The 42105-nt window shown below is 47.2% G+C and carries 40 protein-coding genes and 2 tRNA genes; 8 read left to right on the top strand and 34 right to left on the bottom strand.

All coding sequences use genetic code 11. The features are described 5' to 3' along the window. On the bottom strand, positions 1-3836 hold a 3836-nt coding region (locus AOB49_RS11575), incomplete at its 3' end, for a beta strand repeat-containing protein (protein WP_062311239.1). 2 nt (positions 3837-3838) lie between these two features. Further along, entirely contained in the window at positions 3839-5491 is a 1653-nt protein-coding gene (locus AOB49_RS11570; protein WP_172793434.1) for a ShlB/FhaC/HecB family hemolysin secretion/activation protein, read from the bottom strand. A 257-nt stretch (positions 5492-5748) separates the two neighbouring features. Between AOB49_RS11570 and AOB49_RS11565 the strand changes: the two genes are divergently transcribed. Together AOB49_RS11565 and AOB49_RS11560 are read left to right on the top strand one after the other, a co-directional pair. Next, positions 5749-6570, top strand: a complete 822-nt coding sequence (locus AOB49_RS11565; RefSeq protein WP_062311235.1) for a mechanosensitive ion channel family protein — start codon at positions 5749-5751, stop codon at positions 6568-6570. 30 nt (positions 6571-6600) lie between these two features. After that, entirely contained in the window at positions 6601-6873 is a 273-nt protein-coding gene (locus AOB49_RS11560; protein WP_062311233.1) for a hypothetical protein, read from the top strand. An 80-nt stretch (positions 6874-6953) separates the two neighbouring features. Here the strand turns inward: AOB49_RS11560 and dnaB are convergent, their stop codons facing one another. The 6 genes from dnaB to AOB49_RS11530 all read right to left on the bottom strand — a co-directional run bounded on the left by dnaB (position 6954) and on the right by AOB49_RS11530 (position 12177). After that, positions 6954-9404, bottom strand: coding sequence for a replicative DNA helicase (gene dnaB / locus AOB49_RS11555; RefSeq protein ID WP_407070238.1), 2451 nt, complete (start codon positions 9402-9404; stop codon positions 6954-6956). Positions 9405-9483: 79 nt separating this feature from the next. Beyond that, positions 9484-9936, bottom strand: coding sequence for a 50S ribosomal protein L9 (rplI, locus tag AOB49_RS11550; RefSeq protein ID WP_062311230.1), 453 nt, complete (start codon positions 9934-9936; stop codon positions 9484-9486). A gap of 13 nt (positions 9937-9949) precedes the next feature. Next, on the bottom strand, positions 9950-10222 hold the full coding sequence (rpsR, locus tag AOB49_RS11545; RefSeq protein ID WP_011902267.1) for a 30S ribosomal protein S18: 273 nt from the start codon (positions 10220-10222) through the stop codon (positions 9950-9952). 14 nt (positions 10223-10236) lie between these two features. Continuing rightward, the gene (priB, locus tag AOB49_RS11540) at positions 10237-10530 is read right to left on the bottom strand and encodes a primosomal replication protein N (RefSeq protein WP_062311228.1); all 294 of its coding nucleotides are present in this window, start codon (positions 10528-10530) and stop codon (positions 10237-10239) included. Positions 10531-10589: 59 nt separating this feature from the next. Next, complete coding sequence (gene rpsF, locus AOB49_RS11535) at positions 10590-10964, bottom strand: 30S ribosomal protein S6 (protein WP_062311227.1); 375 nt, start codon at positions 10962-10964, stop codon at positions 10590-10592. A gap of 136 nt (positions 10965-11100) precedes the next feature. Further along, on the bottom strand, positions 11101-12177 hold the full coding sequence (locus AOB49_RS11530) for an asparaginase (protein WP_062311225.1): 1077 nt from the start codon (positions 12175-12177) through the stop codon (positions 11101-11103). Between the two features lie 60 nt (positions 12178-12237). On the opposite strand from AOB49_RS11530, the gene lexA reads away from it, so the two are divergent. Continuing rightward, positions 12238-12957 (top strand): transcriptional repressor LexA, encoded by a 720-nt coding sequence (gene lexA, locus AOB49_RS11525; RefSeq protein WP_062311223.1) that lies wholly within the window; start codon positions 12238-12240, stop codon positions 12955-12957. A gap of 66 nt (positions 12958-13023) precedes the next feature. Here the strand turns inward: lexA and AOB49_RS11520 are convergent, their stop codons facing one another. The 6 genes from AOB49_RS11520 to uvrC all read right to left on the bottom strand — a co-directional run bounded on the left by AOB49_RS11520 (position 13024) and on the right by uvrC (position 17640). Then, positions 13024-13482: a hypothetical protein gene (locus AOB49_RS11520; RefSeq protein ID WP_062311221.1), complete on the bottom strand. Its 459-nt coding sequence runs from the start codon at positions 13480-13482 to the stop codon at positions 13024-13026. 208 nt (positions 13483-13690) lie between these two features. After that, positions 13691-14713, bottom strand: coding sequence for a UDP-glucose 4-epimerase GalE (gene galE, locus AOB49_RS11515; protein ID WP_216634741.1), 1023 nt, complete (start codon positions 14711-14713; stop codon positions 13691-13693). A gap of 77 nt (positions 14714-14790) precedes the next feature. After that, a tRNA-Cys gene (locus AOB49_RS11510) sits at positions 14791-14864 on the bottom strand. A gap of 49 nt (positions 14865-14913) precedes the next feature. Continuing rightward, positions 14914-14989, bottom strand: a tRNA-Gly gene (locus AOB49_RS11505). A 116-nt stretch (positions 14990-15105) separates the two neighbouring features. Then, positions 15106-15681 carry a CDP-diacylglycerol--glycerol-3-phosphate 3-phosphatidyltransferase gene (pgsA, locus tag AOB49_RS11500; protein ID WP_062311217.1) on the bottom strand — a complete coding sequence of 192 codons (576 nt, stop codon included), beginning with the start codon at positions 15679-15681 and terminating at the stop codon, positions 15106-15108. A 36-nt stretch (positions 15682-15717) separates the two neighbouring features. Continuing rightward, positions 15718-17640: an excinuclease ABC subunit UvrC gene (uvrC, locus tag AOB49_RS11495; protein WP_062311215.1), complete on the bottom strand. Its 1923-nt coding sequence runs from the start codon at positions 17638-17640 to the stop codon at positions 15718-15720. On the opposite strand from uvrC, the gene earP reads away from it, so the two are divergent. Continuing rightward, positions 17639-18709, top strand: a complete 1071-nt coding sequence (earP, locus tag AOB49_RS11490) for an elongation factor P maturation arginine rhamnosyltransferase EarP (RefSeq protein ID WP_062311213.1) — start codon at positions 17639-17641, stop codon at positions 18707-18709. The two genes, uvrC and earP, sit on opposite strands and share 2 nt — an antisense overlap. Before the next feature lie 87 nt (positions 18710-18796). After that, a complete protein-coding gene (efp, locus tag AOB49_RS11485; RefSeq protein ID WP_062311211.1) occupies positions 18797-19357 on the top strand; it encodes an elongation factor P in 561 nt (186 codons plus the stop codon). Between the two features lie 104 nt (positions 19358-19461). Here the strand turns inward: efp and nagZ are convergent, their stop codons facing one another. The 17 genes from nagZ to AOB49_RS11400 form a co-directional block, all read right to left on the bottom strand. Next, positions 19462-20538: a beta-N-acetylhexosaminidase gene (nagZ, locus tag AOB49_RS11480; RefSeq protein ID WP_062311209.1), complete on the bottom strand. Its 1077-nt coding sequence runs from the start codon at positions 20536-20538 to the stop codon at positions 19462-19464. 22 nt (positions 20539-20560) lie between these two features. Beyond that, positions 20561-20953: a holo-ACP synthase gene (gene acpS, locus AOB49_RS11475; RefSeq protein ID WP_062311207.1), complete on the bottom strand. Its 393-nt coding sequence runs from the start codon at positions 20951-20953 to the stop codon at positions 20561-20563. Next, a complete protein-coding gene (pdxJ, locus tag AOB49_RS11470; RefSeq protein ID WP_062311205.1) occupies positions 20950-21711 on the bottom strand; it encodes a pyridoxine 5'-phosphate synthase in 762 nt (253 codons plus the stop codon). The genes acpS and pdxJ overlap by 4 nt, the downstream gene beginning before the upstream one ends. A gap of 12 nt (positions 21712-21723) precedes the next feature. Beyond that, a complete protein-coding gene (gene recO, locus AOB49_RS11465; protein ID WP_062311203.1) occupies positions 21724-22458 on the bottom strand; it encodes a DNA repair protein RecO in 735 nt (244 codons plus the stop codon). 6 nt (positions 22459-22464) lie between these two features. Continuing rightward, positions 22465-23361, bottom strand: coding sequence for a GTPase Era (gene era, locus AOB49_RS11460; protein ID WP_245640686.1), 897 nt, complete (start codon positions 23359-23361; stop codon positions 22465-22467). Between the two features lie 44 nt (positions 23362-23405). Then, on the bottom strand, positions 23406-24179 hold the full coding sequence (gene rnc / locus AOB49_RS11455) for a ribonuclease III (protein ID WP_407070237.1): 774 nt from the start codon (positions 24177-24179) through the stop codon (positions 23406-23408). 22 nt (positions 24180-24201) lie between these two features. Further along, positions 24202-25008: a signal peptidase I gene (lepB, locus tag AOB49_RS11450; RefSeq protein ID WP_062311198.1), complete on the bottom strand. Its 807-nt coding sequence runs from the start codon at positions 25006-25008 to the stop codon at positions 24202-24204. Beyond that, complete coding sequence (lepA, locus tag AOB49_RS11445; protein WP_062311196.1) at positions 25008-26813, bottom strand: translation elongation factor 4; 1806 nt, start codon at positions 26811-26813, stop codon at positions 25008-25010. The genes lepB and lepA overlap by 1 nt, the downstream gene beginning before the upstream one ends. Before the next feature lie 144 nt (positions 26814-26957). Beyond that, positions 26958-28406, bottom strand: a complete 1449-nt coding sequence (locus AOB49_RS11440; protein WP_062311194.1) for a DegQ family serine endoprotease — start codon at positions 28404-28406, stop codon at positions 26958-26960. 62 nt (positions 28407-28468) lie between these two features. Then, positions 28469-29716, bottom strand: coding sequence for a beta-ketoacyl-ACP synthase II (gene fabF / locus AOB49_RS11435; protein WP_062311192.1), 1248 nt, complete (start codon positions 29714-29716; stop codon positions 28469-28471). A gap of 28 nt (positions 29717-29744) precedes the next feature. After that, positions 29745-29984 (bottom strand): acyl carrier protein, encoded by a 240-nt coding sequence (gene acpP / locus AOB49_RS11430; protein ID WP_062311190.1) that lies wholly within the window; start codon positions 29982-29984, stop codon positions 29745-29747. Between the two features lie 102 nt (positions 29985-30086). After that, positions 30087-30830, bottom strand: coding sequence for a 3-oxoacyl-ACP reductase FabG (fabG, locus tag AOB49_RS11425; RefSeq protein WP_062311188.1), 744 nt, complete (start codon positions 30828-30830; stop codon positions 30087-30089). A 54-nt stretch (positions 30831-30884) separates the two neighbouring features. Beyond that, positions 30885-31820 (bottom strand): ACP S-malonyltransferase, encoded by a 936-nt coding sequence (gene fabD, locus AOB49_RS11420; protein ID WP_062311186.1) that lies wholly within the window; start codon positions 31818-31820, stop codon positions 30885-30887. 55 nt (positions 31821-31875) lie between these two features. Further along, positions 31876-32862, bottom strand: coding sequence for a beta-ketoacyl-ACP synthase III (locus AOB49_RS11415; protein WP_062311184.1), 987 nt, complete (start codon positions 32860-32862; stop codon positions 31876-31878). Positions 32863-32864: 2 nt separating this feature from the next. Beyond that, the gene (gene plsX / locus AOB49_RS11410; protein ID WP_062311182.1) at positions 32865-33875 is read right to left on the bottom strand and encodes a phosphate acyltransferase PlsX; all 1011 of its coding nucleotides are present in this window, start codon (positions 33873-33875) and stop codon (positions 32865-32867) included. Positions 33876-33959: 84 nt separating this feature from the next. Then, entirely contained in the window at positions 33960-34139 is a 180-nt protein-coding gene (gene rpmF / locus AOB49_RS11405; protein ID WP_011902241.1) for a 50S ribosomal protein L32, read from the bottom strand. A 102-nt stretch (positions 34140-34241) separates the two neighbouring features. Continuing rightward, positions 34242-34823 (bottom strand): YceD family protein, encoded by a 582-nt coding sequence (locus tag AOB49_RS11400; protein WP_062311180.1) that lies wholly within the window; start codon positions 34821-34823, stop codon positions 34242-34244. Positions 34824-34854: 31 nt separating this feature from the next. On the opposite strand from AOB49_RS11400, the gene AOB49_RS11395 reads away from it, so the two are divergent. Beyond that, positions 34855-35448: a Maf family nucleotide pyrophosphatase gene (locus AOB49_RS11395; protein WP_062311345.1), complete on the top strand. Its 594-nt coding sequence runs from the start codon at positions 34855-34857 to the stop codon at positions 35446-35448. A gap of 11 nt (positions 35449-35459) precedes the next feature. Next, positions 35460-36233: an SAM-dependent methyltransferase gene (locus tag AOB49_RS11390; RefSeq protein ID WP_062311178.1), complete on the top strand. Its 774-nt coding sequence runs from the start codon at positions 35460-35462 to the stop codon at positions 36231-36233. Positions 36234-36268: 35 nt separating this feature from the next. On the opposite strand, the gene AOB49_RS11385 is transcribed toward AOB49_RS11390, so the two are convergent. The 3 genes from AOB49_RS11385 to AOB49_RS11375 are packed head-to-tail and all read right to left on the bottom strand — an operon-like array spanning position 36269 to position 38933. Next, a complete protein-coding gene (locus tag AOB49_RS11385; protein ID WP_062311176.1) occupies positions 36269-37228 on the bottom strand; it encodes a S49 family peptidase in 960 nt (319 codons plus the stop codon). A gap of 6 nt (positions 37229-37234) precedes the next feature. Further along, positions 37235-37924, bottom strand: a complete 690-nt coding sequence (locus AOB49_RS11380) for an HAD-IIIA family hydrolase (RefSeq protein WP_062311174.1) — start codon at positions 37922-37924, stop codon at positions 37235-37237. Continuing rightward, entirely contained in the window at positions 37917-38933 is a 1017-nt protein-coding gene (locus tag AOB49_RS11375) for an RluA family pseudouridine synthase (RefSeq protein ID WP_062311172.1), read from the bottom strand. Before AOB49_RS11375 ends, AOB49_RS11380 begins: the two co-directional genes overlap by 8 nt. Positions 38934-39395: 462 nt before the next feature. Here AOB49_RS11375 and AOB49_RS11370 point away from each other — a divergent pair, with 462 nt between their 5' ends. Then, positions 39396-42056, top strand: a complete 2661-nt coding sequence (locus AOB49_RS11370; protein ID WP_062311170.1) for an Rne/Rng family ribonuclease — start codon at positions 39396-39398, stop codon at positions 42054-42056. The last annotated feature ends 49 nt before the right edge of the window (positions 42057-42105 follow it).

Raw genomic sequence — 42105 nt, 5'->3', positions numbered from 1 at the left:
GGAGCATTTGGAGTACTTGGAGCATCCGTTGTACCTGGAGCGGTGTTTGGCACATTCGGAGTAGTTGGCGCATCTGGATTCGCTGGCGCTACTGGAGTACTTGGAGCATTTGGAGTGCTTGGAATATCCGATGTTCCAGGCGTAGATGATGGGTTGGATCCTGACCCACTTCCATTAGATTGATTTCCGTTATTCCCAGGAGTATTGTCGCTACCCTTACCCTGACCCTGACCAGCACCATTACCTGGACCTGATCCATCACCAGGACCTCCAGCGCCTTGGCCAACATCTTCTACGGTATTAATATTGGCGCTAGATGTTTGAGCTGTTGGATCAGTTACTGGGGTCTCCATTGGGGAAGCGCTTGGTGCGCTCTTACCTTGACCGGCGCCATTGCCCGGACCTGATCCATCACCAGGACCTCCAGCGCCTTGGCCAACACCCTCTACGGTATTAATGTTGGCGTTAGATGTTTGAGCTGTTGGATCAGTTACTGGAATCTCCATTAGGGAGGTGCTTGGTGCACCCTTACCTTGACCAGCGCCATTACCCGGACCTGATCCATCGCCAGGACCTCCAGCGCCTTGGCCAACACCCTCTATGGTGTTGATGTTGGCGTTACTATCCTTAACAATATATTCATATCCAAGCTCAGGCATGATGGGTACTACTGGCGGCGTAGTAGATAAGATTTCTGCACCCTCTGATGGCGCTTGAGTTGGTGCAAATGGATCCCTATAAATCACATTGATCCCAACCCCCAATGGAGTTGTGAAGTTAGAAGTATTAGGGTCGCTATTAAAGCGGTATGAACCCCCACTACTACTGACCAATTGCGCCACACCTGTACTATCAACGTAACTACCGGTATAAAGCATCGCAGCCCCACCGGAGCCAACATTAATTTGAGCTCCGGAGTTGATGGCAATATTGCCGCCAGCAATATTACCCGCGGTGAAATCTCTTCCTGCAATCAGATTCACTGCATTTAGAGAGGTAGAGCCTGTAGAAATATTGTTTGCAACCGTTAAATTTCCGTTAGCGGTTGCAATGCTGATAGGGCCGGATGCAGTGACACCTGAAGTGAAATCAATCCCCCCTACTGTCAATGCGCCGCTATTTACATAAGCTAGTGAACCAGTATTTGCGGCTAAAACATTCACAGAGTTACTAGCAGATTGCAAAGTGCTAGCGCCGGATGTGCCCAGCACCAATAATTTATCTGCTGTAATAGAGCCAGCACCAGACTCAGTGATCGAAGTGCTTGAATTTAACGTAAGGGTATTGCTACCAGCATTTATTACATTAGAGATTTGGATGGGTCCAGAGCCGCCAATAATTGCGAGATTATCTCTAGCCGTCAAATCAGCCGTTGTAGAAATTGCACCACTTCCACTAGTAGAGCCGATATTGATTTGAGAAAACCCATCTGCAATTTGTGAACCAAATGCAGCACTGGGAACTACTAATTTTGTGAGGGGGCCGCTTGCACCAAATTCAATCGGAGTTGAATTTGTTAACGGATTAAATGTTAAATTACCGGCACCTTGAATAGTTGCATTTGTAGTTGCAACAAACAACATACTATCGGCTGTGATATCAATATTTCCTGTTTGAGTTGCTGAGCCAATGGTCGTATTGTTAGTGCTAGCAGCATGCTGAAAGGCAATGCCATATCCATTTGTACCACTACCTTTACCGGTGATGGATAACGCACCATTTTGAGTGCTAATTGCTTGGGTGCCTTCCTCAAAAAACACACCATGATTTTCTAAAGTACTAGGGTTACTTGTAAATCCAGTCAGCGATACACTACCAGCACCACTAGCAGAAATAGTGACAGGATGAGCTAGAGAACTCTGAAAATAAACTCCATTGGAGTAGTTGCCGCCACCCAATGTATTGCCGGAGATAACAATATTTCCGGATCCAGAGAGAATACTTGCACCTCCAGAAATAGAACCTTGATCGCCAAAAAGAATGGCGTGACTAAAGGCATTTGGATTCCCAGATGCAGTAAGTCCAGCGATAGTGATATTTCCACCGCCAGAATTAATTACGGCATTTTGACCAATGCGAACTCCAAAAGTAGAGTTCCAGGCCGTTTCTGCTCCCCCTAGCGATCCCGAAAAACCCTCTCCACGAATACTGACATTACCTCCAGCAGTAGTAATTTCTCCACCATCAATTGAGGCGCCAGTAATCTTGCTGGCAATTCCAACTGCAGAACCTGTCAATGGATTAGAAGTTCCGCCCAAAGTAAACGTGCCGCCATTTGTCTTAATAGTGGCACCCGTCATTGATACAGCACCGCCACCACCATTGCTATTACTATTGAGCACAACATCCAACTTGCCAGAAGTGGATTCAATCTTCGTTCCAGAAGCAATAGCAATGTTGCCCGTAGCTTGAAGTGTGAAAGCCGCATCTCCCCCAGCGGTTTTTGAAATATTCACACCAGTAACGGTATCAATATTGCCATTGACGCTATTCAGAACACTGGTGCCAGTATTTAGCGTATTTGCGTAGCCATCGGCAATGGTTTGATTGATGGTTGCATCGCTAGGATCTATCAACCAAAGGCCACCACGACCTTTTGGGGAAGATGCATCCACGAAAGCATTTTCACTATTGACGCGAAATCCTGAGGTCTCAATGCGACCGCCATTACCGCCGTTGATGCCACCCTTAGCCTGTAAATTACCAGCAACTGTTGTCTGTGAATTTTGATTCACCACATCCGACCACGCAACGACCGTTCCACCATCACCATAATCAGTCGCGTTGGCGCGTAAACTAGCGCCAGCCTCAATGGTGGTTGTAATCGCTTGAGAGACTCTCAAATCGGAGTTCTGCCAACTTCCACCGACTAGTACTTCACCACCACCAGTAGAGCCTGAAGCATCGAGTACACCGGTACTTTTTACTTGAACATTTTGCCCCAATACCTCAATGCGTCCGCCTTTGGAGGTATCTGAAGTGACATCCAATAATCCTGAAATCTGCGTCGATCCATTGATACCAGAATCTAAAATAATTCTTCCGCCTTGACTAGAGATTCCTTTAGCTTCAATAGTGCCGTTTTGAATCACTTGGCTAGCCAACTGATTCATTGCTCGAGCCGATAGAATCACCATGCCATCAGCTGCGAGCACCGCATGATTATTGACAACTAGAGCATTAAAGTCGCCAGGGGTAACGGCAATACTCTCTAACTTACTTATTGGGCCAAAATTGAGAGTAATAAGCTCACCACTTGCCATCGCAATGGTGCCTTGCTTCGCAATCACGACACCATTATTTCTGACCTCGGGCGCAAGTAATGCAATGTAGCCGCCAATACTTGCACTAATCTGGGCTTCATTCACTACTGATGCTGTAGAGCCTTTTCTTGAAAAGCTCGATTTTCCCGCCATGAAATCAGCATCACTTAAGTCATGCGTAGTTGCAACAATGCTATTGACATCGACCATTGCACCGGGAGCGAAATAGATTCCCGATGGGTTTAATAAATACACCTGCCCGTTTGCGTGAATTTGACCAAAAATTTGGCTAGGGCTATTGCCGGTGACCCGGTTAAGAGTTGCTGACTGAGTATTTGGTTGTATAAAATTTACGGTAGAACTTTTTCCAACATTAAAAGTATCCCAATTAATTGCGGCACGATTTGTACTTTGATTGACAGTCATCGTATTGCCTGCAGTGGCAATACTAGCGCTTCCACTAGAAACCACTCCACCCGTTGGCAATGCTCCCGGCAAAGGGGGTGCCGCCTGAACCAACCCAGCCAATACCAGGCATGAGAATAGAATTTGCTGTGAAAAGAGTGGCTTCATGACTAGAAAGAAATTGTTGCGTTCAACCAAAAACGGTTTTGATTCATGCCGCCATTGGTACTCATGTATTGAGCGACTGAGTAAGGAAGGCTGCCAGTGCGGTGAGCCCAAGCGGCTCTCAAGATAACCCCTTTAGCCCCGCTCCAGATTGCACCTAGCCCCAATCCTTGCATTAAATATTGATTCGTTAGTGAGTTACCCGTGAAATTAGCATTGGCCCAAGTCTGCGCGCTCGCGATATCGTAGAAGGCTGTCAGTTGAGTCTGTCTGGGTAATTGCCACCTTAGCTCTGCAGTTGCTAAATTTGCATTGGTGGATGCGCCCTGCCCAACTGCATAAGCCCTAACAGCAAATGGCCCGCCCAAATACATTTGCTCAGATGAGTCTAGATTTTTCTGAGCATATTGACCTGATACAGAAAGATATGCAGATAAGCTATTGGTGAGTGTTTGCAAGCGATTTAATGTATAGCGCAACTTTGAGAAAGTGCCGCCAGTATTAATAGTGGCCTGATTTAATGACTGCAATGGAGATCCATCGAGCAAAATATCCCCGTAAGAAACTGCCAATGATCCGGCAATAGAACCGCCACCAGCAAATCTATCAATCCTATTTCCTGAAATTCCAAATACTCCTACGGCGCTTGAGTATTGGCTGGTAGTCTGACTATTACTTTTGTTATCAAATGTATTAAACCCATAACTTCCGAATGCATACAAATTTGCTAACCTGCTTCGTATGATTGGGTAATTAGCCTCAGCACCACCAGAGGCAGCATTACCTGTAAGTCCCAAGCTATTAAAGGCTGAATCAACGTTGCGATAATTTAAATAGCTTCCGTAGACTCCAGCCCTCAAGCCATCCTTGCCGATTGGAGCGTTATAGGTCAGACGTCCAAATTGTGAGCCCTCTGAAAACATGGCATAAGCTATTGCCTGATCTCCAAACCCTGATGGGCTGTTGAGATAGGCGCTGGCAATACCGCGAATACCCCCAGTAGAACTAACGCCATAGTTATCAACATCGAAATAGCCATCGACTTTTGGTTTATCAACTACTGTAACCAATACATCTGTTTCGTTAGGCTTAGCTCCAGGCTTTAGCACTCCTTCTGCACTCACGTCAGGTAGATCATTTAATAATAAAATTCCTCGATCAAGATCTGTCAGCGAAAATTTTGATTGAGGACTAACTTGATTGCTTAACCAGGACTCAACACGCTCATTAGATACGCGTGTAGATTCATTATTAATAATGAATCCCCCAAAAATTGCCTCTACAATCTGAAATGTTAAAACACCATCAGTAATGTCTTGCTTAGGTATCAGGGTCCTAACAAGCCAACCCTTCTCACGGTAGTAATTAGTAATTTGATCGGCAATTGCCTTCAATTGATTAAAGGTAAGTTCACGATTTACGTAGGGGGCAACTAATCTTTGTAAATCTTTCTCTGAAACATTGGTGTTGCCTGAAAACCTAAACTCTTTAATGAGTACCTTCTTCTCTGCGGGAGTCGCCGCTGGAAGTCTGCCCCTCCCATCTTGGCCATCAAGCTCAGGAACAGAGACTACTGGATTTTCAGTTTGGATTTGCTGCAGTAACTGACCCGCGCTAGGCTGAGCATTTGCTAAATCACTTAAAGCCCATTGCGTCATTAATAGCACCCAAGATAGCGCAAGTAATTTGCATAATTTTTTAGAGCAGGTGCATAAATAATGATTCATAGAATCTTGGCCAATGTTGAGCATCTACCACATGGAGTTGCGGTGCTTACTTATAGAGTTAATAATGATAATTAGCCTCTCAGTTAATATCTATTAACCCTATAGCTAATATCCACGCAGATAGTTATTAGAAATAATCTGAAACATCAACTTAAAAGCTCGCATTGATTAAACATAGGAATGAAGTAATGAAAGATATTGATTTTGAACACGTTCAGCAGTTGCTAGTAACCGCCGCTACCGATATTGGCCTGAAAATCCTAGCTGCTATAGCCTTTTGGGTGGTTGGGCGCTGGCTTATTGGAATTGCACTAAACGTCATTCGTAGAACGCTCGAGGCCCAAAAACTCGATCCAACAATTCTGCGTTATGTAGGCTCAGTTGTTTCTGTAACTTTGAATATTCTTTTGGTTGTTGGAATCTTAGGATATTTTGGCATTCAGACCACTAGTTTTGCCGCCTTAATTGCCACCGCAGGCGTAGCAATCGGCGCCGCATGGGCGGGACTCCTCTCCAATTTTGCTGCAGGTGTATTTGTGATCGTGTTGCGCCCATTTAAGGTGGGGGATTTCATTACTGCTGCTGGCGTTACGGGCACAGTAAAGGAGATTGGCTTATTTTCATCAACGATCAACACTCCCGACAATATTGCAACCATGATTGGTAATACTAAGATTCTGGGCGATACCATCCAGAACTTTACCCATACCCCATACCGTCGCGTTGATTTGAAATGCCAACTATCAGGCGCCGCAGACCAAGCGGCCGCCATGAAGCTGCTGCGTGAAAAGATTGCGGATATCCCCAACGTTCTGCAGGACCCAGCAGTTGAAGTGAATATTTTGGAATTCAATTTAGTTGGCCCAGTATTGGCGGTGCGACCATATTGCAATAATGATCACTACTGGCAAGTGTATTTTGATACCAATCGTGTCATGAGTGAATCTCTCGCAGCCGCTGGATTCCCAGCGCCAGTTGCAACACAAAATATGGTAATGAAGCAAAGTTAATTTTGTTGTAAACAACCAGGAGAAGTGAATATGAAGAAAATCATCATCGCCCTAAGTATTGCATTTAGTTTTGCTATTCCTACTTATGCTTTCGCTGATCAAGCTGCTTGTGAAGCTAAGGCAGTAAGCAAGGATGGTAAGCCCTTATATGGCGCAGCCAAAGATGCCTCCATCAAGAAATGTATGGGTGGTGCAAAAGCCGATGCGGGCTGTGAGGCTCGCGCATTGAGTAAAGATGGCAAGCCGTTACACGGCGCAGCCAAAGATGCCTTTGTGAAAAAGTGTGAGCGTGACGCTAAGTAATTAGAGAATCCCTTACGAATAAAGCCTCGCATTGCGAGGCTTTATTTTTTTATCAACAAGCTGCCCTTCAGGCCGAAAGATTAAAACGGCTCGTATCCGCCAGAAGAGTAGCCAACTGAACCCATCGCTAAGTTATCGAACTTGGTATATGGACCCTGCCAGCTCAATCGAACAGTTCCAATTGGACCGTTACGCTGCTTACCAATAATAATTTCTGCCACACCTTTATCTGTTGTGGTATCGGGGTGATAAACCTCATCACGATAAATAAACATAATTAAGTCGGCATCCTGCTCGATCGCTCCAGACTCTCGCAAATCAGACATGATTGGACGCTTGTTGGGGCGCTGTTCAAGACCACGATTTAGCTGTGATAAAGCAACTACGGGGCACTGCAATTCTTTTGCGAGTGATTTAAGTGAGCGCGAAATCTCTGAAATCTCAGTGGCACGGTTCTCAGATCCTGATCCACTCATGAGCTGCAAATAGTCAATCACCACTAAACCAAGGGTGCCGCCAAAATTACGGGCAATACGTCTCGCACGTGCACGTAACTCTAAACTCGATAGAGAACCAGTCTCATCAATCAAAATTTGAGTATTACTTAAACGAGCAATAGCATCGGTAACGCGTGGCCACTCATCATCTTGCAATTTACCGGTACGCATACGACCTTGATCAACGCGCCCAACTGAACCCAATAAACGGGCCGCCAATTGTTCGCCAGACATCTCCATCGAGAAGACAACGACGGGCAATCCTTCGGCCAGAGCTACGTTTTCGGCAATATTTAATGCGAATGCAGTGTTATGAGTCACAACGTACTCATTAGTAACGTACGTTCTATCCGGGTGACTTACTGAAATACACTGAGCTTCCGCAAATCTAGCTGGCTCGATACTTCTAAAGGAAAGTCTGCGCTGGCGAGTCCAGCTTGCCTTGAGCCTTTCCCTCTTTTCTGGCAAAGTAAAAGCCTCAAAATCAGGGCCAAAACTCATGTTAAGAATATAGGCTAAGCGCCCGCTCTTCTTCTCACCTTTGTATGTATAGCTAGATTGTTTTTGTGCGACCGAGCAAAAGCCACCCAATGATCTAGCTAAGGATGCAACATCTTCCGACAATTGCTTACTAGCAGTACAAAAACGGATAGAGCCCCACTTCTCAATCCAGCCGTCGGTATCCATAAGACCCTGGAATAGCGCTAGACGGGAAGCCTTGTTCGCCTCAAGATAGGTTGCGGGAATATGTTTATCAAAACTCCTGCAACCCAGCACACCTAAATCTCGCAAGGCCGAGCGGAAATGATTTGTCGGCACAGACCGACGTTGGCCATTAGCAGCGATTCTAGCTTTGGAGACCAATCTCCAGTCGTATGCATTCGCATGAACTAATTCCATCTCATAGCCAGCCAGCTCATTCATGCGTTCCACAAGCTCAGGTGACTTTGTCGAGAACATCACACTGCTGTGAGATAAAGCCAAAGTGCCATCGCCAAGCAACGCGCCTAAAACCCAAGGATTCACGGGCAGTTCATTCGAATGACCGAAATCACCGGAGACAGGATCGATCCACAATCTGTTTTTATATCGAACACACTGCAACATCTCCATTAAGCGAGCAGTGTTGATTACGCGAGGTTCCGACCAATCGCGATACATCACGCGCCATAGATGCTCATCGCAGCACTCAGCTTCGCGACCATCAGAAAAGGTGACTTTATATATTTGCTTAGTGCCTTGCGGGTAGATTCCAGTAACCATGGAATGCTGGCCATCCACAGAAGCTAGGCGATCGCCAAAACGCAAGTCGCCCATCAATTTCCAGCCATCAACCGTCTTGACTTTAGCGTCTAGCGGTTGCGCCTTACCCATCGATGGTCTTCCCGCGACAATCACCAAGTCACCCTTTTGCAAGCCACTGGTTTGTTTGTCTAAATCGATAAAGCCTGTGGCAATACCAGTGATGTCGCTACCACCTTGGCGGTTATAGAGCTCATCAATACGAGCAACAACTGTTCTCAGTAATGGCTCAATCTCGAGATAGTCGGCTTTACGACTACCCTCTTCGCCAATCTGCAAAATGCGGGATTCAGCCTCATCCAACAGAGTTCTTACCGAACGGCCTTCAGGAACAAATGCAGAATTGACAATATTGTCAGATACCTCGATGAGGCGACGCAAAATACTGCGATCACGAACAATATCGGCATAACCTTTAATGTTTGCCGCGCTTGGAGTACTTTGCGCTAAAGAGTTGAGGTAATCGATACCAACTAAATCGCCACCCTGCTCAGACTTCACGGCCTCATGCACGGTAATGACATCGGCGGGATGGTTGTCGCCAACTAAACGCTGAATGACCTTATAGATCAGAGCATGTTCAGGACGATAGAAATCTTTATCCGTTAATACGCCACCCAGACGATCCCAGGCTGCGTTATCTATCAGCAGACCGCCGAGCAAAGATTGCTCGGCCTCTACAGAATGCGGTGGTACTTTTAAAGCCTGCAAGGCTGTATCCCCAGAACCCATCATGCCTGGATTTGGCGTAAAGGTACGTGAACGGGATTCAGCCATGAGGCTAGTATTTGCTTAAACCTAAGATCTAAACTTACGCCTGCTCGCCAACTACACGGATAGTGATGTCAGCCACTACATCGGTATGAACAGCTACCGCTACAGGGTGGTCACCAACCATCTTCAACGGGCCAGTAGGCATACGTACAGAAGCCTTTTCAATTGTGAAGCCCTTAGCTTTCAATGCATCAGCGATGTCATGGTTAGTTACTGAACCAAACAAACGACCGTCAACGCCAGCTTTTTGACCGATTTCAAGAACCAAGTCTTTGAGCTTTGCGCCAACCGCTTCTGCAGCAGCCAATTTCTCAGCAGCCAATTTTTCCAACTCAGCACGACGCACTGCAAAGTCAGCGATTGCTGTTTCAGTTGCACGACGAGCTTTACGTTGTGGGATTAGGAAATTACGAGCGTAACCGTCTTTCACGCGCACGATGTCGCCAAGGTTGCCCAGGTTAATTACTTTTTCTAAAAGAATGATTTGCATTGAGGGCTCCCAATTATTTCTTGTGTTGATCAGAGAATGGCAATAAAGCCAAGTAACGAGCACGCTTAATAGCAGTGTCTAGTTGACGCTGATATTTTGCTTTTGTGCCTGTCAAACGTGCAGGAGTAATTTTGGCGTTTTCGCCAATAAAGTCCTTCAATGTATCTACATCTTTGTAGTCAATCTGTTCTACGCCAGCAACAGTGAAACGGCAATAACGCTTACGCTTGAACAATGGGTTCTGAGCTGGTTTCTTTTTGAAATCGGGTTTCTTTCCAAACGCCATGATGATTTCCTCTTTTAATTTTTCAATTGAATATGGGTAATGTGGAAAACAAGTCTTTGATTACGTAGAGTCTTGGGTGCTAAGAATCCCTCAAACACTGCCTCGGCTCCTAAGTCCATTTGCTCTAGGCCCTTTTGTATTGGGCCGATTGCTATGGCTTCAACGCTCATCTGAATTTTCCTCGCGACTCCTACCTCGTTTACTTGACCGCTATGTTCTAGCTGACAATGCATCACCGGTATTCCTGCTGGTGTAAATCGAATTGCGTCTTTAGATACCAAGAATGCAGTTAGGGTGAAATGATTCAACGCCGCTCCGTCACTCTGATACGTTTTCTAGTCTGTGTATTCCTCTTCAAATTTCTAACTTAAGCCGCTGCTACAGGAGCGTCGGTTTGAGCTGATTTGCGCGCTTCTTCGCGTTGCACTTCTTTCATCATGATGGAAGGCTCTGTTTCAGCTTTCTTAGTCTTGATGATGAGGTGACGCAAAACAGCATCGTTAAATTTGAACGCATGCTCGAGCTCTTCCAGAGTCTTCTGGTCGCACTCAATATTCATGCAAACGTAGTGGGCTTTAGCAAGCTTGTCGATCATGTAAGCCATCTGACGACGACCCCAGTCTTCAATACGGTGAACTTTGCCGCCAGCAGCTGCTAATGTCGCTTTATAGCGATCAATCATTGCAGGCACTTGCTCGCTTTGGTCCGGATGGACGATAAAGACGATTTCATAATGACGCATCTAACACTCCTTAAGGATATAGTCACCTGGGCGTCTTGCTAACCTCCGATGGTTGTTGAAGTTAGCGCCAGTGTGACAAGGTAGTAACAAATTGTACGTACTGCTTACAACACACATTTACTGCTTATTAAGACCCTTACCTAATTTCAGGTAAGTCCGCTATTCTAGCAAAAAAATCCTGCCAAGTCAGGGGTTTACCGGTTAAATTTGCCTGTTTTGCCGCATAAATCGCCAATTGCAATGCGATTCTTGCCTTCGGCGCAGCTAGACTACCAGCAGCAAGGCAACCCACCCCATCCTTCTCTGGAATATCTTGGTAGGTCAAACCGCTACCAGTTCTACTAGATCTGACTAAAGCAATTCCCTTGGAGGAGGCCTCATCCAGGGGTGTCCGCCAAACATCATGAAATCCACCGATACCGGACCCAGCCAACACTAGACCATCTACATTGGCTTTAATCCAATGGGTAATGGTTTGGGCTCGCGCGCCCGCATGGCTTGTCAAAATCTCAACCCAAGGCCAGGTATCTGCCTGGGGAATTGGCAAATCTTCAGTCCAAGCAGCCTGAATAGCCTTGACCCCAGATAACCACGAAGGGTTAATCAAACCGACAGAACTGCTGGGGGAATCTTTAATGGGGGCGTTGAGTGCCGATGTATGGCGCTTAGCCAAATCCATAGCTAAGCAGCCTCGACCAGCCATCACCCCGTAAATGCCCCCAGGGCAATTATCTATTGGGGTTGAGACCCAACGAATCGCATCCAAGAGGTTCGATGGGCCGTCGGCCCGTGGCGCATTACTAGGCAACATCGCACCTGTCAAAATCACCCGTTTACCCAAATCAAGAGCATGCGTTCCGCAAGTCAATTGAAGGAAAATGCCAGTTTCCTCAAGGGTATCTGTACCATGAGTAATCACAATCCCCATCACCAGAGGGCTAGCTAGAGCACTCCTCACAACGTTTCCAAGCTCCGTCAGTAACTCTTCAGAAAGATTACGGCTATTGATATTAGCCACCTGCTTTGACACCAAGGTCAAGCCACTGGGAAGTGCTGACTCAATGTGAGTTAACAGTGAATCCACTCCGACTTGGCCAGCCCGATAATCCAACGGATTATCTTCTGGCTTGGATGCAAGACCGGCAATAGTGCCGCCCATTCCCAAAACAAGGATATGGGGCGTGTTTTCCAGGCTGTTTGAATTTGTACTCATGCCCCATTATCCATCGCCAAACTACTTGAATTATCAAATAGTGCTGTATACAATCCCAGTATGGACATAAATACAGTCGATTTCCCCGAGGAGCTAGCTGCTCTACCCAAACTCACCCCGCGCCAAAGTGAGATCCTCGATCTCATTACGAATGCGATTGAAGATAGCGGTCTACCACCGACACGAGCAGAGATTGCCACTCGACTTGGCTTTGCCTCGGCTAATGCAGCTGAAGAGCATCTGCGCGCATTAGCAAAAAAAGGTTACATCGAACTTACTCCGGGTACTTCGCGCGGTATCCGAATTCCGCAACGCTTTAACCAATCCCACCACTCAAATAAATATCGTCAGCTGTCCTTGCCTTCTGGCGCACTTCAGCAACTCACCCTCCCTCTCATTGGTCGCGTTGCTGCGGGATCGCCGATCATGGCAGTGGAGCATATTGAAAAACAAGTGCCGATTGATCCGAGTTTATTTAGCAAAGGCGCTGATTACCTTTTGAAAGTACAAGGGATGAGCATGCGCGATGCCGGTATTTTGGATGGCGATTATTTGGCTGTTAGAAAAACATCTGAAGTGCGCAATGGAGATATTGTGGTGGCACGTTTAGATGATGAAGTCACTGTCAAGCGTTGGAATCAAAAGAAAACTGCAGAGGGCATGGTGATTGAATTACAAGCTGAGAACCCAGACTTTAAAAATATTCTGGTCGATAGCCGTCAACCTAACTTTGCTATTGAGGGTCAAGCTGTAGGCCTCATCAGAGCTGGAGGCTTATAAGCTCAAGGCCTAAAGCAAAAGGCCTCAGTTCAGGCCTTTTTTATTGCTACGCCGCTCAATTTGATGCTATTTCTTGCTAGGCGCAATAACATTTGCATTCTTGGGTGACGCGGTGATTGTGATGATTGTTTTTGGACCCGTAAAAGAACCTTCGCCCACCTCAACAGTAGAGGTACGGTCCCCTTTAGTGAAAACCAAAATACTGGTTTTAGATTTCACTGCACTCACGGTTGTCCACCCTGCTTTTGGATACTCGGCCTGGAAGAATGCGTAAATATCAGTAGGGGTTTGCACGCCAGATAAAACAACGCGACCCACCCAGTTGTCACCACGGCCAATAATGAGTGAATCAGAACCAATCATTTTAGAGGCAGCGGGCAACGGCATGTCCCCCAAGAGTTGTGACTGGATTTCCTGAACTTCGCTTGGGGTGCCAGTTGGAGAGTCACCTGAAGATGCGCAAGCACCCAATAAAAATACTAAAGAAAGTGTGATGCAAAGCCTTAAGAAAGGAGCTTGGGTCATGATGGGATCACCTGAGTACTAAATAGAATCATTTTATGGGAGAAGCGCAATACGTCAAGAATGGATTTTGAGATCTGCAGAACGGGGGTCACGACTAGATTATTTAAAGGTCTCTTAGCAGTCCCAATGAACGGTTACAACTTAAAGTTCTCACCCTAACCCAGCGTGGTTTGAAAAATTCTTGCAAAGGCGATGCGCCATATCACCTTTACTGATGCGCCGCATTGGCGCTTTGTTGCTGCCAGCGCCAAGCATCCTCACACATGCGATCAATGTCTAGCTTTGCCTCCCAAGCAAACAGCTTTTTTGCTAATGCAGGATCGGCATAGCAAACTGCTATATCGCCAGGGCGACGAGCCACCACTTTAAAGGATACCTTTTTACCGGATACCTTTTCAAATGCTTCAATCATTTCGAAAACGCTATATCCCCTTCCTGTTCCCAAATTCACTGCAACTAAGCCAGGCTCTCGCTCGATGTATTGGAGGGCTGCCAAATGGCCTTCTGCTAAATCTTGAACATGGATATAGTCCCGAACGCCGGTACCATCTTTGGTTTCATAGTCATCTCCAAAAACCAATAACTCTTTTTGCTGGCCGGAAACTACTTGCGCCACAAAGGGCATTAAATTATTGGGCGCTCCAGAAGGATCTTCTCCAATTAATCCAGACTCATGCGCCCCAACTGGATTGAAGTAGCGCAAAAGAGAGATGCGCCAAGCTGGATCGGAATGAAATAGGTCACGCAGAATATTCTCAACCATTAACTTACTACGACCGTATGGATTTAAAGTTTGGAGCGGAAAATCTTCAGAGATAGGCATGGTTTTGGCATCACCATATACCGTAGCTGATGAAGAAAAGACCAATTTTTTTACATTGGCCTGAGCCATCTCTTCAAACAGAACTAGACTACCACCCACATTGTTATCAAAGTAACTCAGGGGATTTGCAACGGACTCACCTACCGCCTTTAGTCCAGCAAAATGGATGACGGCGTCAATTGGGTAATCTTTAAAGATTGCTTTTAATACTTTGCGATCGCGTATATCGCCCTCAATAAATGCGATCGTTTTTTGGGTGATGTACTGAACTCTGTCAATAACCTCTTTTTTACTATTACACAAATTATCGAGAACAACGACAGACATACCAGCTTGCAATAAGCTAATTAAGGTGTGGGAGCCAATGTAACCCGACCCGCCTGTAACTAATACTGTTTTCATGGACATGGGAGTGGCCTTAATCAAGAATGCAGCTCATAGAAAATAAAGGTGTCCGCACAATCAATTAGCCCCCATAAGATTTATGGAGGCGCGTGAGGGAATCGAACCCCCGTACGAAGCTTTGCAGGCTCCTGCCTAACCACTCGGCCAACGCGCCATATGCCTGAATCAAAAATGGGAAGCTTTTTAGGGCTTCCCATCGAACTTGGAGCGGGAAAGGAGGTTCGAACTCCCGACCTATACCTTGGCAAGGTATCGCTCTACCAGCTGAGCTATTCCCGCATAACAGGGCAGTAGTTTAACAAACTATTTTAGGAAGCGCATTATTTCTAGAGAAGATTAAAAAATCAGGGGCTGATGTTGACGTCAAACCCTTGTCAGCTATGGGTTAATGAGCTTTATTCAGCATTATGAACGAGCTGAGGCAAGGCCTTTTTCATGTAATAGAACATTGACCACAGCGTCAAAAAGGATGCAACCCAGATTAACCACGTACCTACTTGAGCGCAATTTAACCAGCCAAACAGAGTGTCATTCAGCAATAAAAAAGGAATTGCTACAAGCTGCGCCGTGGTTTTGAGCTTACCAACCATATGAACAGCAACACTTTTACCTGCCCCCAAAAGTGCCATCCACTCTCTTAAGGCTGATATGGTAATTTCACGACCAATAATGATTAAAGCTACCCAAACTTGAACGCGATCCATGTTCAGCAAAACCAGTAAGGATGCAGCTACGATTAACTTGTCAGCCACTGGATCTAAAAATTGACCAAATGCCGATTCTTGCTTCATTTTGCGAGCCAAGAATCCATCTAACCAGTCGGTCACCGCTGCAAAAACAAAAATCACCGTAGCTGCGAGATTCTTGTCGAAAGGAGCTAGCCAGCTATTGGGCAAATAAAACACCGCGACAACGAGAGGAATTGCAGCGACACGCAACCAAGTTAAGGCGATGGGTAGATTAAAGGGCATGGCTTAAGGATAAACCAAACTAGTGAGAGTCGGAAATCAATGTAGCTGCCGATAAATTTGCTCGGCCAGGGCAGTTGAAATCCCCTCTACGCTCGCAATTTCTTCAATAGTGGCATTCGCGACTCCACGCAAACCACCAAAGCGGGCGAGTAATTTTTGCCTGCGCTTTGCTCCAATACCCTCTATTTCCTCCAATTGAGAAACCGTTCTCGCTTTTGCGCGCTTGGCACGCATCCCAGTGATGGCAAACCGATGGGCCTCATCACGAATCTGGGCAACAAGGAGCAATGCTGCACTATCAATACCCAGCTCAAGTGGTTTACGGTCATCCGCAAAGATAAGCGTCTCCAGCCCCACCTTGCGCCCCTCCCCTTTTGCGACCCCGACAATCAAGCCGGTATCCATCCCAAACTCGGAAAGAACTTGTCTCGCCATCTCCACCTGCCCTTTACCACCGTCAATTAAGATAACTTGCGGAATCTTTTCAACAGGTAACTCCTGAAAGTTAGCATAGCGCCTTTGTAAAACTTGACGCATCGCTGCATAATCATCTCCAGGGGTAATGTCGTTGATATTAAAGCGACGATATTCACTGGGCTGCATTGCATTCTTGGCATAAACCACACAAGACGCTTGGGTTGCCTCACCTGATGTGTGGCTAATATCAAAACACTCAATCCGAAGCTGCTCAAGACTCTCCAACTCCAAACCTAAAATGTCTGCAAGCGAACGTGCTCTAGCCAACTGACCACCAGTTTCAACTAATCGCTTGGCAATCGCGATCTTTGCATTGCCTTCTGCCATTGCCAACCAGTGTCGCCTCTGCCCTTGCGGTTGATGAAGAAAGGTAATGCGCTTACCGGCCTGTGCATTGAGCAAATCATGCAAACTCTCAGGAGCAGACTCCTCTTCAGGTGCAGCAGTAACATCATCACCCAGTTTTCGCAATGAATGATTCAAGATGAGAACTGGTGGAATGAGATTCGTTGTTACCTCTCCGCCATCCATTCTCTCCTCCAAGTAATGCTGAGCAATAAATGCCTCAAGAATTTCTGCAGGCGGAGGAAGCTCACCAGAGGTAGAACGCAAGCCTTTTGGGAAATAAGCCCTATCACCCAAGTGACGACCACCACGGATCATGGCTAAGTTCACGCATACCACACCCTCCGATTGCGCAACCGCAATCACATCGACATCACCCTCGCCGTCCGCCACTGTATCCATCGATTGCTGTTGCAAAACACTAGAGAGATCTGCAATTCGATCCCTCAACACAGCAGCCATCTCAAACTCCATTGCATCGCTATAGGCATGCATCTTTTTTTCCAATTCCGATAGCACGCGACTATGGTCGCCCTCTAGGAATCGTGTTGCTTGCGCTACATCTTGGCCATACTGCTCGACACTTAAGCGGCCCACGCAAGGTGCACTACAGCGATGAATTTGATGAAGCAGACAAGGTCTACTGCGATTTTTAAATACGGAATCCTCACAAGTTCTCAGACGAAAGACTTTTTGCAAAATCTGTACGCTGTTGCGCACCGCCCAAGAGTTGGGAAATGGTCCAAAATAATGATTACGTTTATCCACCTTGCCACGGTACGATGCAAGCCTAGGAAATTGATGTCCAGTCAACATCACATATGGATAAGACTTATCATCCCTAAATAGGATATTGAATGGCGGGGCCAACTCCTTAATCAGGTTATTCTCTAAAATTAAAGCTTCTGTTTCAGAGCGTGTTACTGTAGTTTCATAGCGGGCAATTTTTCCAACCATGAGCTCTATACGTGGCGACAGTTGTTTACGCTGAAAGTAGCTTGAAACGCGTTTTTTTAGGTTGCGCGCCTTGCCGACATACAAAATGTGTCCAGCTTCATCAAAGAAGCGATATACCCCCGGCAATCCGGGTAGCCGTTTAACATCCTGCTGAAGGGTTTCAAAAAGCGAATTAGTCATGCGTTGGGATATTTTCTGTCAAATCGTAGACAACTATGGTGATGCTGGTGTTTGCTGGCGTCTAGCGAGAAGCTTAACAAGTCTTCATGGCCAAGAGGTGCGCATTTTCTGCGACGATCTGCCAACCCTTAATTTACTCGCTTCTGGCGTAGATCAATCGATTAAACAAAAAATTGATATCCAGCCATGGGAGGCTAGCCATGTCAATGCTCGACACCCAGTTCAAACGCCCGATGTCGTGATTGAGGCTTTTGGCTGCGAGTTGCCAGCGCGGTATATGGCAGGTCTCTTTATCGCACCCGTAAAGCCCATCATTCTTAACCTGGAATATTTAAGCGCGGAACCTTGGATAGCGGAGTTTCATGGAAAACCTTCACCCCAATCGCACGGCATCCCAAAGTATTTTTTCTTTCCGGGCTTTCAGGATGAGGTTGGCGGACTATTGCTAGACCCTATTCCATCAGAAGTCCATGAATCCGAAAAACTCACTCCAGAAGATCTCCAATCTTGCTGGGCTCAATTAAGACCTCATGCGAAACGTATCAGCGTCTTTTGCTATCCAGATGCACCACTCTTAAGATGGCTTGAGGATTTAGCTAACTCAGGCGAGAATTTTGACATTCTATTGACTCATGGCCAGCTTGAGCAGTTGAAATTAAGCACGAGCAAACCTATCATCCTGCCAAAATCGATTCAGTTGATCTCCATTCCATTCGTTTCTCAGGATGAATATGACTGGGTGCTAACCCAGTGCGACTTCAATATTGTGCGTGGCGAGGATTCATTTGTTAGAGCGCAACTCGCCGGCAAACCGTTTATTTGGCATATCTATCAACAAAAAGATCGTGCTCACGAAGTCAAATTAGCAGCCTTCTTAGACCTTTATCTCGATAACACCCCACAAGCACTCAGACTTGCCGTAATTAACGCCATGACCTGGGGGATGCCCAGCCAATGGCTTGAGTCTTTAGATGCCTGGAATGCACATGCCAAGCTCTGGCGCGCCCATTTACTCAAAAAGCATGGGGATGGCGGCTTGCCAGCGCGTCTAATTCGCTTTATCGCCTAAACCCAAGCAATAAAGGCATACAGGCGGTTACAATCTTGTTTTTGATAAAAACCGCAGAAAATAAGCTCTGCCCCCAGGAATAGCAAGATGAAAACAGCACAAGAACTCCGCGTTGGTAACGTAGTGATGATCGGCACTGATGCCATGGTCGTTTTAAAAGCCGAATATAGCCGCTCAGGCCGCAACTCTTCCGTTGTGAAAATGAAATTTAAGAACTTGTTAACTGGCGCGCCAAACGAAGGCGTATTTAAAGCTGATGACAAGTTTGATGTAGTGATTCTCGACAAGAAAGAGTGCACCTACTCTTATTTTGCAGACCCAATGTATGTATTCATGGATTCTGATTACAACCAATACGAAGTTGAGGCTGAGTTCATGGGTGATGCACTGAACTATCTCGAAGAGAGCATGCCATGCGAAGTTGTTTTCTACGAAGGGAAAGCACTTTCAGTAGCAATGCCTAACTCTTTGGTTCGTGAAATCATTTACACAGAGCCAGCAGTGAAGGGTGACACCAGCTCCGGCAAAGTATTGAAGACCGCAAAGCTTGCAACTGGCTATGAATTACAAGTGCCTTTGTTCTGCAATACAGGTGACAAGATTGAAATCGATACTCGCACTGGTGAATATCGTAGCCGCGCTAACTAATTAGCTCGCAAGTACTACAAAAGCCCAGCTTGCTGGGCTTTTTTAATGGGCGCTGAGATTGATGCTAATTAAATACTGATTTGATACCGTCTTGGTACATGTCTCTAAGCAATGAGATTTAATTGCTTTAATAAGCCCTTAGCATGTTGATACTCGGCCTCTTTTTGCAACTCATCCCATGAGAGAGCAGTTGACTTGGGCATCAATCGATTTAAGCGCTTAGCAGATTCCAATTGCTTTGCCTTTGTCACCTTCAGCTCAGAGAGCAATTGATCTGCCAAATCTGGACGATTGCAAATTAGTACCGCATCACAGCCAGCATTAAGCGCGAGCTCTGCGCCCTTAACGACGGAACCAGCAACGCTAGCACCTTCCATGGAGAGATCATCACTGAAAATAACCCCCTCAAACCCTAACTCTTGGCGCAAGATAGAGTGCAGCCAGATATTGGAAAATCCTGCGGGATTTTTATCTACCTTGGGATAAATCACATGAGCAGGCATAACTGAAGCCAAGCTGAGATCTAGCCACTCATAAGGCTTCGCATCGTCACCAAGAATCTCACTCAAAGAGCGCTCATCAACTGGAATGGCAACATGGGAATCCGCCTCAGCCCAGCCATGACCCGGAAAGTGCTTACCGCAGTTGGCCATATCAGCTAGACGCAAGCCCTCATTCAAACTCTTGGCGAGTGCAAATGTAATTTGAGGATCGCGACTAAATGAGCGATCGCCAATGACGCCACTACGTCCAAAATCCAAATCCAGAACTGGAGTAAAGCTAAAGTCGACTCCGCAAGCCCGTAACTCAGTAGCCAAGACATAGCCACAGGCAGTAGCTGCGGCCATTGCTTGCGCAGCTGAAGCCGCAGAATGAGAGTCATCACTCTTTGCAGACCAGAGCTCGCCCAATTTGCGCATTGCTGGGAGATGAGTAAAACCATCTGTCTTACAGCGCTGCACCCGACCACCCTCATGATCAATAGAAATTAATACGTCTGGGCGCAATTTTTTAATTTGGGCTGACAGCTTAGTTAGTTGTTTGCGATTAGAAAAGTTTCTACCAAAAAGAATGACACCACCAGTCAATGGATGCAAGATACGACGGCGATCTTCGGCGTTTAACTCTAGACCAACAACATCCAAGGTAATTGGGCCTGGATTCATAGTCGTCTTACTCATGCATTCCTCTTAATATCGGTGGTTATTTTTGAACTACGATGACATGGGCAATCGCCATGTCTTGCTCGTCACTCACAGTGACCTGAGCCTCCCAGTTTCGCTCCTGCATAAACTGTGAGAGCGCACCCAAATAGGATGTCACTGGCTTACCACTAGGTTCATTGAGCGTCTGCAAAGAACGCCAAGTCATCGGCATTCTCATCCCGAGACCAATTGCCTTAGAGAAGGCTTCTTTTGCTGCAAAACGGGTTGCCAGAAAAGCGATTCCCCGCTTGTGATTTCTTGCGAGGCGCTGCTTAAAGATAATGAATTCGTCGGGGCCAAGGACCTTTTCAGCCAGGCGGCCATGAGTACGATCATAGGCAGCCTGAAGGCGCTCTATTTGCAAAATGTCTGTACCGATACCGATGATCATTTAGAGCTCTTTTGTGCGGCATTCGCTCTACCCTGAGCCATCAGAGTCTTCATATCGGCGATTGCTTTTTGCCATCCCTTGAATAAGGCCTCAGCAACAATGGCATGACCAATATTGAGCTCAGAAAGTTCTGTAATTGCGGCTACCGGCATTACATTGCCCTCATGCAGGCCATGGCCCGCATTCACGCGCAAACCAAGCCCTTTGCCAAACTGAGCCGCCCGACGAATACGCTCGAGTTCTTTGGCTTGTTGATCACCCGACAAATCTGCGTAACGTCCAGTATGCAATTCCACAACAGTAGCACCAACATCTTTAGCAGCCTGAATTTGCTTCTCTTCTGGATCAATAAATAGCGATACCCGAATTCCAGCGCTCTGCAGCAAAGAGGTAGCCTCTTTCACAGCCTGAAAATGACCAACCACATCGAGCCCACCCTCAGTCGTGACTTCTTCGCGCTTTTCTGGCACAAGACAGACATCATGGGGCTTTACCTGGCAGGCGATATTAATCATTTCGGGAGTCACGGCGCACTCTAAATTCATACGCGTTTTGATCAATGGGCGTAGGGCCAATAAATCCGCATCCTTTATATGGCGCCGGTCTTCACGCAAATGCAGGGTGATTAAATCTGCGCCCGCCTCCTCAGCCAAGCGCGCAGCCCTCAATGGATCTGGATAAGCCGTGCCCCTCGCATTACGCAAGGTAGCGACATGATCAATATTGATACCCAGTTCAAGAGTTTGGGAGCTATTCATCTGCGTAGATTACTAGATTTTCTTCAAATCAATCAAAATTTGGCGCGTAGTCAAGACTTGGTCCTGAAGATGTAATCCCAGCAAGAAACGCATCAATTGTTTACTCTCAGAAAGCGTCTCTGGATGAGAAAAGTCTCCCGCCGCAATCGCCAACAATGATCGGCCGCTTAATACTGGCCAGTGCCCAGGGTCATCACCTTGAGCAGGCCTTACACCACGCTCTGGCTGATACACATATTGCTCTTCCGATATCGGAGCACTATTGGTTTCAACACAGCGATCAAGAGCAGCTGCATAGCCCGTTTCTTGAAGTAGCGTTAACTCAAAGGGGCGCAGAATCTCTTCTAAACCCTTAGACTCGAATTCCAGGTTTGACAACGCAGAAATAGTATCGGTGTAGTGATCATAGAGTTTTTCATATTCATCTTCCCGAGCCAAAAATTTAACTAAAAGCTCATTGAGATAAAAACCACAAAGGAGCGCATCACCAACTAAGGATGGTGTGCCACCCACCCATTCAGACTTCGTGAGAGTGCGCAATTCTGATTTACCACTCCAAGACACTAGCAGCGGTTGGAAACGTTGCAATACTGGGCGCAAAGTTGAGTGCGGTCGTTTAGCACCCTTGGCGATCAAAGCCATGCGCCCATATTGCCGCGTAAAGACATCAAGAATTAAGCTAGTTTCCTTGTAAGGAATGCTATGCAATACAAAAGCAGGTTCGTCAGAAACACGAATCGACGCCATGAAAAATTACTCTAGTCCTTGCGCCCGTAACTCAGCGCGATCATCAGCCCACCCACGCTTGACCTTAACCCAGGTCTCTAAAAATACTTTGCCGTCAAAAAGCTTTTCCATATCAATGCGGGCATCAGTCGAAATCTTTTTCAGACGCTCACCCTTTTGACCAATAATCATTGCCTTGTGGCTATCGCGATCAACCAAAATCGTAGCCGCGATTCGACGCATCTTGCCATCCATCTTGAACTGATCAATTACGACTGTGCTGGTATAGGGCAATTCTTCACCCGTGAAACGAAAAACCTTTTCACGCAAAATCTCTGCGGCCAGGAAACGCTCGCTACGATCCGTTAATGTATCGCCATCATAGACTGGTGGCGCCTCAGGCAAATACCCTTCCAGCACATCCAATAGCCTTTGAATATCTGCAGGACTTTTAGCACTCATCGGCACAATCTCAGCAAATTCACATTTGCTTTGGTCTTCATGGCCACCAAGCTCACTCCATGGCTGGCTCATTTCCTTCATGAAATTGAGTAAAGCCTGATCACGCTCAGAAGGAGTCTGAAAACGGCTATTGAATAAGTCTAATTTGTTCAAGACCAGTACCACTGGCAAATCATTCGGAAGCAAACGCAGTACTTTTTTATCATCCTCACCAAAATATCCCGCCTCAACGACAAAGCATGCGACGTTGACGTCCTGTAGTGCAGTAGTCACGGTGCGGTTCAGGGCCTTGTTGAGAGTGTTCATTAAACGCGTTTGAAAGCCCGGCGTATCAATGAAGATAAACTGCGCTTCCTCACGATTCTGAATTCCCAAAATACGATGCCGCGTGGTTTGCGCCTTACGGGAAGTAATGCTGATCTTCTGACCAACCAAAGCATTCAATAGAGTCGATTTGCCCATATTGGGACGCCCGACAATGGCGATAGTGCCGCATCTAAACACGATTAGCCCTTCAGCTTAAGATTTAATTGCTCTTCAGTTGCCACTTTTTTTGCAGCTTTCTTTTTGGCAGACCGGGTTTTTTTAGGCTTACCCAATGCTTGTGGCAACACCTTCTGAGCAGCGATCAGGGCCAACTTAGCAGCAGCCTGTTCAGCAGCCCGCCGAGATGCACCCTCACCCTTTACTGACACCTTGAGATTGGGAATCAAACATTCAACCTCAAACTGCTGATTGTGCGCAGCACCACTAGTTCCCACAACATTGTAGGTTGGCAAAGGGAATTGATAGCTCTGTAAGCACTCTTGAAGCAGCGTTTTGTCATCCTTACCAAGTGTTTTTGGATCAACATTAGCCAAAATAATGGAATAGAGTTTGCGCAAACAGGTTTTAGCAGCATCAAATCCACCGTCCAAAAAGATCGCTCCTGTTACAGCCTCCAGGGTATCAGCCAATATAGATGGTCGACGAAATCCACCACTCTTGAGCTCGCCTTCACCTAGTCGTAAGTAATCAGATAAAGATAGAGTTTGTGCGATCTCATATAAGGCTTGTTGCTTGACCAGATTTGCGCGGACTCGAGAGAGATCACCCTCGTCCAAATCTGAATAACGTTCGTAAAGCATTTCTGCAACCACGCAGTTCAAAATGGAATCGCCCAAGAACTCTAGGCGCTCGTTATTCTTTTTACTATGGCTACGATGAGTCAGCGCCTGATTGAGCAGCTCGACTTTTTTAAAGGTGTAGCCAAGTTGCGCTTGAAGCGGTGCGGTCTCGATTACGGCGCGGGCATTCATGGCTTTATTCGAAGCCGCCAATACGGCCAAGATTTCCCAGGTTCAGCCAAACAAAGAAGGCTTTACCAACAATATTTTTATCCGGAACAAACCCCCAATAACGAGAGTCGGCGCTATTGTCACGGTTATCACCCATAGCAAAGTAATGACCTACCGGTACAGTGCAATTAATTCCCGCATCGATGTATTGGCAATTTTCAAATCCTGGGAAGCGCTCAGCAGGAAAATTTCCCGCCGGACGATCAGGATCATTCAAAATCTCATGCCGATTCCCACCAAGATCGATAGGAAATGACTCAGTAAAACGCTTGGCGTAACGCATACTCTCTGGATCGAGGTAAGATTCACCGCCACTGTACTGAAGCGGCTGTCCGTTGACTGTTAAACGTTTATCTTGATACTGAATCGTATCTCCTGGCAATGCCACAATCCGCTTAATGTAATCCACCGACTCATCACGTGGGTAACGAAACACCACAACATCACCACGTTTTGGTGAACCCAGCTCTACAACCTTCTTATTAATAACTGGCAAACGAATACCATAGGTGAATTTATTCACCAGGATAAAGTCCCCAATCTGCAAGGTCGGAATCATCGAACCTGAAGGAATTTTAAATGGCTCAGCAATAAATGAGCGCAATATAAATACCGCACAAATTACTGGAAAGAAGCCTGCGGTATATTCCAGCCATAAAGGCATGCGATCAATGCCGGCTGCTCGTCTTTGTGGCGCAAAGTAGATTCGATCAGCAACCCAGGCAACTCCAGATACAAGCACCAAGATAAAAAGGATTAGCGCAAAGTTCATTAGTCATCCACCTGCAAAATTGCCAAGAAGGCCTCTTGTGGAATCTCCACGTTACCCACTTGCTTCATTCGTTTCTTACCTTCTTTTTGTTTCTCCAGCAACTTACGCTTACGAGAAATATCTCCACCATAACATTTGGCCAAAACGTTCTTACGCAACGCTTTGACATTCTCACGAGCCACAATGTTGCTACCAATGGCCGCCTGAATCGCCACATCAAACATTTGACGCGGAATAATGCCGCGCATCTTGGCGACCACTTCGCGTCCACGATGCTGACTATTACTTCTATGCACAATCACGGACAGCGCATCGACTCGCTCACCGTTAATCAGGATATCCACCTTCACAACATCGGCCGGGCGATATTCTTTGAACTCATAATCCATGGATGCATAGCCACGTGAGATCGATTTCATTTTGTCAAAGAAATCCAACACAATCTCGGCCATTGGTAATTCATAAGTCAATTTGACTTGGCGCCCCAGATAGTTCATATCCATCTGAATACCGCGCTTACCAACGCACAAAGTAATGATTGAGCCAACATACTCTTGCGGCATGTACAAATTGACCGTAACAATAGGCTCCAGAATTGTATTAATCTTGCTAGCTTCTGGCATCTTCGATGGGTTATCCACTAGGATGACTGAACCATCAGACTGCTCAACCTGATATACCACTGTTGGAGCGGTAGTGATGAGATTCATGCCGTACTGGCGCTCTAAACGCTCTTGCACGATTTCCATGTGCAACAAACCTAAGAAGCCGCAGCGGAAGCCAAAGCCAAGAGCCTGTGAAACCTCTGGCTCATACAAGAGCGAGGCATCATTTAATTGCAGCTTCTCTAAAGATTCCCGTAATTGGTCGTACTCGCTTGACTCAACCGGATACAAACCAGCAAAAACTTGTGGCTTCACCTCTTTAAAGCCTGGGAGAGGCACTGTAGCCGGAACTCGGCCTTGCTGCCCAGGAGAATGCGTCACCGTATCGCCTACCTTAGCAGCTTTTAACTCTTTAATACCAGCAATCACATAACCCACTTGACCGGCGGATAACTCTGGGCGGTCAACAGACTTGGGACTAAACACACCCACATGCTCAACCAAATGACTTGAGCCATTGGCCATTAAGGTAATTTTTTCTTTTGGTTTTAAGGTGCCATTGACAACGCGTACCAACATCACAACGCCAACATAGTTGTCAAACCATGAATCAATAATTAAAGCCTGCAACGGATCGACAGCGCTTCCCTTTGGCGGAGGGACGCGAGCAATCATTTCTTCAATCACATCCTGAACGCCCAAACCTGTTTTAGCCGAGCATGTCACCGCATCAGATGCATCAATCCCAATGACATCTTCAATTTCTTTTTTGGCGCGCTCAGGATCAGCCTGAGGTAAATCAATCTTATTCAGAACTGGCACCACCTCAACACCCAACTCCAGAGCCATATAGCAATTGGCAACCGTTTGCGCCTCCACACCCTGACTCGCATCGACTACGAGCAATGCGCCTTCGCACGCTGATAAAGAGCGACTTACCTCATAAGAGAAGTCAACGTGTCCTGGCGTATCAATTAAGTTAATGTTGTAAGTCTTACCATCCTTTGACTTGTAGGTCAGAGCCGCAGTTTGGGCTTTAATGGTGATGCCACGTTCACGCTCGATATCCATCGAGTCCAAAACCTGGGCTTCCATTTCACGATCGGAGAGACCGCCACATAATTGAATGATGCGATCAGCAAGTGTTGATTTACCGTGATCGATATGAGCGATGATAGAAAAATTGCGGATTAAATCCATAGCGTCTTAAGTGGTCTTCAAAAAACGCCTTGTCAGAACGCACCACAATGATGCGCTGCAAAAAGTCGTCTTAAAGCGATTGTAATGGGTGGCGCCCAAAGAGCGCCAAACCCTTTTTTTCTAGTTAAAAACCGAGGTTTTTAACTATTTTGGCCTTACGGGAATCACCATGGTGCTATCAGCCCGGCGAACAAATACTGGAACCGTCTTATTGGCCTCCAAGCCCTTAACCAGGCCCTCAAACTGCTTTACACCACTGATATCAGTATCGGCAACCCGAATAATTACATCCCCAGGGCGTACTCCAGCACGCCCCAGAGGGCCCTCACCAAGAGCGGTAACCTCAACGCCACCACGGATGTTTAAATCCCGCCTCTTGCTATCGGAAAGCTCTGAAACAGCCACGCCCAGGGAATTGACATTCCCACCACTAGAGCCGGAGCTATCTGATTTCTTAGCTACCGCTTGACCAGACTCCGTATCAGCCACTGTAACCATCAAATCCTTTGTGGCACCCTTACGCCAAACTTGAAGACTTGCACTAGTTCCCGGCTTGGTATCGCCAACAGCCCTTGGTAAATCGGTAGATTTGGCAATATCGCGCCCATTAAAGCTCAAAATCACATCACCCGATTCGACTCCGCCGGCAGCCGCAGGGCCACCAGGCTCAACATTTCGCACATAAGCGCCACGCGGCTTGCCAAGACCTAAACTCTCAGCAATCTCTTTAGTCATCTCGCCTAAAGCAACACCGATACGGCCGCGCGTCATCCTGCCGTTAGTGCGTAACTGATCAGCAACACGCATCGCCTCATCAATCGGAATAGCAAACGAGATTCCCATGTAGCCGCCGGAGCGACTAAAGATTTGAGAATTAATGCCGATAACTTGACCAGCAGTATTGAGTAAAGGGCCCCCAGAGTTACCTGGATTTACCGCTACATCAGTCTGAATGAATGGCAAGTAGTCACCAGTATCGCGACTCTTAGCGGAGACAATTCCGGCAGTCACCGTATTTTCGAGTCCAAATGGAGAGCCAATTGCAAGAACCCACTCTCCTACCCTTACCCGAGAAGAATCGCCCAATGGCAGTCTGGGTAAATCACGAGCATCAATCTTCACAACCGCTACATCGGTGCGCTTATCCATGCCGAGCAACTTGGCCTTGTACTCACGCTTATCAGTCAATGTGACATAAATCGTATTGGCGCCCTCTACAACGTGGGCATTTGTCAAAATTAAACCATTAGAGTCAATAATGAAGCCTGAACCCACGCCACGATCAGCCTCTTGTGGTTTTCCTGAATTTGGTTGCGCTTGCTTTGGCGTGCCAGGCAAGCCGGGAATAGGAACCCCAAAGAAACGTCGGAAGAACTCCGCCTGATCTTCAGGCATTCCAGGGATGCCCCCTTGAGATTGCTGAACCATCACTTTTTCCGTGGTTCGAATATTCACAACCGCTGGGCTGGCGCGCTCAACCAAATCAGCAAAATCTGGAATGGATACGCGTGGGGTTTGCGCAGATGCAAATGGGATAAATGCAAATTGCCCCAGACTAAAGATAGTCAAGAGCGCAATAAAGTACTTTTTCATATTGCTATAGACCTACTTGGTAAAAACCAATAAAAAGATTAGGAAAAGGCTTACAGAGAATATTAGGTCAGTTTGCCAAAAATCAAGGTACCGTTAGTACCCCCAAAGCCAAAGTTGTTTTTAACGGCATGATCAATCTTCACATCTCGAGCAGTATTGGCGCAGTAGTCCAAGTCACACTCAGGATCTTGATTAAAGATATTGATCGTTGGCGGAGATTTCTGATTATGAAGAGCCAGAATAGTGAAGACAGATTCCAAGCCGCCGGCTCCACCTAACAGGTGGCCAGTCATCGACTTAGTGGAGTTGATGAGCGTTTTTTTGGCATGATCGCCAAGGGCAGCTTTAATCGCACCAGTCTCATTCTTGTCACCCAAGGGTGTAGAGGTACCGTGGGCATTAATGTATTGAATCTGATCAGGATTTAAGCCAGCATCACGCATAGCATTCACCATGCAACGGCGCGGACCATCCATGTTTGGCGCAGTCATGTGATACGCATCGCCACTCATACCAAAACCTAAGAGTTCGCAATAAATCTTTGCGCCACGCGCCTTGGCATGCTCATACTCTTCCAAGACAACGACGCCAGCACCCTCACCGAGAACAAAACCATCACGGTCCCTATCCCAAGGACGTGAAGCCGTTGCAGGATCATCATTGCGGGTAGATAGTGCACGGGCTGATGCGAAACCACCAACACCCAATGCGGAAATCGTTGACTCGGCACCACCAGCCACCATCACATCTGCATCACCGTATTGAATTAAGCGCGCAGCCAATCCAATGCTGTGCAAGCCAGTTGTGCAGGCAGTCACTGCAGCAACGTTTGGTCCTTTCAGACCAAACAAAATACTGAGATGACCAGAAATCATATTAATGATTGAGCCTGGAACAAAGAATGGGGAGATACGACGTGGGCCACGAGCCAACAACTCAGCGCCAGTCTCTTCGATCATTGGCAAACCACCAATGCCAGAGCCAACCATGACGCCAATGCGCTCTGCGTTCTCTTCAGTTACTTGCAGACCGCTATCGCGAATCGCTTGCGTACCAGCGGCAATACCGTAATGGATAAAAGTATCCATATGGCGCGCCTCTTTAGCAGAAACGTATTCCTCAACATTGAAATCCTTCACCTCACCAGCGAAATGCACGCTCAGTGGAGCATGGTCGAACTTCGTGATGGTAGCGACACCTGATTTGCCCGCAAGCAAATTAGACCAGGCTACATCAACAGAATTACCAACAGGTGAAATGAGACCTAAGCCGGTAACGACAACCCGGCGACGGCCATTTGATGCTGACACAATAATAGCTGTTAACTAAGCTAGGGAATTAACCCTGGGCTTTAGATTTAGCAAAATCGATCGCGAGCTGAACAGTAGTGATTTTTTCAGCTTCCTCATCAGGAATTTCGATGCCGAATTCATCTTCCAAAGCCATTACGAGCTCAACAGTGTCAAGAGAGTCTGCGCCCAAGTCATTCACAAAAGAAGATTCATTCTTGATCTCTGCTTCTGCGACGCCCAATTGCTCAGCGACGATCTTCTTAACGCGTTGTTCGATGTTATCCATTAAGTCCCCCAAGGGTTGTAAAAAAACGATGAAAGGGATTTTATCAGCTTGGCGGACTGAATTAGCAAATCCGCCAAAAAATGACCAAATCCCGCTGTATTTTTAGGCTAAATATAGTCCGCCATTGACATGTAAGGTATTACCAGTAATGTATCCAGCGGCTGGAGAGGCTAAAAATGCCACTGCCTGGGCAACATCCTCAGGGCTGCCGAGGCGTGCCAGGGGGATATTCACTTTTAGGGCGTTTTGCTGCTCTTCACTCAAAGCGCGGGTCATATCAGTATCAATAAAGCCAGGGGCTACGCAATTAACGGTGATATTACGGCTACCAATTTCACGCGCCAAGGCGCGAGTCATACCAGAAACCCCTGCTTTTGCGGCGGCGTAGTTCGCCTGACCGGGATTACCCATGTGCCCGACAATGGAAGTGATATTGATGATGCGACCAGCACGTGCCTTCATCATAGGACGCATTACCGCCTGAGATAGGCGAAAAACTGCACTTAAATTGGTATCAATAACATCTGTCCATTCATCGGTTTTCATGCGCATTGCTAAGTTATCGCGTGTGATGCCAGCGTTGTTGACCAAAATATTGATACCGCCAAAATCTTTTACGATTACATCAATCATGTCTTCGCATGCTTTTGGATCGGTCACATTTAAAACTGCGCCACGCCCGCCGGTCGCTTGCAAACGCGCATTGATTGCTTTGGCACCATCTTCAGAAGTGGCAGTGCCAATCACTTTGGCACCACATTTCACCAACTCTTCCGCAATGGCCTGACCAATGCCGCGCGATGCGCCAGTAACTAATGCAATTTGTCCACTTAAGTCGAGATTCATATTTGTCTTCCCTTGTTTCTTATATTGGGTTCTGAATTATTTCTAAATTCTTTTTTACTTCACTGTAGCCAGAGCTTCAGTGAGGCTGGCTTCATCAAAAACAGGAATGCCAACAACATTCTCATTGATGCGCTTAGTTAGTCCCGCCAATACTTTGCCTGGGCCACACTCTACAACCTGAGTGATACCCTGCTGAGCCATTGCATTAATGGTTTCCTGCCAACGCACTGGTTTAGCGGCTTGACGCACTAAGGCGTCTTTAATGGCAGCTGGATCGTTAAGAATCTCTACATCGACGTTGTTAATCACGGAGATGCTTGGGGCCTTAAATTCGATATTCGCTAGGTAGGCCTTTAACTTTTCAGAAGCAGGCTGCAACAAAGACGAATGGAAAGGAGCCGACACTGGCAATGGCAAAGCACGCTTTGCACCAGCCGCTTTGAGTAATTCACAGGCTTTGGCAACTGCATCGCTACCACCAGCAATCACCACCTGCCCAGGGGCATTAAAGTTCACCGCCTCAACAACACCGCCTGAAGCAGTAGCTGCTTCGGCACATACCGTTTTTACAGTGGCGTCATCTAAACCCAAGATGGCAGCCATCCCCCCTGTGCCGACTGGCACAGCAGTCTGCATCGCTTCTGCACGAAAACGCACCAAAGGCACAGCATCTTTAAAAGAAAGAACGTCAGCAGCAACTAAAGCAGAGTACTCGCCAAGACTATGTCCAGCAACCACTTTAGGAACGGCACCACCAGCAGCTAACCAAGTACGATAAAACGCAATAGCAGCCGTCAACATCACTGGTTGAGTATTCGTTGTGAGGGCAAGCGCCTCTGCAGGACCTTCAGCAATCAGCTTTGCAACATCTTCACCTAAGGCTTCGGAAGCCTCTTGCAATGTCGCGCGCACTTCAGGGCGATCCGCGATAGAGTTGAGCATCCCTACAGATTGGGAACCCTGTCCTGGAAATACAAATGCAAATGTCATAGAAATATTCGCTGAATAATAGTTAATTAAATACGTTTGCCCAAATACCGTTGTCTCAATACTTAATTGCGACAGCGCCCCAGGCAAATCCGCCACCAACACCTTCTAGTAACAAATGTTGGCCACGCTGAATTTGACCGGAACGCACACCAGCATCAAGCGCTAAAGGAATCGATGCTGCAGAAGTATTGCCATGCTCATGCACAGTCACAATCACTTTATCCATCGACATACCCATCTTACGAGCAGTACTCTCCATAATACGAATATTGGCTTGATGTGGAACCAGCCAGTCAACTTGATCTGGTGTGAGATTGGCTTTATCTAAGGCCTCATGAGCCACTTGCTCAAGCACTTTCACTGCCAACTTAAATACCGCTTGGCCATCCATTGTCATAAATGGAGAGCCATGAACTTGACCATGACCACTGCGACCTGGTACGCACAGAATGTCGCGCTGACTGCCATCGGCATGCAATGCAGTAGCCAGAATACCCGGCTCTTGAGAGGCCTCAAGGACTACCGCACCAGCACCATCTCCAAACAATACGGAAGTCGTGCGATCTTCGAAGTTGAGAATCCGAGAAAATGTTTCCGCACCGATCACCAATACTTTTTTATAGGTTCCCGAACGAATAAATGCATCCGCAATCGCCAGAGCATAAGTAAAACCTGCGCACACTGCTTGCACATCAAATGCTGCGCAATTGGTATGTGCACCTAATTTATCTTGCACGACGCAAGCAGTACTTGGAAAGCCGCCCAAATGATCTGGCGTAGAGGTTGCCAAAATAATCAGATCGAGATCTTCGGATGTGCAACCAGCACTAGTCAATGCTGCCTTAGCGGCATTGACTGCTAAATCGCTTGTTAATTCATTGTCTGCGGCAAAATGACGGGCGGAAATACCACTGCGTGTCACGATCCATTCATCGCTCGTCTCTAGGCCAATCTTCGCCAAACGCTCCACAAGATCTTGATTGGTTAAACGCAACTCCGGAAGGTAGCTTCCAGTACCTGCAACCCGTGAATATGTAGTCATTGTTATTTTGTCTCCACCACAAAAGCCTGGCCTATGCGCTCCACCATGCGATTCTTTGCCGCCTCATACGCGCGTTCAAGCGCAAAACCAAATGCGAAACGATCTGCAGAGCCATGACTCTTAATGACGCAGCCACGTAATCCCAACAGTACCGCCCCGTTATAACGACGATGATCAACGCGTTTGCGAACTCGTAACAAAGGAACCATGGCGCAGATTGCCATTAACTTGGTCAACCACGAGCGATTGAATTCTTCACGAATCATCCCGCTCATCATTTTGGCCAAACCCTCACTCGCCTTCAAAACGACGTTACCCACAAAGCCGTCACAGACAACGATATCAGTCGTGCCTTTGAAAATATCATTACCTTCTACGTTGCCATAAAAGTTTAAGTTAGATTGACGTAGTAGCTCACTAGTCTGCTTGACCACTTCATTACCCTTAATCACTTCCTCACCAATATTTAAAAGACCGATAGAAGGATTCTTGGTGCCATCTACTACTTGAACCATGACGTTTGCCATTTGCGCAAACTGCAGTAAGTGCATAGGCTCACAATCTGCGTTAGCACCCAGATCAAGCATAGTAGTTCCACGCCCTTTTTCATTGGGGATAGCGGTAGCTATTGCAGGACGGTCAACTCCTTCGAGGGTTTTCAGGACATAACGTGAAATAGCCATCAAAGCACCTGTATTGCCAGAAGAGATGATGGCATCAGCCGCACCCTCTTTAACCTGTTCGATAGCAACGCGCATTGAAGAATCTTTTTTCCGACGAAGCGCAATCTCTATGGGGTCATCCATCAAGACAACTTCACTAGCCGGGATAATTTGAATACGCTCACTAGGCGCCTTTGGGAATTTACTCAAGGTCTGCTTGAGTAATTGCGGATCACCAACTAAGGCAATCTTCACATCTACATGTTTTTCAAGGAAGTCGCAACAAGCCGGGACCGTAACAACTACTCCGTGATCTCCGCCCATGGCATCGATAGCAAGAGTGACGCTCATAAAATCATGTAATGCTGCAAGTGGTTTTATCCAAGAAAAAAGCGGCTTTTATTGGAGCCGCTTCTATCTTTTCAGACTAAAAAATTAGTCGTTTTTGGTTTTAACAACTTTACGACCACGATAGTAGCCGTTTGGTGAAATGTGGTGGCGCAAATGGGCCTCACCAGTTGTGGCTTCAACAGCCGTAGCAGGTGCGGTCAAAAAGTCGTGCGCACGATGCATGCCACGTTTGGAAGGTGATTTTTTATTCTGTTGGACGGCCATATTGAACTCCTAAGCAAGGCGATATTCTAGCATGGAAAATCCCCTAAATGCTTGATTTGTTGTTAATTGAAACAGCGAATGAACTGACTCAATACAGTTGACTTATGAATTTTTCTTCATATTTTTCAATATGTTAAAGGGATTTTCAGGCTTTTCAAGCTCATCAGAACCTGCTCCAGACTCTCCAAATGAGGATCTGTGAGCTTTACAGGTGCCCTCTGGATGCTTCGGAATTAAGGGAAGAGAAAGCAAAATTTCATCCTCAATTAGCTCTAGCAGATCAAAATGCTGGCTAGCGACTAAAGGCTCTTGCTGATCATCCTCCATGGGGAAAGCGTCAGCCTCAGCCTCGCTGGCCACAATGACAAATTGGCGCTCTTCAGCCAAATCCAAAGGACAGTCTTGAAGGCAGCGCTGGCATACCAGGTGAATACGCCCTTTTAGACCCAATTGGAGTATTTGACGGGGCTCTGATCCCGGGGATTGGGTAAAGTGAGTCTCAATCTGCCAGTCAAAACCATCTCCCGACTCAACGCTAGACGCCTCTTGAGCCACTCTAGGCAAGGCTGGGACGTCCAGAAAGCCATTGCCTCGGTAAGACTGCGGGGCACAAAAATCGACCCGGCGCAAAGCACTGGGATCAGCAGAGAGCTCGACTTGAGGTAAAACTTGATTACGATTCATGACATCAGTCTAAATGAAGGCACAAGCAGTGATGAGTAATTCCGCAAAAAAACTAATTTTGGCATCCACCTCAATCTACCGTCGAGAGCTATTAGAGCGCCTGCGCATCCCATTTTCAGTGGTATCGCCTCAGGTTGATGAAACCCCATTAGCTGGTGAGAGCACCATTGATTTGGCTTTGCGACTCGCAAAAGCAAAGGCTGCTGCCGTTTCCAGAGAACATCCTGACGCATGGGTTATTGGCTCCGATCAAGTTGCCGATCTCTGTGGGGCAGCTATTGGGAAGCCCGGTAATTTTGAGCGGGCCATAGCGCAACTTCAACTGATGCGCGGCGCAACTGTCACATTCCAAACTGCCCTTTGCTTGATGAGGGGAGATTTACAAACCACTTTGAATGTCCCCACCGAAGTGAAATTTCGCAAGCTCTCCGATGAAGCGTTGGAAGCCTATCTTCTAGCCGAGGAGCCCTACGACTGCGCAGGTAGCGCCAAATCCGAAGGCCTGGGAATCTCCTTGCTAGAAGCGATTAAGAGCGATGATCCAACTGCACTGATTGGTCTGCCACTCATTGCCTTAAGTGGCCTGCTACGCGACGCGGGTTTTGATATTCCACCAAAAAAATAAATCATCACACTATGAGTAAGACATTAGGCACCCTCTATTTAATACCCAACACTTTGGGAGACGAGGGGCGCGCAGAACAATTACCCTGGGTGCTCCCTAGTGAAACCATTTCTCAGACCGCTAAATTAATTTATTGGATTGTTGAAGATGCCAAGACCGCGCGTGCATTTCTAAAAGCGGTCGATAGCGTCTCACCCCTGGCTTGCACAATTCAAGAAATGCAAATGAGCGAATGGCGTGGGGCTGCGCGTAATGCCAAGTACGGTGACGCCGCCAAGCCAATAGACTTACTCAAACCTTTAATAGCCGGCAATGATATGGGCTTGATGTCTGAGGCTGGAGTGCCTGGCGTCGCCGACCCTGGAGCAGAATTGGTCCTAGCAGCCCATAAGCTTGGCGCAAAAGTAAAACCATTAGTCGGTCCAAGCTCGATTCTCCTGGGATTGATGGCGAGCGGACTAAATGGGCAACGCTTTGCGTTTCAAGGCTACATTCCACACGATGCGCAAGACCGCATTGCCAAGCTCAAGCAGCTTGAGGCGGAATCTAGAAAGCTACAGCAAACGCAAATTTGGATTGAGACGCCCTATCGCAATACCGCAATGTTGATGGCCTGTCTGAGCGCGCTATCACCACAGTCAATGCTATGTATTGGAATGGACTTAAGCCTGGAATCGGAAACGATTACAACACTGTCTATTGCCGACTGGCGTAAGCGTTATCCAAATGAAGCGGCATGTACCCCACTACAAAATAGGCCAGCAGTATTTCTATTGCTGGCCTAGGTATTTTGTTTACTACTTTATTGATCTACGGTTTTTTACTTTAAATCAGGCGTCTTAATCAAAGCTTTGCCTGCTGCAGCACCAACCTCAGCACCAAAACGTTTCGCAACGCGCTCTGCGAAATTTTCTTTCATGGTGTAGTCCAAAATATCCGGAGCCTTGAAAATATCGCGCGCTACAGAATCCACCGTTCCATATCCATCAACCAAGCCAATTTTGATTGCTTGTTCGCCATTCCAAACCCGACCTGAGAACATCTCAGGGGTTTCTTTCAAGCGATCGCCACGCCCTGCTTTCACTACCGCAATAAATTGCTGATGAATTTCATCAATCATGGTTTTGATCATCTCCACTTGCTGTGGATTCTCTTTGGAAAATGGATCCATCATGCCCTTGTTAGAACCGGCAGTAATCATGCGACGGGTAACGCCCAACTTATCCATTAAGCCTGTGAAACCAAAGCCCTCCATGATGACGCCAATCGAACCGACGAGACTTGCCTTGTCTACCAAAATCTGGTCAGCGGCTACAGCAACGTAATAGCCACCCGACGCACAAATATCTTCAACAACAACATAAAAAGGTTTGTTTGGGTAAAGCTTACGCAAGCGATGAATTTCATCATTCATCATTCCTGCTTGAACCGGTGATCCACCAGGACTATTAATACGCAACACCACGCCAGCACTATTTTCATTTTCAAATGCGGAGGTTAAGGATGCATTGATATCTAAAGCATTTGCCATAGAGCTTGAGGAAATCTCACCCTCAAGAGAGACCAAGGCTGTATGTTTCTCAATCCCCATCCCTTTACCGGGAAGATGAAAATCAAAGATCACCAAAATTGCGCCCACAAAAACAATTAAAGTCAGAATCCGAAATACCGCCTTCCATCGACGCGCTTTTCGAGTCTCTTTTAAGTTTTCCAGCAATAAATGCTCGAGAGCTTGACGCTCCCAATTCTGGTTTGTATTTTCAGTTGGAATTTGATCCATCTTTTTTTATTCCTTGGTTACAGTGAGATTCTTTTGAAACCATTGAGCCAACTCTGGAACATCATTTACCTGGGCAAGTGAAGCCGCCTCTTGTAATGTGCTCAAGGGATGTGCGCCATAAGTAACTGCAATCGCATCAACACCAGCATTCGCTGCCATATCCAAATCATGCGTAGTATCGCCAACCATCAACATTCGACGCATTGGCACCTGCATTACATCCGACAACTCAAGCAGCATGCCTGGATGCGGTTTAGAAAACGATTCGTCGGCAGTGCGAGTTTCATGAAATACATGCTCTAGCTGATGGTGTTTTAAAGAACGATTTAAACCCACGCGAGATTTCCCCGTGGCCACACCTAATAAGAAGCCATCTTCGCGTAAGTTTTCCAGCAACTCACGAATCCCCGGAAATAGGTCAAGCTCATGATCTTTAGCTAAATAGTGATAACGAAAACGCTCGGTCAGTTTTGGGAAGTGTGCCGGCTCAATCCAAGGCACTGCCCTTCTGAGTGAATCATGAATTCCCAAACCAATCACGGAGCTAGCTAATGAATCATCTGGCTCCTTAAATCCCAAGTCCCGACATGATTGTTGAATGCAATGCACGATTGTTGGCGTGGAATCCATAATAGTTCCATCCCAATCCCACACAATCAGGTCATAACGTCTATCGGGCTTTTGTTCTTCAATCATGCTTAGGCACTTCAAAGGTTTGCATCATGGCCGTAAATTCGGAGGGCAACGGTGATTCGATACGCATCTTTTCGCCGGTACGAGGGTGGGTAAAGCCAGCCAAATGGGCGTGCAAGTAAAGGCGTTTTGATTTGATGGCCTTGTCTTGATCCTCAAAACCATATTTGTCATCACCCAAGATGGCATGACCCAGTTTTTGGAGGTGTACGCGGATCTGATGGGTGCGACCTGTTTTTAACTGCGCTTCCGCCAAAGTAATTGAAGCGTCTTCACGCTTGAAAATTTTGCTGACGCGCAAGGCAGTATGACTGGGCAAGCCATCAGGATCGACTCGTACGCGACGCTCGCCGTTCGCCAACAAGTATTTATGCAGAGGAAACTTCAGCTGCATCACACCAGGTCCTTGGGTAATTTCGCCATGAGCAAGTAAGTAATAACGCTTATCCGTCTGCCCCTCCCGAATCTGACGATGCAACTCCACCAAGGCGCTCCGCTTTTTAGCCAAAAGCAGCACTCCAGAAGTATCTCGATCTAAGCGATGAACCAATTCTAAGAATTTCAATTCTGGACGGGTAATGCGCAGAGTTTCAATAACGCCAAGGGCAATTCCAGAGCCACCGTGGACAGCCAAACCTGCCGGTTTATTCACAATCAGCAATGCCTCATCCTCATAGAGAATAGGCATTTTGTCCGAATACCCCCGCGCCCGAGACTTCGTTTGAGCGGTATTGACAGCCGCCATTTGCGCTGGCTCCGCAATCCGCACCGGCGGAACTCTGACCACATCACCCTCAACTAGGCGGGTAGTCGGCTCCGCACGCTTCTTATTTACCCGCACTTCGCCCGAGCGAATAATGCGATATACGTGACTTTTGGGAACCCCTTTAGCCCACCTGAGCAAGAAATTGTCTAAGCGCTGACCTGCCTCTTCGGGACCAATAGTCTGAAGATGCACAGCGGCGGCAGGTGTTTTTGCCGTCAAAGGCTTGGAAATAGGTTCGGATTTCATGATTTTTCTCTCTTGACACCTCGATCGGGGGTGACAAGGGCCTCAACAATACCCCATTGTCATTCAACTTGTGCCGTATAATCAACGCTCTAGCCAATTTATTGGCTTGATCCCAGCCTGAAGTCAGGTTTGAATCGTGGAGCTTGGAGTCGCCCTTAATAGACTCCCGGGGTTGCCCCTCCCCCGTTGTAATGAGGCGCAGGGTTGGTGTGCCGTATGCCGCGACCCGCGATTAGAAGACAGTTTTCAGGCGCGCGCCTGCATTGATGACCTAAAGGAGGTCTCTGCGGCGATCGTCAGGTGTGGCACCGATTTAACCAATAGTTATTCGGTGTACTGGGCAAAAGATGCCTGGATTAGCTTGATCCACACTCCAAAGCCGCTGATGGCTTACGCCCAAGCGGTATCTAACCTGTCCCCTAACGCAGCGCGCAGCGACACACTCCCCAATAGGAGAGTGTTATGAAACGCATGTTATTTAATGCAACTCAACAAGAAGAGTTGCGAGTTGCCATCGTCGATGGTCAAAAACTCATCGATATCGATATCGAAGCTGCCGGTCGTGAACAACGCAAAGGCAATATTTACAAAGGTGTGATTACTCGCATTGAGCCATCGCTTGAAGCTTGCTTTGTAAATTACGGCGAGGAACGCCATGGCTTCCTGCCATTTAAAGAAGTTGCCCGCACCTACTTCAAAGAAGGTGTTGATGTTCGCAATGCTTCCATTAAAGAAGCGTTACGGGAAGGCCAAGAAATCATTGTTCAGGTAGAAAAAGAAGAGCGCGGCCAAAAAGGCGCCGCCCTTACCTCGTTTATCTCCCTAGCAGGTCGTTACTTAGTATTGATGCCAAATAACCCACGTGGAGGAGGCGTATCACGCCGCATCGAAGGCGAAGACCGCCAAGAACTCCGCGAAGCGATGTCCCAATTAGAAGTACCTGATGGCATGAGCATCATTGCTCGTACTGCCGGTATTGGCCGCGACGCCACAGAACTGCAGTGGGATTTAAGCTATCTCATGCAATTGTGGAAAGCGATTGATGAAGCCGCCAAAGGTAACTCAGCGCCATTACTGATCTATCTCGAATCTAGCTTAGTGATTCGCGCAATTCGTGACTACTTCCAGCCTGATATTGGCGAGATCCTCATCGATACCGATGATATCTACGAGCAAGCTGCGGCATTTATGTCGGTAGTCATGCCGGACAATTTACCAAGAGTGAAGCGTTACCAGGACGATGTGCCTTTGTTCTCCCGCTTTCAAATTGAGCATCAGATTGAAACAGCGTATTCACGAACCGTGCCATTACCATCTGGTGGCGCAATTGTGATTGACCATACTGAAGCCTTAGTTTCAGTTGACGTGAACTCTGCCCGCGCAACTCGTGGCTCCGACATTGAAGAGACTGCAACACGCACAAACTTAGAGGCTGCTGATGAAATCGCTCGCCAAGCACGTTTACGTGACTTGGGTGGCCTCATCGTGATCGACTTCATTGATATGGAATCGAGCAAAGCACAAAAGGATGTTGAGAACCGCTTACGCGATGCCCTCCGCCATGATCGTGCTCGCGTTCAAATGGGCAAGATTTCTAAGTTTGGCTTGATGGAAATGTCACGCCAACGTTTACGTCCAGCCCTATCAGAAGGTAGTCATGTAACCTGCCCACGCTGTAACGGTACCGGCCATATTCGCGATACCGAATCTTCAGCCTTGCAAGTCTTGCGCATCATCCAAGAAGAGGCAATGAAAGAAAACACGGCCGCTATTCATACGCAAGTTCCAGTCGAAGTGGCTGCCTTCTTGCTCAATGAGAAGCGTCCTGAAGTGATCAAGATTGAGACACGCTTCAAAGTGAATGTCTTGATGATTCCAAACAAGCATTTAGAAACTCCGCATTACAAACTCGAGCGCTTGCGCCATGATGATCCGCGCTTAGATGATCAAAAAGCAAGCTACGTGATGGCTGAAGAAGCTGCGCGCGAGCTCGAGACTGACACTGCAGTGAGCCGCAAAGATGCAGAGGTTAAAGCACGCCCTGAGGCAGCTGTAAAAGGAATTACTCCGAATGCACCAGCCCCAATGAGCCAGCCACGCCCTGTACGCGCCGATAAGGCCAATACGGAAACGGCGAGCACTGGTGGCTTCTTTGGGTTTATTAAGAGCCTGTTCTCCTCATCGCCAGCGCCAGAGGTAAAACCCGCACCGAGCGCTCCGCGTGGCCGCAATCAAAACAACCGCAATGGCGATCGTAATCGTAATCGTGGTCGTCGAGGCGATCGCAATGATCGTGGTGAGCGCCCAGCTGAAGGTGCAGCAGCTAATGCAGAAGGTGGCAATGCACCGCGCGAAGCAAATGGTGGTAGAGGTCGTCAAGATGGCCGCAACCGCAATGGCAATAACGGCAACCGCAATCAAAATAATCCAAAACCAGAAAACCAAGCTGCAGTAACTCCTGCTACTGAAGCTGCCCCTGGCACTGAAGTAGCTGCAAATGCCGATGGCGAGGAGCGTCGCGGTCGTGGACGCAACCGTCGCGGTCGTGGACGTGGTCAACGCGAGCGTGGTGAGCGCACAGAAAATGCTGGTGAAGCAGGCGCTTCAAGCGCAGCAGTAGCAACACCACCTACCTTCTCGGGCCCACCTGCAGGAATGGCTGGAGCATCCGCTTCTATGCCCATCCAAAATATTACGCAAACCTTTAAAGCTCCTGCAGCTATTAAAGAAGTGAAAGAGCGCACACCGCGTGCACCTAGAGAACAACGTGCTCCTCGTCAAGATCATGGCTCGACAAATACGAACACCGCCTCATCAGCACCAACTGTACCGGTCGCCGTTGCTACAGCTGCAGTAACTGCGATTGAGGTGATTGCAAAGCCAATGCCTGAGCTTCCAAAGGTGGCTTTCCAAGCCCTGGAAGAAACGCCTTTGCATAGCGTTGTTCAATCTGCTGGCATGGTTTGGGTTGCTACAGACAGCAGTAAGCACGCACAGGTCCAGTCACAGATTCAAGCTGAACCAGAAGTCTTACATTTAGGTAGAGCGCCTAAAGCGCCAGTAAGCCTGCCAGATGGCCCGATGGTTTTAGTAGAAACCGGCGGCCAAGAAAAAACGGTTTAATTTTTTTCTCCAGACTGTCATTTATCCCAAAAGGATATTTGGCAGTTTG

The organism is Polynucleobacter sinensis, assembly GCF_001595985.1.
GTDB lineage: Bacteria > Pseudomonadota > Gammaproteobacteria > Burkholderiales > Burkholderiaceae > Polynucleobacter > Polynucleobacter sinensis.
The sequence above is the reverse complement of the archived record's forward strand: the minus strand, read 5'-3'. Positions and strand labels throughout refer to the sequence as shown.

Excerpts from the sequence above, each read along its gene's own strand:
- AOB49_RS11400 (WP_062311180.1), bottom strand. The coding sequence starts at position 34,823 with ATGAATCGTAATCAAGTTTTACCTCAAGTCGAGCTCTCTGCTGATCCC.
- lepB (WP_062311198.1), bottom strand. The coding sequence starts at position 25,008 with ATGAACTTTGCGCTAATCCTTTTTATCTTGGTGCTTGTATCTGGAGTT.
- efp (WP_062311211.1), top strand. The coding sequence starts at position 18,797 with ATGAAAACAGCACAAGAACTCCGCGTTGGTAACGTAGTGATGATCGGC.
- recO (WP_062311203.1), bottom strand. The coding sequence starts at position 22,458 with ATGGCGTCGATTCGTGTTTCTGACGAACCTGCTTTTGTATTGCATAGC.
- plsX (WP_062311182.1), bottom strand. The coding sequence starts at position 33,875 with ATGAGCGTCACTCTTGCTATCGATGCCATGGGCGGAGATCACGGAGTA.
- fabD (WP_062311186.1), bottom strand. The coding sequence starts at position 31,820 with ATGACATTTGCATTTGTATTTCCAGGACAGGGTTCCCAATCTGTAGGG.
- rplI (WP_062311230.1), bottom strand. The coding sequence starts at position 9,936 with ATGCAAATCATTCTTTTAGAAAAAGTAATTAACCTGGGCAACCTTGGC.
- AOB49_RS11530 (WP_062311225.1), bottom strand. The coding sequence starts at position 12,177 with ATGAGTACAAATTCAAACAGCCTGGAAAACACGCCCCATATCCTTGTT.
- AOB49_RS11370 (WP_062311170.1), top strand. The coding sequence starts at position 39,396 with ATGAAACGCATGTTATTTAATGCAACTCAACAAGAAGAGTTGCGAGTT.
- rpsR (WP_011902267.1), bottom strand. The coding sequence starts at position 10,222 with ATGGCGTTTGGAAAGAAACCCGATTTCAAAAAGAAACCAGCTCAGAAC.
- AOB49_RS11520 (WP_062311221.1), bottom strand. The coding sequence starts at position 13,482 with ATGACCCAAGCTCCTTTCTTAAGGCTTTGCATCACACTTTCTTTAGTA.
- lexA (WP_062311223.1), top strand. The coding sequence starts at position 12,238 with ATGGACATAAATACAGTCGATTTCCCCGAGGAGCTAGCTGCTCTACCC.
- galE (WP_216634741.1), bottom strand. The coding sequence starts at position 14,713 with ATGTCCATGAAAACAGTATTAGTTACAGGCGGGTCGGGTTACATTGGC.
- AOB49_RS11570 (WP_172793434.1), bottom strand. The coding sequence starts at position 5,491 with ATGACGCAATGGGCTTTAAGTGATTTAGCAAATGCTCAGCCTAGCGCG.
- lepA (WP_062311196.1), bottom strand. The coding sequence starts at position 26,813 with ATGGATTTAATCCGCAATTTTTCTATCATCGCTCATATCGATCACGGT.
- nagZ (WP_062311209.1), bottom strand. The coding sequence starts at position 20,538 with ATGAGTAAGACGACTATGAATCCAGGCCCAATTACCTTGGATGTTGTT.
- rpmF (WP_011902241.1), bottom strand. The coding sequence starts at position 34,139 with ATGGCCGTCCAACAGAATAAAAAATCACCTTCCAAACGTGGCATGCAT.
- AOB49_RS11385 (WP_062311176.1), bottom strand. The coding sequence starts at position 37,228 with ATGGATCAAATTCCAACTGAAAATACAAACCAGAATTGGGAGCGTCAA.
- era (WP_245640686.1), bottom strand. The coding sequence starts at position 23,361 with ATGGGCAAATCGACTCTATTGAATGCTTTGGTTGGTCAGAAGATCAGC.
- earP (WP_062311213.1), top strand. The coding sequence starts at position 17,639 with ATGCGTTGGGATATTTTCTGTCAAATCGTAGACAACTATGGTGATGCT.
- AOB49_RS11375 (WP_062311172.1), bottom strand. The coding sequence starts at position 38,933 with ATGAAATCCGAACCTATTTCCAAGCCTTTGACGGCAAAAACACCTGCC.
- fabG (WP_062311188.1), bottom strand. The coding sequence starts at position 30,830 with ATGAATCTCGACTTAAGTGGACAAATTGCATTAGTTACTGGCGCATCG.
- uvrC (WP_062311215.1), bottom strand. The coding sequence starts at position 17,640 with ATGACTAATTCGCTTTTTGAAACCCTTCAGCAGGATGTTAAACGGCTA.
- rpsF (WP_062311227.1), bottom strand. The coding sequence starts at position 10,964 with ATGCGTCATTATGAAATCGTCTTTATCGTCCATCCGGACCAAAGCGAG.
- pdxJ (WP_062311205.1), bottom strand. The coding sequence starts at position 21,711 with ATGAATAGCTCCCAAACTCTTGAACTGGGTATCAATATTGATCATGTC.
- AOB49_RS11565 (WP_062311235.1), top strand. The coding sequence starts at position 5,749 with ATGAAAGATATTGATTTTGAACACGTTCAGCAGTTGCTAGTAACCGCC.
- AOB49_RS11415 (WP_062311184.1), bottom strand. The coding sequence starts at position 32,862 with ATGACTACATATTCACGGGTTGCAGGTACTGGAAGCTACCTTCCGGAG.
- AOB49_RS11380 (WP_062311174.1), bottom strand. The coding sequence starts at position 37,924 with ATGATTGAAGAACAAAAGCCCGATAGACGTTATGACCTGATTGTGTGG.
- AOB49_RS11560 (WP_062311233.1), top strand. The coding sequence starts at position 6,601 with ATGAAGAAAATCATCATCGCCCTAAGTATTGCATTTAGTTTTGCTATT.
- dnaB (WP_407070238.1), bottom strand. The coding sequence starts at position 9,404 with ATGGGTTCTGGGGATACAGCCTTGCAGGCTTTAAAAGTACCACCGCAT.
- acpS (WP_062311207.1), bottom strand. The coding sequence starts at position 20,953 with ATGATCATCGGTATCGGTACAGACATTTTGCAAATAGAGCGCCTTCAG.
- AOB49_RS11395 (WP_062311345.1), top strand. The coding sequence starts at position 34,855 with ATGAGTAATTCCGCAAAAAAACTAATTTTGGCATCCACCTCAATCTAC.
- pgsA (WP_062311217.1), bottom strand. The coding sequence starts at position 15,681 with ATGCCCTTTAATCTACCCATCGCCTTAACTTGGTTGCGTGTCGCTGCA.
- AOB49_RS11440 (WP_062311194.1), bottom strand. The coding sequence starts at position 28,406 with ATGAAAAAGTACTTTATTGCGCTCTTGACTATCTTTAGTCTGGGGCAA.
- AOB49_RS11390 (WP_062311178.1), top strand. The coding sequence starts at position 35,460 with ATGAGTAAGACATTAGGCACCCTCTATTTAATACCCAACACTTTGGGA.
- acpP (WP_062311190.1), bottom strand. The coding sequence starts at position 29,984 with ATGGATAACATCGAACAACGCGTTAAGAAGATCGTCGCTGAGCAATTG.